The sequence below is a fragment of the Candidatus Palauibacter australiensis genome (genome assembly GCA_026705295.1).
Lineage (GTDB): Bacteria > Gemmatimonadota > Gemmatimonadetes > Palauibacterales > Palauibacteraceae > Palauibacter > Palauibacter australiensis.
The window spans coordinates 1-57,671 of sequence record JAPPBA010000078.1 but is presented as its reverse complement, the minus strand read 5'-3'; the positions used below and the strand labels follow the sequence as shown (position 1 = coordinate 57,671).

The 57,671-nt window shown below is 69.5% G+C and carries 51 protein-coding genes (1 of these 51 running past the window's edge); 27 read left to right on the top strand and 24 right to left on the bottom strand.

Going from position 1 to position 57,671, the window contains the following annotated elements; translation table 11 throughout:
- The 4 genes in view from OXN85_06160 to OXN85_06145 are tightly spaced (each overlapping or abutting the next) and all read right to left on the bottom strand, a layout consistent with a single transcriptional unit that may run on beyond the window.
- Positions 1-589: the 5' portion of an aminopeptidase gene (locus OXN85_06160; protein MCY3599534.1), read on the bottom strand. 419 nt of this gene lie to the left of the window's left edge; only the first 589 of its 1,008 coding nucleotides appear in the window; it begins with the start codon at positions 587-589; its stop codon lies off the left edge, out of view.
- Entirely contained in the window at positions 582-1,784 is a 1,203-nt protein-coding gene (locus OXN85_06155; protein MCY3599533.1) for a cation:dicarboxylase symporter family transporter, read from the bottom strand. Before OXN85_06155 ends, OXN85_06160 begins: the two co-directional genes overlap by 8 nt.
- Positions 1,766-2,086: a type II toxin-antitoxin system RelE/ParE family toxin gene (locus OXN85_06150; GenBank protein ID MCY3599532.1), complete on the bottom strand. Its 321-nt coding sequence runs from the start codon at positions 2,084-2,086 to the stop codon at positions 1,766-1,768. Before OXN85_06150 ends, OXN85_06155 begins: the two co-directional genes overlap by 19 nt.
- Entirely contained in the window at positions 2,083-2,322 is a 240-nt protein-coding gene (locus tag OXN85_06145; protein ID MCY3599531.1) for a type II toxin-antitoxin system ParD family antitoxin, read from the bottom strand. Before OXN85_06145 ends, OXN85_06150 begins: the two co-directional genes overlap by 4 nt.
- Positions 2,323-2,478: 156 nt before the next feature.
- On the opposite strand from OXN85_06145, the gene OXN85_06140 reads away from it, so the two are divergent.
- From OXN85_06140 to alr, 3 genes are read left to right on the top strand one after another with little or no spacing between them, the layout of a single operon-like run.
- The gene (locus OXN85_06140) at positions 2,479-2,730 is read left to right on the top strand and encodes a type II toxin-antitoxin system prevent-host-death family antitoxin (GenBank protein MCY3599530.1); all 252 of its coding nucleotides are present in this window, start codon (positions 2,479-2,481) and stop codon (positions 2,728-2,730) included.
- Between the two features lie 2 nt (positions 2,731-2,732).
- On the top strand, positions 2,733-3,110 hold the full coding sequence (locus tag OXN85_06135; GenBank protein MCY3599529.1) for a type II toxin-antitoxin system VapC family toxin: 378 nt from the start codon (positions 2,733-2,735) through the stop codon (positions 3,108-3,110).
- Positions 3,111-3,160: 50 nt separating this feature from the next.
- Positions 3,161-4,429, top strand: coding sequence for an alanine racemase (gene alr / locus OXN85_06130; GenBank protein ID MCY3599528.1), 1,269 nt, complete (start codon positions 3,161-3,163; stop codon positions 4,427-4,429).
- Between the two features lie 13 nt (positions 4,430-4,442).
- Here alr and OXN85_06125 read toward each other — a convergent pair whose 3' ends face one another.
- Genes OXN85_06125 through OXN85_06115 form a run of 3 tightly spaced genes read right to left on the bottom strand, consistent with a single transcriptional unit; the run spans position 4,443 to position 8,162 of the window.
- Positions 4,443-5,723 carry an aminotransferase class V-fold PLP-dependent enzyme gene (locus OXN85_06125; GenBank protein ID MCY3599527.1) on the bottom strand — a complete coding sequence of 427 codons (1,281 nt, stop codon included), beginning with the start codon at positions 5,721-5,723 and terminating at the stop codon, positions 4,443-4,445.
- Complete coding sequence (locus tag OXN85_06120; GenBank protein ID MCY3599526.1) at positions 5,720-7,198, bottom strand: APC family permease; 1,479 nt, start codon at positions 7,196-7,198, stop codon at positions 5,720-5,722. Before OXN85_06120 ends, OXN85_06125 begins: the two co-directional genes overlap by 4 nt.
- Positions 7,199-7,202: 4 nt before the next feature.
- Positions 7,203-8,162, bottom strand: a complete 960-nt coding sequence (locus OXN85_06115; GenBank protein ID MCY3599525.1) for a 3-keto-5-aminohexanoate cleavage protein — start codon at positions 8,160-8,162, stop codon at positions 7,203-7,205.
- Positions 8,163-8,262: 100 nt separating this feature from the next.
- Here OXN85_06115 and OXN85_06110 point away from each other — a divergent pair, with 100 nt between their 5' ends.
- Complete coding sequence (locus tag OXN85_06110; protein MCY3599524.1) at positions 8,263-9,159, top strand: 3-hydroxyacyl-CoA dehydrogenase family protein; 897 nt, start codon at positions 8,263-8,265, stop codon at positions 9,157-9,159.
- Between the two features lie 33 nt (positions 9,160-9,192).
- Here the strand turns inward: OXN85_06110 and OXN85_06105 are convergent, their stop codons facing one another.
- The gene (locus OXN85_06105; protein ID MCY3599523.1) at positions 9,193-9,630 is read right to left on the bottom strand and encodes a DUF126 domain-containing protein; all 438 of its coding nucleotides are present in this window, start codon (positions 9,628-9,630) and stop codon (positions 9,193-9,195) included.
- Positions 9,630-10,946: an aconitase X gene (locus tag OXN85_06100; protein ID MCY3599522.1), complete on the bottom strand. Its 1,317-nt coding sequence runs from the start codon at positions 10,944-10,946 to the stop codon at positions 9,630-9,632. The genes OXN85_06105 and OXN85_06100 overlap by 1 nt, the downstream gene beginning before the upstream one ends.
- Before the next feature lie 232 nt (positions 10,947-11,178).
- Here OXN85_06100 and OXN85_06095 point away from each other — a divergent pair, with 232 nt between their 5' ends.
- From OXN85_06095 to OXN85_06075, 5 genes are all read left to right on the top strand, one after another.
- A complete protein-coding gene (locus OXN85_06095; protein MCY3599521.1) occupies positions 11,179-11,553 on the top strand; it encodes a BlaI/MecI/CopY family transcriptional regulator in 375 nt (124 codons plus the stop codon).
- On the top strand, positions 11,550-13,052 hold the full coding sequence (locus tag OXN85_06090) for a M56 family metallopeptidase (protein MCY3599520.1): 1,503 nt from the start codon (positions 11,550-11,552) through the stop codon (positions 13,050-13,052). The genes OXN85_06095 and OXN85_06090 overlap by 4 nt, the downstream gene beginning before the upstream one ends.
- Positions 13,053-13,194: 142 nt before the next feature.
- Positions 13,195-14,730, top strand: a complete 1,536-nt coding sequence (locus OXN85_06085; GenBank protein MCY3599519.1) for a tannase/feruloyl esterase family alpha/beta hydrolase — start codon at positions 13,195-13,197, stop codon at positions 14,728-14,730.
- A gap of 69 nt (positions 14,731-14,799) precedes the next feature.
- Positions 14,800-15,324, top strand: coding sequence for a (2Fe-2S)-binding protein (locus OXN85_06080; GenBank protein ID MCY3599518.1), 525 nt, complete (start codon positions 14,800-14,802; stop codon positions 15,322-15,324).
- Positions 15,321-17,738, top strand: coding sequence for a molybdopterin-dependent oxidoreductase (locus tag OXN85_06075; GenBank protein ID MCY3599517.1), 2,418 nt, complete (start codon positions 15,321-15,323; stop codon positions 17,736-17,738). The genes OXN85_06080 and OXN85_06075 overlap by 4 nt, the downstream gene beginning before the upstream one ends.
- A gap of 15 nt (positions 17,739-17,753) precedes the next feature.
- Here the strand turns inward: OXN85_06075 and OXN85_06070 are convergent, their stop codons facing one another.
- The 4 genes from OXN85_06070 to OXN85_06055 all read right to left on the bottom strand — a co-directional run bounded on the left by OXN85_06070 (position 17,754) and on the right by OXN85_06055 (position 24,041).
- Complete coding sequence (locus OXN85_06070; protein ID MCY3599516.1) at positions 17,754-18,839, bottom strand: heparan-alpha-glucosaminide N-acetyltransferase domain-containing protein; 1,086 nt, start codon at positions 18,837-18,839, stop codon at positions 17,754-17,756.
- Between the two features lie 25 nt (positions 18,840-18,864).
- A complete protein-coding gene (locus OXN85_06065; protein ID MCY3599515.1) occupies positions 18,865-21,750 on the bottom strand; it encodes a TonB-dependent receptor in 2,886 nt (961 codons plus the stop codon).
- Entirely contained in the window at positions 21,747-22,595 is an 849-nt protein-coding gene (locus tag OXN85_06060; GenBank protein ID MCY3599514.1) for a GLPGLI family protein, read from the bottom strand. The genes OXN85_06065 and OXN85_06060 overlap by 4 nt, the downstream gene beginning before the upstream one ends.
- Positions 22,596-22,685: 90 nt before the next feature.
- Positions 22,686-24,041 (bottom strand): MATE family efflux transporter, encoded by a 1,356-nt coding sequence (locus OXN85_06055; GenBank protein MCY3599513.1) that lies wholly within the window; start codon positions 24,039-24,041, stop codon positions 22,686-22,688.
- Between the two features lie 152 nt (positions 24,042-24,193).
- On the opposite strand from OXN85_06055, the gene OXN85_06050 reads away from it, so the two are divergent.
- Positions 24,194-24,835 carry an MBL fold metallo-hydrolase gene (locus OXN85_06050; GenBank protein ID MCY3599512.1) on the top strand — a complete coding sequence of 214 codons (642 nt, stop codon included), beginning with the start codon at positions 24,194-24,196 and terminating at the stop codon, positions 24,833-24,835.
- A gap of 34 nt (positions 24,836-24,869) precedes the next feature.
- Here OXN85_06050 and OXN85_06045 read toward each other — a convergent pair whose 3' ends face one another.
- Entirely contained in the window at positions 24,870-26,321 is a 1,452-nt protein-coding gene (locus tag OXN85_06045) for a serine hydrolase (GenBank protein ID MCY3599511.1), read from the bottom strand.
- Between the two features lie 119 nt (positions 26,322-26,440).
- Between OXN85_06045 and OXN85_06040 the strand changes: the two genes are divergently transcribed.
- Positions 26,441-27,058, top strand: a complete 618-nt coding sequence (locus OXN85_06040; GenBank protein ID MCY3599510.1) for a MarC family protein — start codon at positions 26,441-26,443, stop codon at positions 27,056-27,058.
- A gap of 48 nt (positions 27,059-27,106) precedes the next feature.
- Here OXN85_06040 and OXN85_06035 read toward each other — a convergent pair whose 3' ends face one another.
- Entirely contained in the window at positions 27,107-27,646 is a 540-nt protein-coding gene (locus OXN85_06035) for an SRPBCC family protein (GenBank protein ID MCY3599509.1), read from the bottom strand.
- 24 nt (positions 27,647-27,670) lie between these two features.
- Positions 27,671-28,582, bottom strand: coding sequence for an arginine deiminase family protein (locus OXN85_06030; protein ID MCY3599508.1), 912 nt, complete (start codon positions 28,580-28,582; stop codon positions 27,671-27,673).
- 113 nt (positions 28,583-28,695) lie between these two features.
- Between OXN85_06030 and OXN85_06025 the strand changes: the two genes are divergently transcribed.
- On the top strand, positions 28,696-29,226 hold the full coding sequence (locus tag OXN85_06025; protein MCY3599507.1) for a thioredoxin family protein: 531 nt from the start codon (positions 28,696-28,698) through the stop codon (positions 29,224-29,226).
- Here OXN85_06025 and OXN85_06020 read toward each other — a convergent pair.
- The 4 genes from OXN85_06020 to OXN85_06005 are packed head-to-tail and all read right to left on the bottom strand — an operon-like array spanning position 29,192 to position 34,124.
- On the bottom strand, positions 29,192-30,547 hold the full coding sequence (locus OXN85_06020; GenBank protein MCY3599506.1) for an amino acid permease: 1,356 nt from the start codon (positions 30,545-30,547) through the stop codon (positions 29,192-29,194). The genes OXN85_06025 and OXN85_06020 overlap by 35 nt on opposite strands.
- Before the next feature lie 30 nt (positions 30,548-30,577).
- Positions 30,578-31,723 (bottom strand): fumarylacetoacetate hydrolase family protein, encoded by a 1,146-nt coding sequence (locus OXN85_06015; protein MCY3599505.1) that lies wholly within the window; start codon positions 31,721-31,723, stop codon positions 30,578-30,580.
- Positions 31,720-32,895: a fumarylacetoacetate hydrolase family protein gene (locus OXN85_06010; GenBank protein ID MCY3599504.1), complete on the bottom strand. Its 1,176-nt coding sequence runs from the start codon at positions 32,893-32,895 to the stop codon at positions 31,720-31,722. Before OXN85_06010 ends, OXN85_06015 begins: the two co-directional genes overlap by 4 nt.
- Positions 32,896-32,927: 32 nt before the next feature.
- The gene (locus tag OXN85_06005; protein ID MCY3599503.1) at positions 32,928-34,124 is read right to left on the bottom strand and encodes a dipeptidase; all 1,197 of its coding nucleotides are present in this window, start codon (positions 34,122-34,124) and stop codon (positions 32,928-32,930) included.
- Between the two features lie 153 nt (positions 34,125-34,277).
- Between OXN85_06005 and OXN85_06000 the strand changes: the two genes are divergently transcribed.
- The 15 genes from OXN85_06000 (at position 34,278) to OXN85_05930 (ending at position 53,247) form a co-directional block, all read left to right on the top strand.
- Positions 34,278-35,009: a LamB/YcsF family protein gene (locus OXN85_06000; GenBank protein ID MCY3599502.1), complete on the top strand. Its 732-nt coding sequence runs from the start codon at positions 34,278-34,280 to the stop codon at positions 35,007-35,009.
- 7 nt (positions 35,010-35,016) lie between these two features.
- Positions 35,017-35,688 (top strand): allophanate hydrolase subunit 1, encoded by a 672-nt coding sequence (locus OXN85_05995; GenBank protein ID MCY3599501.1) that lies wholly within the window; start codon positions 35,017-35,019, stop codon positions 35,686-35,688.
- Complete coding sequence (locus OXN85_05990; protein MCY3599500.1) at positions 35,685-36,620, top strand: biotin-dependent carboxyltransferase family protein; 936 nt, start codon at positions 35,685-35,687, stop codon at positions 36,618-36,620. Before OXN85_05995 ends, OXN85_05990 begins: the two co-directional genes overlap by 4 nt.
- Before the next feature lie 150 nt (positions 36,621-36,770).
- A complete protein-coding gene (locus tag OXN85_05985) occupies positions 36,771-37,496 on the top strand; it encodes a DUF5715 family protein (GenBank protein ID MCY3599499.1) in 726 nt (241 codons plus the stop codon).
- Between the two features lie 202 nt (positions 37,497-37,698).
- Positions 37,699-39,957: a TonB-dependent receptor gene (locus OXN85_05980; GenBank protein ID MCY3599498.1), complete on the top strand. Its 2,259-nt coding sequence runs from the start codon at positions 37,699-37,701 to the stop codon at positions 39,955-39,957.
- Positions 39,957-40,844 (top strand): DUF4249 domain-containing protein, encoded by an 888-nt coding sequence (locus OXN85_05975; GenBank protein ID MCY3599497.1) that lies wholly within the window; start codon positions 39,957-39,959, stop codon positions 40,842-40,844. Before OXN85_05980 ends, OXN85_05975 begins: the two co-directional genes overlap by 1 nt.
- A 51-nt stretch (positions 40,845-40,895) precedes the next feature.
- Positions 40,896-41,690: a sterol desaturase family protein gene (locus OXN85_05970; GenBank protein ID MCY3599496.1), complete on the top strand. Its 795-nt coding sequence runs from the start codon at positions 40,896-40,898 to the stop codon at positions 41,688-41,690.
- 31 nt (positions 41,691-41,721) lie between these two features.
- Positions 41,722-42,873: a serine hydrolase gene (locus OXN85_05965; protein MCY3599495.1), complete on the top strand. Its 1,152-nt coding sequence runs from the start codon at positions 41,722-41,724 to the stop codon at positions 42,871-42,873.
- 101 nt (positions 42,874-42,974) lie between these two features.
- Positions 42,975-44,879, top strand: coding sequence for a PQQ-binding-like beta-propeller repeat protein (locus tag OXN85_05960; protein MCY3599494.1), 1,905 nt, complete (start codon positions 42,975-42,977; stop codon positions 44,877-44,879).
- 25 nt (positions 44,880-44,904) lie between these two features.
- A complete protein-coding gene (locus tag OXN85_05955) occupies positions 44,905-47,034 on the top strand; it encodes a S9 family peptidase (protein MCY3599493.1) in 2,130 nt (709 codons plus the stop codon).
- The gene (locus OXN85_05950) at positions 47,031-48,866 is read left to right on the top strand and encodes a gamma-glutamyltransferase (GenBank protein ID MCY3599492.1); all 1,836 of its coding nucleotides are present in this window, start codon (positions 47,031-47,033) and stop codon (positions 48,864-48,866) included. Before OXN85_05955 ends, OXN85_05950 begins: the two co-directional genes overlap by 4 nt.
- 32 nt (positions 48,867-48,898) lie before the next feature.
- Complete coding sequence (locus OXN85_05945) at positions 48,899-50,059, top strand: amidohydrolase family protein (GenBank protein ID MCY3599491.1); 1,161 nt, start codon at positions 48,899-48,901, stop codon at positions 50,057-50,059.
- Positions 50,060-50,180: 121 nt separating this feature from the next.
- Positions 50,181-50,465 carry a DNA helicase gene (locus OXN85_05940; GenBank protein MCY3599490.1) on the top strand — a complete coding sequence of 95 codons (285 nt, stop codon included), beginning with the start codon at positions 50,181-50,183 and terminating at the stop codon, positions 50,463-50,465.
- On the top strand, positions 50,459-51,478 hold the full coding sequence (locus OXN85_05935) for a TRC40/GET3/ArsA family transport-energizing ATPase (protein MCY3599489.1): 1,020 nt from the start codon (positions 50,459-50,461) through the stop codon (positions 51,476-51,478). The genes OXN85_05940 and OXN85_05935 overlap by 7 nt, the downstream gene beginning before the upstream one ends.
- Positions 51,475-53,247, top strand: a complete 1,773-nt coding sequence (locus OXN85_05930) for a carbon starvation protein A (protein MCY3599488.1) — start codon at positions 51,475-51,477, stop codon at positions 53,245-53,247. The genes OXN85_05935 and OXN85_05930 overlap by 4 nt, the downstream gene beginning before the upstream one ends.
- Positions 53,248-53,263: 16 nt before the next feature.
- On the opposite strand, the gene OXN85_05925 is transcribed toward OXN85_05930, so the two are convergent.
- From OXN85_05925 to OXN85_05910, 4 genes are all read right to left on the bottom strand, one after another.
- Positions 53,264-53,794: a DinB family protein gene (locus tag OXN85_05925; GenBank protein ID MCY3599487.1), complete on the bottom strand. Its 531-nt coding sequence runs from the start codon at positions 53,792-53,794 to the stop codon at positions 53,264-53,266.
- A 61-nt stretch (positions 53,795-53,855) separates the two neighbouring features.
- A complete protein-coding gene (locus tag OXN85_05920; protein MCY3599486.1) occupies positions 53,856-56,417 on the bottom strand; it encodes a cache domain-containing protein in 2,562 nt (853 codons plus the stop codon).
- A 134-nt stretch (positions 56,418-56,551) separates the two neighbouring features.
- Positions 56,552-57,040 (bottom strand): cytochrome c, encoded by a 489-nt coding sequence (locus OXN85_05915; GenBank protein ID MCY3599485.1) that lies wholly within the window; start codon positions 57,038-57,040, stop codon positions 56,552-56,554.
- Between the two features lie 92 nt (positions 57,041-57,132).
- A partial coding sequence (locus tag OXN85_05910; protein MCY3599484.1) for a hypothetical protein occupies positions 57,133-57,671 on the bottom strand: 539 nt, incomplete at its 5' end.

The window sequence follows — 57,671 nt, the reverse complement described above, 5'->3', positions numbered from 1 at the left end:
CCTCGATGTCCGGGACGGGAGCGAGTTCCCCCGGATCGGGGACGTTGGTCAGCACGTTCGCGACGCGACCCGCGATCCCGAAGCGGAGATCCGTCCCCCGAGGGGAGGTGAGGCGCGCGGACTTGCCCTCGGTGAACGCCGCGCCGAGGCGGTGGCAGACGTCGGCCTGCGCCTCGAAGTCAGTCTCGAGCAGCGCGGGGCTGGTCATGATCGCGTCGGTGTACGCCGTCATCATGCAGACGCGCGCCCCGGCCTCGAGGGCGGCCCGCATCGCGCGGGTGTGGGTGATCGAGACGCGTACGGGAGAGAAGATCACCGCCGCTTCGGCCATGGCGCGCGCGACGGGCGGCGGTGGCTCCTGCCCGTCCTGGTCCCGCATCGGGATGATGCAAACGGTCACGGCGGCCCCGGCCTCGCGGGCGGCCGTGGCGACGGCCTCCGCGTACCGCCCCATCGTTGGATCGGTCACGATCACGACGACTTCACCCGGCAGCACCCGTCCGTTCACGTGCACGAGCCGCCGCGCTCCGGGCGAGAGGTTCACGTCCGCCTCGGCTACCGTACCGCCAGCCACCCTTCCGTCAGCCACGATCCCTCGCGAAGAACTCATCGAAGCGGCCGTCGAAGATGATCGCCGTGTAGCCGTCTCCGGTCGTGTTGGTCGCCGTGCGCAGCATGTCCGGGATGCCTCCGGAGAGCGCGATCCAGCCCGCGATGAACTCCCCCTGCGCCTGGCCCTCGAGCCCCAGCATGCTCGCGAACAGCGTCGCGCTCCACAGCGCCGTGCCCATCCCGGCCGGGAGCCCGGGAGCGGCGATCGTGAACAGGACGACGGCGGGCCACGCGGCGAGCATCATCATCCAGCTCAATTCCAGGCCGAACACGTAGCTGACGACGAAGGGTCCATACGCGACGTAGGCCAGCGCGCTCGCGTCCAGGTTCGCGACGGCGCCGAACGGGAGGACGAAGTCCGCCACCTCGTCGCGCACGCCGACCTTCTTCGCGTTCGCGAGGTTCACCGGGAGCGTCGCCAGCGACGAACACGTGCCTGCGGCGAAGACCGCCGTGGGCACATAGTACCCGCTCAACACGGGGCCCACGGGCCGCCGTCCCACCCTCCGCACGAGCACGAACGTGTAGAAGGCCCACCAGACCAGGACGAGCCCGCCGGTATAGGCGGCCATCGTCAGATAGTGGGAGAGCCCCAGGCTCGCGCCGAAGCGCACGCCCAGGGTGATGCCGAAGGCGAGAATGAGCGGAAGCATGACGTAGGCCAGCTTGCCGCCCGCCTTCTCGATCGAGTCGGCGATTCGTCGCAGCACGCGGTAGGTCGGATCGTGCCGTGCGCCGAAGGCTCCGAGCAGGACTCCGGCGAGAATCGCGAGCAGCGGCCACGAGGCCCCGCCCTCCCCGAGGCTTCGCAGCATCGCGGCGGCTTCGGTCCACACGCCCCGGTCCCCGGTGGCCAGCGGGATGCGAAAGATCGTGGCGGAGGTCACGACGGCGATGAGACCGGCGACGGTCGACGTGAAGACATACCAGAGAACGACCGCGCCCGCGAAGCGCCCGGCGAGCCCGCGCCGCACCAGCGTGGCGATCGCCGGGCTGAGGGCCGCCAGAATAAGCAGCGGCACGACGGCGACCACCCAGGCGATAAGCGTCGCCGTGGCGTCGGCCACCGGAGCGAGCGGCCCCGGGAAGAACCCGCCGGCGGCCAGACCCCCGGCCAGTGCCAGGAACGTCCAGACATACGCCGGGACCCTGCTCAGGAGTCCCGCAGCCATTCCGGGACGTCGCGTCGGTCGTGCAGGATGCGCCAGAAGTCGATCCGGTTGTGTCCTGTCATGTAGAAGGCGAGGTGGGGGTAACCCCTGAGCGGCCGCGAGCGCAGTCCGGGCAGGTTCACCTCGTGACCGTGCCGGTGCGAACCGGATCGCGGGTTGTCAGCGATGTGCCCGAAGGCCTCCTGGAGCGCCTCAATGAAACCGAGCACGACCTGCGAGCCGGCTTCCTTCAGGTAGTGAGTGATCGCCTCATCCACGTCCCGACGGGCCGCCGCCCTCAGGACCACGGATTCCGGCGTCACTCCGTCGCGTGCCTGCGAACCCGGGCGCGTAGCGCGTCGAAGTAGGCCGTATCGGCGGTGACGGCGGGATCGGACTCACCGCCCTCCAGCAGCAGCCCTCGAAGGTGCTGCCGATCCTGGTCTCGGCGGATCAGCTCACGGATGTACGCGCTGCAACTTCCGTAACCACGCTCGGCGACCTGCTGGTCGACAAACGACTTCATCGGGGCGGGAAGCGAGATGTTCATGGTGTTCATGTTCCTGAGCGTACCGAAGTTGGCAAGAATTGACAACCTGTTCCGCAGTGCAACGATTGTTGATTCGGCGTTGTTCAGTGGGTTGTCGATTCAACGGAGCTTAGCTAGACTTAGCTTAGCCATAGCTCGTCGACCGCCGAGAGGATACATGATCCCATGAAGGTCAACATGCATGAAGCAAAGTCACAGCTTTCCCGTCTCGCCAGGCTGGCCCGAGAGGGGGAAGAGGTCGTGATCTGCAACTCGGGACAACCGTGGGTGCGGTTGACGCCGTACGAGGAATCCGTCGAGCCTCGACAGCCGGGCGGTCTGGAGGGGCGGATCGTGATGGCTCCGGACTTCGACGACGAGGATGACGAGATCGTTGCGGCGTTCGAAAACTCCAGAATCTTCCCCGGCGCTGACTGACGATGCGGCTGCTGCTCGACACACACGCGTTTCTCTGGTGGGTGTCCGACTTTCGTCACATCGCCGAATCGGCGCGGCAGGCGATCGCGGACCCGGACAGCGAGGTGTTCGTGAGCGCCGTCTCCGGGTGGGAGATCGCGATCAAGAAGGCCAAGGGTCGACTTGCCGCACCGGACAACCTGGCGGCCGTGGTGGAGGAAAAGCGGTTCGCGCACCTGCCGCTGACGTTCGATCACGCCGAGCGAGCGGCGACCCTGCCGCTGCACCACCGCGATCCGTTCGACAGGATGCTCATCGCTCAGGCCCGGGCTGAAGGGCTCATCCTCGTCACCCGCGATTCGCGCATCCCGCTTTACGACGTGCCTACGCTGCGGGCTTAAGCGTACATTCGCCTCACTCAACACATCGCCTGCTGAGCCCGGAGGGCCCCATGGATCGCCCGTCATCGCCTCTCCCGCGCCGCCGGTTCCTCCACCTGACCGGGGCCGCCCTGGGGCTTGCCGCCACCTCCGGCTGCGCGACCGCCGCGAGAACGCGCGGTACGGGTGCCGGCCTGCTGTCCGCCGGTGCAGCGACCGACCGCGTCTACACTCCCGAGCGCTTCGACCCGTGGATCGAACTCGACCGCGCCGCCTGGACCCACAACGTCCGCGAGGCCGCGCGGCTGGCGGGCGGCCGCCCCATCCTCGCCGTCGTAAAGAACAACGCGTACGGCCTGGGCGACCGTGCGGTCGGGCCGCTCCTCGCCGGGATGCCCGAGGTGGGCGGCATCGCCGCCGTGCGCGTCGAGGAGGCGCTCGCCATGCGGGAGGAGGGGGTGACCAAGCCCATCGTGGTCATGGCCGAGGGATCCGAGGATGAGATCGAGGAGCTGGCGAGACACGACGTGCTCCCGTCCGTGTGGCTGGATGATGCGCCCGCGCGGCTGCGGAGCGTGTCCAGGCGACTCGGCCGTCCCGTGCCCGTTCAGCTCTTCATCGATACGGGGATGAACCGGGAGGGGATGCCGTACACCCGCGCGCGCGGGTGGATCGAGGAACTCGTGCAGAGCGAATACGTCGACGTGAACGGCACCTACACCATGTTCATTCACGATCTCGACTTCAACCGGGAGCAGCTTGCGCGCTTCGAGGAACTCCTCGCCTGGGCCCGCGGGAAGAACCTTCCCCTCGGCACCCTCCACGCTTCGCCCTCCTTCGAACTGTTCAACCTGCCCGAGGCGCACTACGACATGGTGCGGCCCGGGAACGCGCTGTTCGGAAACCACCTTTCCGGCGGGGAGGGCGCCCGGGAGATGGCCGACCTCAGGCCCGTGTTTCGCATGAACGCGCGCGTCGTGCGGGTCGAGCGCCTCAAGCCGGGCGACGGCGCGGGTTTCCGCCACACCTTCACCGCCGACCGGGCCACCTGGGTGGCGCTGCTGCCGATCGGCCGTACCGACGGCTATCCGTCCGAGGCGAACGGGACGTGCGACGTGCTGATCAACGGCCGCCTGTACCCCGTCGCCGGCGGGGTCAACTCCGCGCACACCATCCTCGACATCGGCCCGGAGAAGACGGTCGAGGTCGGCGACGTCGCCACCCTTATCGGCCCCGACCATCCGTCCGTGCTCCCCCACACCGTCGCCGAACGGACGGGCCGCGGCTTCCTCGGCATCATCCAGTCCATGAATCCACGGCTCCCGAGACGCGTGGTGTAGGGACGCCTCCCGGTCAGGTGCAGCGCTCCGCGATGGCCGCGATCGCGGTGTCGATCTCGTCGCGGGTGTTGAAGAAGTGGATGGATAGTCGGAAGTCGCGCTCCTCCCGGACGGGGGAGGCGAGGATCCCTTCGTCTTCGCGCAGATCGTTGTAGAGCTGCGTGGCGTCGCACCCCTCTTGGAGTTGAACGACGAACACGCCGGAGCGGTCCGGGCGCGCCCGCGGGGAGGACACGCCCAGTCCCTCGGTGGCGTCCACGACTTCGATCGCGTGGTCGACGAGCGATTGGATCCGCTCTTCGATCTTCCCCAGGCCGACACCCTCCATCCACTCCACCGCGCGGGCGAAGCCGGCGAAGTCCGCCAGCGCGCGGGTGCCGAACTCGTAGCGGGCGGCGCTGGGGAGGAGCGTGTAGCCACCCTCGTAGTCCATCGTCGCGTGGCTGTGCGAACCGGCCCAGCTCAGGTGCACGTCGTCGAGCATCTCCCGGCGCACGAAGAGCGCGCCCGTGCCCTTGGGGGCGAGCAGCCACTTGTGGCCGCAGGTCGAATAGCCATCGCAGCCGAGGGCGCGGAAGTCGGTCGGTACGCAGCCGGGGCCCTGCGCCCCGTCGAGGTGGTAGCGCACGCCGCGGGAGCGCAGCAAGTCCCCCAGTTCGGCGGACTCGTCCGTCCGCAGCGTTCGTCCGTTGTTCCGCGACACATGGCTGATGCTCACCATCCGCGTACGGTCCGAGAGTTGGCCGCGAACCTCGTCGATGAGCCCGGTTCCGGGACTCAGGTCGATCTCGCGGATCGCGATCCCGAACCGGTCGCGGAGGACGTACCACGGGACGACGTTGGCGGGGTGTTCCGTGTTGGAGATCACGACCTCGTCTCCCGGCTCCCAGTTCAGGCTCCAGGCGACGATGGAGATCCCCTCGGAGGTGCTGTGCGTGAGCGCGACCTCCTCGGTCCCGGCCCCGAACACGCGCGCCAGTTGCGCCCGCAGGTCGGGCTCGATCCCCGCCATCTCGTCGGAGATGCGGGGCTCGGCCGGGCTCCGGTTCTGGAAGGCGAGCCGTTCCTGGACGTGGTCGATGACCGCGTTCGGAGCCGGGCCGATCCCGCCCGTCTGGAAGTACAGGCTCTCCGTAGAGGCGGGGATCTCGGCGCGCGCCCGCGCCACCCACGCCTCTTGCGGCAGCGCGCTGTCTCGCCCGGCGCGCAGGGCGAGCCGCCCCACCGGCACGATCGGGGCCAGCGCCAGCGCGCCTGCGGACTGCCGGAGGAAGCTACGGCGACTCGTGTTCATTCCGGATCCTCGTCGCTGAGGATGAGCCAGCGGAGTTGCCGGTCGCTCACCTCGCGGCGGAGGGGCGCGGCGGCGCGGTAGAAGACGAGCCCCAGCGCCGCCCAGACGACGAGGACGATCCACTCGGCGGGAATCCGGCCGCCCGCCCCGTGGAAGGGTTCCCAGATCGAAGCCCCGAGCAGCCCCAACGCGACGACCGCACTGAGATAAAGGAAGCCCCGGCCGCCGGGCACGGTGTAGGGACGCGGGTGGTCGGGGCGCGTCTTGCGCAGCCGCAGGACCCCGAGCACGACGACCAGGAAGACGATCATGGCCGAGATCGCGGCGCCTCCGACGATGACGAGGATGGCGTTGCGGCCGAACAGCGCCCCCACGCTCCCCATGACGGCCACGAAGATGACCGCGGCGGACGGTGAGCCGTAGCGGTCATGCACCCTGGCGAGGCGGTGGGGGATCATGTGCGCGCGAGCCATGGCGAAGACGATCCGCGTGGAGGCGAAGAAGATCGCGTTCCACGTCGTGATGAGCCCGCAGAGTCCGGCGAACAGCACGACCCGGCCCAGGAACGGCGAGCCCAGGGCGGCCTCGATCGCCGCCGCGGCCGGAAGCTCCGAGGCGAGCAGTTCCGCGCGGGGCATGCTCATGGCCGTCGCCAGAATCACGAGACAGTAGAAGACGAGCGCGAACAGGATCGAGGCGCCCATGACGCGCGGCAGGAGCCGCAGCTTCGCGCCCTCCTCTACCTCCTCCATCGCCTGCGGAATCGTGTCGAAGCCGGCGAACCAGAAGGCGGCGGTCCCGAGCACGATGCCCACGCCGACCAGCGCCGTCCCCGGCGTCGTCCCGCTGAACATGGGCGCCAGGTTCGCGACGCTGCCGCCCACGACCCCCGCGACGACGAAAATGAGGGTGAGGATGATGAGTCCCGCCGTCATCAGGTCCTGGAACCAGGCGGCCGTCTTTCCGCCGCGGTAGTTGATGAACGTGATCGCGGCCATCACGGCGAGTCCGAGGGCGAGGCTCCACAGCCGCACCTCCTGCCCCAGCAGCGTGTAGATGACCGGACCGCCGAACCCGGGGACGAGCGCCGACACGACCCATTCCACGGAGATCGCCTCGAAGGAGGTCGTGAAGATGTAGGAGAAGGCGAGGAACCACGCGGCGGCGAAACTCCAGCGCGCTCCCCACGCCTCGAACACGTACGCGACCTCGCCGCCGGTGACCGGGTACGCGGCCGCCATCTCCGAGTAGCAGAGCCCGATCGCGAGAATGCCGAGGCCGCCCAGCACGAACGCGATGATGGCGCCGATCGCGCCGGCGCCGCTCAGCCACGCCCCCATGACCGTGATCCAGCCGACGCCGATGATCGTCCCGAAGGCGAGCGAGAAGAGCGACCGGAGCCGGATCCCTCGCCCGAGGACCTCGCGTTCGCCGCCTGCGTCCGGGGTCGCCGACCTGGTTGTGGGCTCGGTCATGGGCTCAGCCGTACTGCGACGGAGTCGGGGAAAGCCCGAGTATTTCGCGCGCCTGCGCGGGCGTGGCGACCTCGCGGTTCAGCTCGTGCGCGATCCGGACGGCGCGCTCCACGAGCTGGCGGTTGCTCGCCACCTTCTCGCCGCGGCGGTAGTAGATGTTGTCCTCCAGGCCGACGCGGACATGTCCTCCCATGAGGGTGGCGAGCGTGGTCATCGGAAGCTGGTGCGGCCCGATGCCCGAGCACAGCCAGACGGAGCCCTCCGGGAACTCGCGGACCATGTTCACGACGTTGTCGACGGTGGGCCAGCTCGACGTCTGGTAGCCCATCACGGTCTGGACCCAGTAGGGCGGTTCGATCAGGTCCTGCGCCATCAGGTCCCGGATCACCCACCCGCAGCCCGGGTGGTACGTCTCGAGTTCGGGCTTGATGCCGCGCGCCTTCATCTCCGCGGCGAAGTGCGCGATCTGCTTGTAGGAGAACGGTGTGCAGTCGTCGAAGTCGATCGCGGGACGGGGGTGCGTGTACTCCTCCCCGCGCGGCTTGAGTTTGAACTTGCCCATGTCCGGGGCGAGGTTCAGCGACGCGACCTCGGGGTTGGCGTCGAGGCAGGACAGGCGCTGTTCATCGTCCATCCACAGGTCGCCGCCGGTCGTGTTGTTGATGATGATCTCGGGACAGCGCTCGCGCAGGCGGCGGTTCGCTTCGAGCCACACCTCCGTCGTCGTCGCTCCCTTCCACAGCGTCTCGGGGTTGCGGGCGTGGATGTGCACCATCGAGGCGCCCGCGTCGTACGCTTCGCCGACGGATTCGGCCAGTTCCTCGGACGTCTCCGGGAGGGCGTCGTTATACTCCTTGCCCTGGATGCCGCCGTTCGCCGCCAGACAGATGATGACGGGGGGCATGCCGCCGGCGACCCTGTCCATGTAGGCGTAGGGGTCGCCGTAGTTCCAGGTTCTGGTCATCTGCTCCTCGGAAGGTTGTGAAGGCGGTTATGGTCTCGGGAGGTTGTTCCCGGTCCTCGGGGAGCCTTGATCATCTCACACCGATTCACAAGAGGATGCCATGTCCGGCACGGAAAGCGTCGCAAGGACCGTAGCCATCATCGGCGCGGGAACGATGGGACGGCGGATCGCCTACGGCTGCGCGGCGCGGGGGGTGCGCGCGCGGCTGTACGACATCTCGGAAGAGGCGCTCTCCGGGGCGCTGGTTGCCGTGCGCGCGCTGCTCGAGACCGCGGACGAAGGGGACGGGCCCGGGGCGACACATGGGCTCGTGGAGGCGTGCCGGGGTCTCGAGGACTGCGTGCGGGAGGCGGACTGGGTCATCGAGACGGTCCACGAAGACCTCGAACTGAAACGCGTCGTCCTCGGGCGGATCGGCGCGGCGGCGCCGGCGGACGCGTTCATCGCCTCGAACACCTCCTCGCTGCCGGGTTCGTGGCTGGCGGAGTCGACGGGCCGTCCCGGGCGGTTCACGAACATGAACTTCGGCCCGCCCGAGGATATCAAGGTCGAGGTCATGGGACACCCCGGCACCAACCCCGCGACGATCGATGCGGCGAAGCGGTTCCTGCGCCGGCTCGGCCTCGTGCCGATCGTCGCCCGCCGCGAGATCCAGGGCTATCCGACGAACCGGATCTGGCGGGCCATCAAGAAGGAGTCGCTGCACCTGATCGGCGGCGGATACCTGAGCGCGGAGGAGATCGACCGGGCGTGGATGCTCGACTGGGGCACGCCGATTGGGCCGTGCGGACTCATGGACGTGGTCGGACTCGATGTCGTGCGCGACATCGAGAACGTTTACTACAAGGTCTCCGGAGACCCGTCCGACAAGCCGCCCGACTTCCTCGACCGGATGGTCGAGCGCGGGGAACTCGGCGTGAAGTCGGGGGAGGGGTTCTACACGTACCCTTCGCCCACCTTCGAGCGGGAGGGCTGGCTCACGGCCTCCGACGACTGACGCGCCTGCCGTCCGACGCCTGAGGGCGGACCGCTACCAGGCCACCACGCCGTCGCGGCCGACGCGCAGTTCGTCGCCGGTCTCGACCCGGTCGAGCAGTTCGGGCCCCAGCCGGTCCACGCACACGATCGGCGCGTCGAGCCAGACATCGGCCAGGATGAGACCTCCGGCCGTGAGCGGATCCACGTCCCCGGGCAGGAGGAGTGCAGCGGGGGCGAGGCCGAGTTCCGCGATGCGCTCCCAGCAGGGTCCGGCGGAGGTGGAGCCCACGCAGAAGGGCGCGAGGACGACCCGCCCGGTGAGCGGTTCGCCGAAGAGTTCGGGGTTCTGCGGATCCCCGCACACGGCCGTGTCGATCCCGCCGTCGAACTGGTCGCAGAAGCTCGCGAAGGGGTTGAACCCGACGCGGGACACGGCGGCGAGCGCCGCGATCTCTCCGCCTATGACCGCCCGGCCCCGGAGCCGGGGCATCAGGCGTTCCCCCCGTCGGAGCCCCCGGCAGCGGCTCCCGTGCCCCCCGTCACCATCACCCGGAGGAGCGCCTCGTCGTCGAGCATGTACACGTTGCGGCTGTAGTAGCGGAGCTTGTTCGAGTTCGTGACGACGCAGGCGGGCGCGAGGATCGGGTCCTGCATGAACGCCTCGAGGCAGAAGGAACCCACGTGCCCTCCCGCGAGGGCGAGGGTCGCGAAGCCCGGATGTTCGGCGCGGAAGCGGGACACCACGTCGGGGGCCGCGACGAAGACCGTCTCCACCGCGAGGCGATCGCGTCCGGCGCGCGCGAGTCCGCTCGCCACCGCATCGGTCCACGCGCAGAGCTGGTCGTAGGTGAGGTGCGGACAGCCGAGCAGGACCTTGTTCGGCCGCAGCTCCTCGACCGGGCGGTCCGCCCGCAGCGACGCCCCGACCGACTCGATCCGCTCCGCGTCGATCGTCAGCCGGCGGGCGTCGTCGCGGATGAGCCGCCGGCCGTACCGCTTCGCCTCCACGGTGACGCCTTCCAGGTGGAAGAGGCCGACCCCGCCCCCCACGGAGGCGTTGGTCCCGAAGTCGCGCAGGAACTTCCCGCTCGCCGGGTGTTCGCCGCCCTTTAGCATGTCCGCGAGCCCCGTCACCCACGGGGTTCCGTCTCCGACCTCGCGCCCGATGAGGTAGCCGAGCACCTGGCCGTTGATCGGCCCCGCCGCCTCGACCTCGACGAGCCAGCTCGCGCGCCGTCCCTCGTCGGTCAGCAGGCCGGCGCGCGGCGTCTTGCCGACGACGTTGGAGATGAGATCGATGATCCCGGGATTCCGGTGCGTGCGCGCGCCGATGACGGAGTTCGCGTACACCACCGCGGAGGACTCCGCCCACGCGACGATCTGGCCGTACGAGGGCCGGTTCGCCACCTCCTCGAACCACGGCGTGCAGGTGAGACCGCCCGCATCGCGCAGGCCCAGCTTCGTGAGTGCCTCCCGGTAGCGCACCTCCATCGGGTACGCGCGAGCGAGCCGCTCCCGCTGCTCGCCCGTCAGATCCGACAGCGTCTCGTTGAGGATCGTTGCCGGGTCGGCCGTGAAGGGGAGCGCGGCCCGGACCCCGGCGTCGACGAGCGACTCGAGAAACTCCGTCCGCGCCCCCACCCCGGGCTTGGACTCCGGGATCACGAGGTGCCCGGGTCCCTCCACCGGCACGAGCCGCTCCGCATCCATCGCCTCGCCGAAGCGGACCATGGTGAGGAGGAGCTTGCGGGGGATCTCCCCCCGGCTCCCGTCGAGGACCGCTCGCTCGTCCCGTGTCAGATCCATCGTCGCCGCTGGTTGTCATCCCGTCGGTTGTGGCCTCGTCGGAGGCGTCCTCGTCGGAGGCCCTGATCGTTCCGGGAGCCTCGTTCGCCGGGTGCGAATTCACAAGGGCCGACGCATGGTACGAAGACCTTCGTTGACAGGGGGTGCCGAACCACGTATCGTTTCGTACGAAGATGTTCGTACATGCTTGAGCGGGGACGCTGCCACGGCGCTGGCAGGAGGAGGTGAAGCCTTGAGGGATCCGACATTCAGCGACCGGGAGCTGGACATCATGAGCGTCCTGTGGCGCCACGGGTCCGGCTCCGTGAGCGAGGTCATGGAGGCACTCGAGGACGAGGTCGGCTACACGACCGTTCTCAAGATCCTCCAGATCCTGGAGAAGAAGGGCGCCGTCCGGCACGAGGCGGAGGGTCGCGCGTACCGCTACTTCCCGCTCGTCGCCTCCGAGACCGCTGGGGAGACGGCCCTGGCCCGCATCCGGGACAAGATCTTCGGCGGATCGGCGGAACTCGTCCTCGCCCAGCTCATCTCGGGACGGGAGGTCTCGCCGGAGGAACTGGAGCGCATGCGGCGGATCCTCGACGAGTTGGAGGAGGGTGAGCTGTGACTCTGGCCACGATGATGTACGGGCTGATCGTCGCGGGCCTCGTGGGTGGGGCCGCGTGGTTCCTCGATCGCGGTCTGCGGGCCCTCGGGCGGCCGACCCGGTGGGTCTGGATCGGCGCCCTCGGCGTCGGCGCGCTCGCGCCCTTTCTTCCCCGACTCCTTCCCGCCGCGGCAACCGCGGGCGGTCCCGGACCCTTCGCCCTTCCCGTCGGCGCCCTGTACGAACTCGGAACGGCGGCTCCCTCGCTTCCCGTGCAGGGCGGGCGCTTCCTCGGGGGAATCGGCATCGAGGACTCCCTCGGAGCTCTCTGGGTCGCCGGTTCAGCCGTCGTCCTCATCCTCTTCGCCCTGATCTGCCTCCGGCTGCGGCGTCTGCGCGCGACATGGGAGCCTCGGGACGTCTGCGGCGAGGAAGTTCTGCGGTCGGAGAAGTTCGGGCCGGCCGTCGTGGGGCTGATCCGGTCCCGGATCGTCCTGCCGTCGTGGTCCTTCGGTCTCGGAGAGAAGGAACTCGAGATGGTCGTGCTGCACGAACGGGAACACGTGCGGGCGCGCGATCCGGTCCTCCTGGCGGCGGGGCTCCTGCTCGCGGCGTTCTCGCCCTGGAATCCGGCCGTCTGGTGGTCGCTCGCCAGGCTCCGGCTCGCCGTGGAAGGGGACTGCGACCGCCGCGTGCTGGCCCGCGGCGCCTCCGTGCGAAGCTATGCGCGCCTTCTCTTAACGGTCGCCGCCGGGTGCCGGCGGACGCCGGATCCGGCACCGGCCCTGATCCGCGGCGGCCACCCGGTAATCGAAAGGAGACTCATGATGATCAAGACCGCGACGAGGAAGCCCCGAATCCGGGCTTCCATCCTCACCGCCGCAGCCGGGTTGGGCCTGTTCGCCCTGGCCTGCGACACCCCGATCCCGCAAAGCCCGGTCGACCCCGAGCGCGCCTCGCGCGTCGAGGGAGTCGTGAGCGCGGAAGGCGTCATTAGCTCGGAAACTGCCGGCCCCGAGGCGGGCGCCAATCTGGAAGGGGAGATCGGGTACGTGGACGAAGGTGGAACCTACCTGGTCCACTCGGGCAAGTGGGCGGTCGATCCGGAAGCAGGCGTCGGGTTCGTGAACGAAGACGGAGTCTTCCGGGCGATCGACCTCGATCCGGAAGTCGAAGCGCGCATCCGCAGGACGCTCGAGCGCGCCGAGCACGAAATGGAAATCACACGCGCGATACTGGATGAGCATCTGCAGTCGGGCCAAATCACGAAGAAGGCCATCCCCAGGGATCTTTGGCTGAACCTCGAGAGCGGGATGATGGATCTTGAGCGTGCGGCGGAGCGCATCGGGGAGTCACTCCCGAGGTTGGAGGAGATGACCACCGAGTTGGCCATGGAGGTCCACCGGCTCCACGCGGCCGTCGAGGCAGGCGATATCACGCACGAGGAGGCGGAGCGAATGCTACGGACCCACATGGAGGCCCGTAGCGTCCGTCTGCGCTGGTCCGACAAGCCGCGCTGATCCCCGACCCCGGGCCCGGAGACCGTTGCGGCCCGGCGTCCTCGACGGCACCGTAACTCCGTTCGATCGCGCCTCCGAGCCCTGACCCGAGGGTCGGGCCCGGAGGCGCCAGTCGCGGGACACTCCGACCCGGGGAAGACACATGACTCCGACGCGCCGCCTCGCGGTTTCGTCCGCCGCCGTCCTGACCCTGACCGCCTTCGTCCCCGCCCCCGCCGTCGACCTCGTCCCCGCCCTTACGTGCGACGAACTGACCGCCACCTCGTGGAGCGGCTTCGTCCTCGATGAGGTGACGGAGGTCGAGGCCGGCGCGAGCGACCCGGCGCACTGCCGCGTGCGCGGGACGATCGACGAGGAGATCCACTTCGAACTCCTCCTCCCCCTGGCCGAGGACTGGAACGGCCGATTCCTCATGGGCGGCGGCGGCGGGTTCGTGGGGAGCGTCCAGAACCAGGCGCTCCAGTTCGCGGGGCCGGTCTCGGTCCTGACCCGCGGGTTCGCCACGGTGGGGACGGACACGGGACACCAGGGCCCGGGCATCGACGCGAGTTGGGCGCTGAACCGGCCCGACCGCGAGGTGAACTTCGGCCATCGGGCGGTGCACGTGACGGCGCAGACGGCGAAGACGATCGTCCGTCTCTTCTACGGCCGTGACATCGAGTACTCCTATTTCATCGGATGCTCGCGCGGCGGCGGCCAGGCGATGATGTCGTCGCAGCGCTATCCGGACGACTTCGACGGCATCGTGTCCGGGGCTCCGGCCTACGACTGGCCCGGACTCGGCGCCTTCTTCCTCCAGACCCAGCAGGCGCTATATCCCGATCCGAACGACCTCGCGACCCCGGTGATCACGGACGAGGCCGCGGCCATCCTCGAAGCCGCGATCCTCGAGGCGTGCGACGGGAACGACGGCGTGGAGGACGGGTTCATGACGAACCCCATGGCCTGCGAGATCGACCTCGCTTCGATCGAGGGACTGACCGACGAACAGCGGGCGGCCGCGGAGGTGATCTACGGCGGCGCCCGCGCAGGGGACCGGCACATCTACCCCGGCTTCCCGTTCGGGGGCGAGACCGACCCGGGCGGATGGAGGGGTTGGGTCACGGGGCGCGAGATGCAGCTGGGTCCGGCCGGGCCCAACCTCCAATACGCCTTCGGCACGCAGATGTACAAGTACATCATCTTCGACGATCCGGAGTTCGACTACAGCACCTACGACTTCAGCGACTACTTCTCGTGGGAGGAGGACACGCGCCGCGCCCGCTCGATCCTCAACGCGACGGACACGGATCTGGGCGCGTTCAAGACGGCGGGCGGGAAGCTGATCCTGTGGACCGGCTGGTCGGACTCGGCGATCCCCGCCAGCGGAACGATCGCCTACTACGAGGGCGTGGCCGCCGGAGACGACGACGCGGACGACTACACGCGGCTGTTCATGCTGCCCGGCGTGCTGCACTGCGCCGGCGGCCCGGGGCCCGACTTCGTCGACTGGATCGCCGCCATCCAGTCGTGGGTGGAGGAGGACGAGACCCCCGAGCGGCTCGTCGCGACCAAGTTCGGCGAGGGCGAGAACGGTGTCGAGATGCAGCGGCCCGTGTGCCCGTGGCCGGCCCACGCCGCCTACAACGGCACCGGGGATCCGAGGCGCGAAGACAGCTTCGAGTGCGTCGCACCGTAGGCCGTGATCGCGGAGGTCGCGGCCGAGGTCGTGGCCGAGGTCGGAGAAGTTGAAGAAGGGAGTGATTCGATGAGCGAAGTCACGCTCAGAGTGAATGGCGAGACGCATGCGCTCGACGTGGAACCCTCGACCCCGCTGCTCTACGTCCTCCGGAACGACCTCGGCCTCCGCGGGCCCCGCTTCGGCTGCGGCCTCGGCCAGTGCGGCACGTGCACGGTCCTCATGGACGGCCGCGCGATCCGCTCGTGCATGCGACCGGTGTCCCGCGCCGAGGGCGAGATCGTCACGCTCGAGGGGCTGTCGGCCGGCGGCGAACTGGATCCCGTGCAGCAGGCGTGGATCGACGAGCAGGTGCCGCAGTGCGGGTACTGCCAGAACGGCCAGATCCTCACGGCCAAGGCGCTCCTCGACCGCAACCCGGACCCGAGCGACGAGGAGATCCGGCAGGGGATGAACGGCGCCCTCTGCCGCTGCATGACGTACTACCGCATCCAGTCCGCCGTGAGGCGCGCCGCGGAGGCGATGGCGAACGGGGACGGCGGGGCCGACGGCGTGGATGAGCCGGCGGGGGCCGCCGGGGAGGTGGGACGGTGAGGCGCGCCCCGGAGTTCCCTGCGGGGGTCGACGAGGCCCTCGCCCCTTGGGAGGGAAGCACGTCCCGCCGGGACTTCCTGAAGACCTCGGGGCTGTTCGTCCTCGGCTTCAGCAGCGTCGGCTTCAGCGGCGCCGGCGGCATCGGTGTGGCCGGCCTCGGCCGGAACGGCTCCCGTGACCCCGATGAGGCGAACCCGTATCCGGATCCGGACTTCCTCCAGCTCGACTCCTGGCTCGTCGTGCACGAGGACGGCACGGCGACCTTCTACGTCGGCAAGACGGACGGCGGGCAGGGGACCGGGACCGCCATGCGGCAGATGATGTGCGACGAACTCGACCTCGCCTACGACCGGGCGTCGCTCGTCATGGGCCGCACCGACATGACGGTCGACCAGGGCGGATCGGGCGGTTCCGATGCCATCGAACGTGACGCGCTGCCGGCGCGGCGGGTCGCGGCGGAAGCGCGCCGCGTCCTGCTGGAGCTGGCCTCGGAGCGCTTTGAGGTCCCCGCCGACGAACTCACCGTCAGCGAGGGGGTCATCTCCGTCGCCGCCGATCCCGCCCGCACGGCGACCTACGGCGACCTGATCGGCGGCCGGCGCTTCGATGTCGCCCTCACGGGACGGAACGTCAACGAAACCACCGGTCTCGCCGACGTGAAGCCGGTCCAGGAGCTGAGGATCGTCGGGCAGTCCCTCCCCCGGTACGACATCCCGGCCAAGGTCGACGGGTCGCTCGAGTGGGCGGTCGACGTCAAACTCCCCGGCATGGTCCACGCGCGGAACGTGCGGCCGCCCTTCGCGGGCGCGCGGCTCGTCTCCGTCGACGAATCCTCCGTCCGCGACGTCCCCGGCTTCATCCGCCTCGTCCGGGAGGGCAACTACGTCGCGGTCGTCTGCGAGCGGGAGGAACAGGCGATCCAAGCGGCGGAGAGCCTCGCCCTCGAATGGGAGAAGCCGGAAACGGCGCCCTTCCCGTCCTCCGAGGACCTGTTCGACTACATGCGGGGCGCGACCCCGGTCGGCGCGGGGACCGGAACATCTCCCCGTCCCCGCGTGGAGGGGGATCCCGACGCGGCGCTGGCGGGTGCGGCGACGGTCGTCGAAGCCGGCTATGACATCCCCTTCCAGGGACACACCGCGATCGGGCCCGCCCACGCCGTGGCCGACCCCTCGGACGGGCAGATGACGGTCTACACGAACGACATGAAGCCCTACAGCCACCGCACGGGGATCGCCGAGTTCCTCGGCATGCCGCCGGAGCGGGTGCGGGTGATCTGGATGGAGGGTCCGCAACTCTACGGGCGCACGGCGGCGGACGACGCGGGCTTCGAGGCGGCGTACCTGGCCCGGGAGCTTGGCCGCCCCGTCCGGGTGCAGTGGATGCGGCACGAGGAGACGGCGTGGGATACGAAGGGCCCGGCATTCGCCATCGATCTGCGCGGGGGGCTGGATGATGCCGGCGACGTGGTCGCGCTCGACTATCGAGCCCGGATCGCGAACTACGCGCACGTCGGCTACAACCAGGCGGACACCGTCCTCATCGCCCAGCTCATGGGGATCCGGCCCGAGCGGCCGTCCCCCGGCGGCGGCCGGGGCCCGGACGAGATGTACCACATCCCGAACCGTCGGGAGGAGACGCGGGCCGTCCGTTTCTCGCTCGCCTTCGAGACGCCGCTCCGCACCGGCAACCTGCGCGATCCGAACGGCCCGCAGACGACCTTTGCCGGGGAGTCGTTCATCGACGAGATGGCGGCGGCCGCGACCGCCGACCCGGTCGAGTTCCGCCTCCGCCTCCTGCGCGGGACGACGGAGGACGACGCGACCTTCCGCCGGGCCCGCTCCATCGCCGTCGTGGAGGCGGCGGCAGAGGCGTACGGCTGGGATCCGCGACCCTCGCCCCGCGCGCCGGGAGGCGGGCGCATCCTCACCGGGCGCGGGATCTCGTACGCGTACCGCGTCCAGACGGCCGTCGCCACGGTCGCGGAGGTCGAGGTCGACCGGGAGAGCGGGCGCGTGTGGGTGAAGCGCATGGTCTGCGCGCACGACTGCGGCCTCGTGATCAATCCCGACGGCTTGGAGAACACGATCCAGGGGAATCTCCTGCACGGGATCAGCCGGACGCTGTTCGAGGAAGTGCAGTTCGACGGCGAGAGGGTGACGAGCGTCGACTGGCGCACGCACCCGACCATCACGCACCGGGACGCGCCCGAGCGGATCGATGTCGCGATCGTGAACGGCGACCCGAACCCGAACCGGCCGGACCTGCCGCACTACGGAGCGGGCGAGCCCTCGCACCGCACCGTTCCGGCGGCCATCGCGAACGCGATCCACGACGCGACCGGCGTGCGCATGCGCCGCATCCCCCTGCGCCCCGAACGCGTCGTCGCGGAACTCACGGCGGCGGGAGTGTAGGCTCTCCCGCTCAGGTCAGATCTTGATGTAGGTGCCGCGGCGGTGGAGCAGCCACATGATGCCCAGCCAGAAGGTGACTTGGGCCAGCGCCATGGCGAGCGACCCGCCGTAGTCGCCCGCCCACGACCGGAACGCGTTCTCGTACAGCCATGCGCTCAGCGGTACGCCCCCGTCGCCCCCGACCCGAATCCGGGCGAGAGTCTTGGCGAGCATGCCGGAGGCGACGAACACGGCGATCGAGTTCATCCCGTACACGACCAATGGCGTCACCCACGACCCGCGCAGCCGCTTCACGTCGATGAGCCAGTACATGGCGCCGAACAGGAGGAGCGCCGTCCCGGCAGTGAAGAGCACGTAGGAACTCGACCACAGGTTCTTGTTGATCGGGAACACCGTGTCCCACAGGAATCCCAGCACGACGAACCAGGCGCCGACGATCCACATTCCGCGCGAGATCTCGCGGCCGGAGCGGTCCGACCGCAGCCACTCGCCGCAGAAGATCCCCAGGAGGCACGTCCCGATGGCTGGCAGCGTCGAGAGGAGTCCCTCCGGATCCCACGTCCCCTGCCATAGCCGGTCTCCGATGACGAACCGGTCGATGCGGGCCCCGAGATTCCCGTCCGGCGTCAGGTCCCCCGCGACGAGCGCCCAGTATCCGAAGAGGAGCACCCCCACCGCGATCCACCGCACGCGCGCGGACCCCCACAGGTAGAGCGCCGCCGCCGCGCAGTAGACGAGTCCGATCCGCTGCAGCACGCCGTAGAGGCGCATGTCGAACAGGTCGAAGTCCGGAATCGCCCGCATCGCAAGCCCGAGTCCGATGAGGATGAGCGAGCGCCGCACCACGTGCCGGAACAGCCGACCCCGGTTCGCGTCTTCGGCAAGGCGGCGCGAGAAGGAGAAGGGGAGCGCGACCCCGACGATGAAGAGGAAGTAGGGGAAGATGAGGTCGGTCGGGGTCCACCCGTGCCACTCCGCGTGGGCGAGGGGCGCGTAGACGTAGGCCCAACTCCCGGGGTTGTTGACGAGGATCATCGCCGCGATCGTCAGGCCCCGGAACGCGTCCAGCGAGACGACGCGCCCGCCTGTCGGTTCGGTCATGACGACCTCGTGCTGTGCTGGCGGCCTACTTGCGGAACCGGTCCCCTCCGCGACCCCTGCCACCCCCGCTCGCCATGGAGCGGTTCCCGAGATACCAGGTGAAGTTCAGCATCACGTACTGCGTGAGCGACTCGACCCGGCGCTCCTGGATGAAGCCGGGCGAGTTCGTGTACGTCACCCCCTGATTCTGGCCCAGAAGGTCGAACGCCACCAGCCGGATCTCGGCCTGGTCGTTGAGGATGCGGCGCTGCAGGGAAGCCTCCCACAGCGCGACGTTCCGCCCCGGGCCGAACAGGTCCTGGTCGTAGAGCCGCCACTGGAACTCCGTACCCAGCGTCCACGCCCCGAGGTAGAAGTCGGCGCTCCCGTACAGCGTCGAGTTGACGTAGTCCTCGTTCAACTCCTCGTTCAGGGAATAGCTGACGTCGCTCAGCGTCAGCTTGGCGCCGCCGCGCACGTCGTAGTCCTCCTTGGCGCGGTTCTCGAGTTCGACCCCGAACGTGTGCTCCAGCGACTGGCTCCGGTTCTCGACCTGGTTCACGAACTCGTTCGAACTGAAGTAGCCCAGGCTATAGTTCAGGTCCACCTGCCCGCCCATCCAGCGCAGCGGCGTCCCGAAGCTCGCGCCGCCGTTCGCCGACCATGCGCTGCCGAGGTTGACGGGCGAGATCGTCTGAAGCCCCCGCTGCGTCACCGTTCGGGACTGGGCGATGTCGTTCGTCGTGACGCTGACGTTCGCCCACGTGAACAGGTTCACGAAGCTGAACATGTCGAAGAAACGGTACTCCGTCCGCAGGCGGTGCGTGTATTCGGGCTGCAGGTCCGGGTTCCCCACCCGGATCCGCAGCGGATCGCGGTTGTCGACGAAGGGCTGGAGATCCGTCATGCGCGGTTCGCGCGTCGATGTCGAGTACCGGAACTGGAGCGTGCGCATATCGTCGAGTTGCATCCGGTACTCGGCGTTGGGCAGCACGTGCGTGTACCCGTTGGCGATCTCCTCGCTGCGGTCGAGGATCGTCCCCTCCAGGTTCGAGCCCTGCAGGCGCAGTCCGAGCACGAGCCGCCCGGCCTCGCTCGTGCGGTTGAAGCGAAAACCCCCACGCAGATAGCTGTACGTCCGCTCGAACCCGGAGGTGAGCAGAGGGTTCAGCGTGCGGCCGTCAGGCCCGATGTCGAACACCGACTGGTTCTCGTCCTCGGCGGTCGCGCTCCGCTCCCCGTAGACCTCGAGCATGGACTCCCAGGGCATGGGCTGGGTCATCGAGAGGCGGACGGAGTGCGTCAGCGTCTGGCCGAGATTCGTCTGTTCCTGGAGTACGTCGCCGACCCGTGCCCGCGGGTTCTCGACGTTGCCCTCGATCGACGACGCGAGGTTCGTCAGGCGGTCCGAGTCGCTGAGGTTCACCCGGGCCTCCGCGAAGAGGCTCCGCCCGCTGTCGTCGAGCCGCTTGCGCCACGTGAGCCGGGCATCGCCGCCCACGTCATCGCTGTCCACGTCGTAGTTCGTTGCCGCGGCCGTGAGAAACTGTCCCGTGCCCGAGCGCGTGTCCTGGAAGTCGATGCGGTCGAGGAGGGAGGCGCGGGTGTTCAGATTCCCGCGCAGCCGCAGTTCGTGGCCCTCGGCGAGCGTGAACTGAGAGTTCAGGTTGACGCGGTGCGACGAGTTCTCGGTGTCCGTGCGCGTGGCCCGGTCGACGAGGGATGAGGCGCTCGTGCCGAGGAGTTGCTCCTGCTGGCGCGTCTCGTTCTGGAAGTTGTCGAGCGTGCTGATGCGGTAGCTCGTCCGGATCCAGTGGTCGTCGTTCCCGCCGAAGTCGTGGTTGACGTTGAACGCCAGCATGCGCGTCTCGGTGAGCCCGTCGTCGCCCCCGCCGCCGCGGCCGAAGTCCCGTCCGCCGAAAGACATGGCGTCGCCCCACCCGAACCCGGCCTGGTTCACGTTGTTCGCGCTCCCGAGCAGGGCGAGCTGCGTCGTGGGCGAAAAGCGGTTGATCGACAGGGCGCCCGCGTACGGAATCCCGCCGGCCACCGTCCCGGCTTCGCCGCCGGCCAGCCGCCGCGCGGCCACCGACTCGCCGAATCCGGGCGCCGCGGACGCGTTGTCCACGTCCGCCCCGAGTCCGCCCGACGTGCGGCCGAAGTAGCCCGACCGCGCCTCGTCCTTGAGTTCAAGGTTGATCGTCCGCTCTTCCTCGCCATCGGCGATGCCCGTGAACTCGGCCATGTCCGATTCCTTGTCGTAGACCTCCACGCGGTCCACGGCCTCGGCGGGCAGGTTCTGGGTCGCCATCGTGGGGTCTCCCCCGAAGAACTCCTTCCCATCGACGAGGACGTTCTCGACTTCTTCGCCCTGCGCCGTGATCGATCCGTCGTTCTCGACCTCGATGCCCGGAAGCTGGCGGAGGAGGTCCTCCACCGTGGCGTTGGGCCGCGTCCGGAAGGCGAGCGCGTTGTAGCCGAGGGTATCCCGCCGGTTGAGGAAGGGGACGTGGTCGAGGGTGACGACGAGCGGATCCACCTCCACCGCCATCACGTCGAGGTTGATGGTGCCGACGTTCACGTCCTCGCCGGCGAGGGAGAGGTCCTGCCGCACCGTGCCGTATCCGAGCAGGGTGACCTGCAGGATGTATTCGCCGGGTCCGAGATCTCCGAGGGCGAAAACGCCGTCGCCGTTGGAGGTCGTGAATCGCGTGAGGACCGAGTCGGGCTTCGCCAGCGCCACGACCATGGCGCCGCTGAGGCCCGCGCCGTCCGTGTCGGCGATCACGCCGCTCACCGTGTACTCCGCTTGGGCCTCGATGGGAGAGGGAGAAAGGCCCACGAACGCGAGCACCGCCGCCAGCAGCGTCAGAATCCGCGCCGGCCGCGACCGAAACGCCGGGGTCGAACCCATCCGTGCGAGCCGCCTCATCGGAGCCCCCCGTCAAAGGGACGGCGCCGGTTGCCGGCCCCGCGCGTGGCCCGGATTTCCTCGAGCTTCTCCGCCACGAGGGCCTCGTACTCCTCGCGCGTGACCATCTCCCCGTCCGTCGGCGGGGCGATCGCGACGTTGCCAGGGCCGTCGAGGTTCACCTCGGTCGCCGAGTAGAGGAGGTCTCCGCCGTCGACCGAAAGCACGAGGATGAGGCCGGGAAGCCCGCCGTACTGGCCGGGGCCCGCCTGCACCGGGATCTGGGGCGTGAACCAGGCTTCGATCTCCGATCCGTCGTGGACGGCCGTCGCCTGCTGCACCATGTAACCGAGGAACTCGCGCTGTTCGGTCCCGAGCTTCCACGCATACGCAGGCCGGTCTCCGGAGATCAGAAACGTGCGCCCCATGAACTCGCGGGTCTCCGTCATGGCGCCGCTCCCGAAGTCCATATAGGCCTGCACCACATCCTCCTGATCGCTGCGGGAGGCCGATCCCATTCTGAACCGCAGCGCCATCCCGAGGGCGCGGCGATCCATCCGGTCCGAGTCGCGGGCGCCACCGCGGGGGGGCGCCGCTTCCTCATCGGGGTCCGGCATCATGATGGATCGGGCGCCGTCGAAGCGGAGCACCATTGAGGCGGTGTTCAGCGCCGCGAGGCGGTCGCGGAACGCCGCCATGCGCTCGGGCACCTCGAAGTCGAACTGCACGGAGCGCAGGTAGTGAACGCTCCCGGCCGGTGCCGCCTGCGCGCCCTGCGCCGCCGGCGCGAAGCCCCAAAGGGCGCCGGGAAGGGCCGCGAGAAGGAAAAGCTGGAACCGTCGCAGGAATCTTTGTCGTGTACTCATGGAACCCGTCGCTTGCCGTCCGTCATCCATTAGATCGGACACACGGCGCCATGGTCACGTTGTAGAGAGTCGTCCGTGACCGATTGAAAGTCAGGGCGCGTCGATGGCGACGCGGCGCACCTCGCGGCCCAGGGCTTGCCGCAGGCGGGCGAAGAGGAGGACGGCCACGGCGGCAAGTCCGGCGGCCAGGCCCCACCACAGGCCGCGCGGGCCCCAGTCGGCACGGAAGGCGAGGAAGTAGCTCACCGGCACGCCGAGCAGCCAGAAGCCGAGGGCGTTGACGAGGAATGGCGTGAAGGTGTCTCCGGCGCCGCGCAGCACGCCGGCCGCGACGGTCTGGAGGCCATCGGCGACCTGGAAGACGCCGGCGATCGGGATCAGGGACGCGGCGATCGCGACGACCGTGACGTCATGCGAGTAGAGGCCGGCCCAGAAGCGCGGGAAGGCGAGAAAGGCGCCCGCGGTCGCGAGCATGAAGACGCCGCTGAGCTGGATCCCCGCGGCGGCGGCCCGGCGCGCCCCGTCCATGTTTTCCTGTCCAACGGCGTGGCCGACGCGCACGGCGGAGGCGGCCGCGATCCCGAACGGCACCATGAAGGTGAGCGCGGCGAGAGTGAGCGCGATCTGGTGCCCCGCCATCGCCTCGGTGCCCAGCCAGCCCATCATGACGCCGATCACGGCGAACGCTCCGAACTCGAGCTGCTGCTGAAAGCCGATCGGGGTGCCGAGCCGCACCATGCGCGCGAGCGCAAGCCGGTCGAGCGCCTCGCGCCGGAAGCGGCCCAGATAGGGACGCATGGAGGGCCAGGACAGCCAGAGAAGCGCGACCGCCATGCACCAGCGCGCCAGGCTAGACCCCCACGCCGAGCCCACGGCCCCCAACTGCGGAACCCCGAGATTCCCGTAGATCAGCACCCAGTTGAGAAAGGCGTTCAGGAGGTTCGCGCCCGCGATCGTCCACACGATCGGCGCCACCCGATGCATCGCCTGCAGGCTCTGCCGGAGTACGACGAACGCGTAGAAAGGGAGCATCCCGAGGATCGACCCCAGCGCGTAGCCCCCGGCCACCGGCACGACATCGGCGGGCTGCCGCAGGAGGGCGAAGATGCGTGCGGCGGGCAGGAAGAGCAGGGACGTGATCGCCGTCAGAAAAAGAGTGAGGACGAGCGCCCGCTGTATCCCCCGCGCGGCGGCTTCATGGTCGCCCGCACCGACGCCCTGCGCGACGATGGGATCGAGGGACATGAGCACGCCCATCCCGAACACGGCGATCTGGAAGAAGTAGATGTTTCCCAGGCCGACGGCGGCCAGATCGGTCGCCGACAGCCGGCCGACCATGAGCGTGTCCACCACGCCCATCATCATGATGCCGACCTGAACGGTCACGATCGGGAGGGCCAGACGCATCATGCGCGCGAGGTCCGCGCGGCGGGGTGCGAGGTTCATCGCGGCATCATCGCCGGGCGCCTCGCGACGCGCAAATCGGGCAGGTCCACCGGAATTCCGTTGCCGCCCCGCAGCGCCGCGGATAGACTCCGCCTCACCCGCAGCGGGGCTTTGCCACGGGCTGCCAGATCGAGGGGGAGAACATCGAGATTCTGACGTTCACGGGTGGACCGTTCGCGCAGAACACGCTGCTCGTGGTCTGCGAGGACGGCCGCACCGGGCTTCTGGTCGACCCCGGCGCCGCGACGCCGGAGGCGCTGGCCGAGGCGCGCGCCCGCGACCTGGACATCGCGGCGCTCCTTGTCACGCACGCCCACGTGGATCACATCGACGGCCTCAAGGAGGCGAAGGCCGAGACCGGGGCGCCCATCTACCTCCACCCCCTGGATCGATCGCTCTACGACAACGTCGCGAACCAGGCCCTCGTCTTCGGCGTGTCCTGCGCGGAGCCGCCGCCGCCCGACATCGACCTCGTCCCCGGCACGAACATCGCCTTCGGCGGCTCGGAATTCGAGGTCGTGTTCGCGCCCGGCCACGCGCCGGGGCACGTGATGTTCGTCTCCACGTCACACCCGGTAGCGATCGTGGGGGACGTGATCTTCCGCGGGTCGATCGGACGGACGGATCTCCCGAACGGGAACTACGGCGTGCTCATGGAGTCCATCCGGACGCAGGTGCTGACGCTACCGCCCGAGACCCGCCTCTACCCCGGTCACGGCCCTGAGACCACCGTGGAACTCGAGCGCGACACCAACCCCTTCGTCCTCCAACTCCACGGCGGCCGCTGGGTCTGACCCCCGCCGGACCCGACCCCCGCGCCGTGTGGCGTCAGGGGTTCGTGGCGACGGGTTCGAAGGCCTTCAGGACCTCGCGCGTCATGTCCCAGCGGTCGAAGCCCTGCCGGCCATAGTCGAGCCCGCGCCGGACGATGACGACGTCGTGCGACGGCACGATGACGACGAACTGGCCGCGGTTGCCGGCGGTGGAGTAGGCGTCCTTCGGCACGTCCGTGCGGTTGTCGGGCACGAGCCAGAACTGCCCGCCGTAGAAGTTTCCGGTCTCGGACGTTGCCGGGGCCGGCGTCCGCACGAAGTCGATCCACTCCTCGGAGATCAGGCGCTCGTCCTTCCACATCCCGTCCTGCGCGTAGAGGAGCCCGAAGCGGGCCAGGTCCCGGGCCGTCGTGTAGATCTGGCTGCTCATGATGAAGTCGCCGAACCGGTCCGTGCTGAGGAGTGTGTTCCGCATCCCGATCTTGTCGAGGAGGCGTTCCCGCGGGAACTCGAGGTAGGCCTGCGGGTCGCCGATCACCTGCTTCATCGCGTACACGCCGAGCAGCGTGTCGTAGTTCTCGTAGTCCCAGAACGTTCCGGGTTCCTGCATCAGCGAGCGGTTGCGGGCGCCGTGCACCGAGCTCTCGCCGGCCCAGTAGGAGAAGCCCGACCCCGTCGCGTACTCCATGCCCCAACTGTCCACGGGATAGAGTCCGCTGGACATGTTGAGTACCTGGCGGAGGGTGATCTCCCGCCGGGGATCGTTCTCCGGCGAGCCCGCCTTCTCGGGCAGCCAGTCGAAGGGCAGGGGCTCGTCGAGCGCCAGCTTCCCCTCGTCGACGAGCATGCCGATCAGGGTCGAGGCGATGCTCTTCGCGGTCGACCAGGTGCGGGTCTTCGTGAACATGTCGACGCCGGGAGCGTAACGCTCGTGAATGATCTCCCCGTCGTGGACGACGATGAGGCTGAGCGTCACCTGCTCCGGGGATTCGCGGTCGAACGTCCAGTCGGACGCGGCCTCGAGGGCCACCGGGTCGACGCCGCGCGGGAGCGGGCGGCTCATCACGAGGTCCCCGTCCGGCCATGCCGCCCCCGCCGCGTCGCCGCCCGCCCGGGCCGTCGTCAGGATCGGCAGGTCGTCGATGTCATCGAAGGTCTGCTCCGGCGACAGGATCACGCACCCGATCCCTTCGCGGAACGCGGCCCTCATGGTCGGGGTCGTGCCGGGCTCGCCGATGGCGACCGCCTTCCTCTCCCAGTCGACGACGTAGTCGCCACCCTCGGCCGTCCCGACCGGGTCGCGCAGGTAGGCGAGTTCCTGCTCGAACACCTGCTCCAGCGTCCGGTCTCCCGTGAACAGGCCGTTGCACTGCAGGATGGCCTGGACGCCGCGCTGGATCATCTCCCGCTGCGGAGCGAAGTAATCGTAGGACCGCTCCTGCTGGGCAGCGGCGGCTGCCGGTGCGAGCAGGGCGAGCGCGATGGCGGCGAAGGTGAGGCGTTTCATGGCTTCCCCCGGAGTCCGGACGACAGGTTCCTGGAACCCTGCCAACATGCGGGACGCACGCGTTTCCGGCCACGGGTGCGCAGGTCGCGCCGGCGGGCGGGCGGGAATATCGTGTCCCCGTGATCGACCAGATTCTCTACGGCTCCATCGCGCTCATCGCGCTCACGAACCCGCTCGCCGAGCTGCCCTTCTTCTTCGCGGCGACGGACGGGTTCTCGCGTGCGGAACTGCGGCGCGCGGCGGTGAAGGTCGCGGTCGGCGTGCTCATCGTCCTCACCGTCGCCACCGTTGCCGGCGCGCGCATCCTGAGCCTCTTCGACGTGAGCTTCGCCGCGTTCCGGACGGCGGGCGGCCTCGTCGTCATCCTTGCCGCGCTCGAGATGCTGCGCGGCGCCGGGTTCGGGATCACGGGCGTACGCCGGGATCCGGGCGAGACGGAGGACCATCTCTGGGTCCCGCTCGTCATGCCGCTGATCGCGGGGCCGGCGTCGATCACCGCCGCGATCACGCTGGCGCTCGATGAAGCCGGCGCGCTGATCGGGATCCCCGTCGCTACCCTCATCGCCGTGTTTGTCGCGTCGGTGGGCGTGCTCGCGGTGCTCCTCGCGGCCAGCTTCCTCTCGCACGCGCTGAGCCGCCGGTCGGTCAGGATCTTCGAGCGCTTCTCGGGCCTGATCCTGCTCGCCATCGGCTGCCAGATGTGCCTCTCCGGCATCCGGGAGTTCTTCGTCGGCTGACGGAATCGGCTGACGGAATCGGCTGACGGAATCGGCTAACGGAATCGGCTAACGGACGATGTCCACCGTGACGTTCTCGCCGAAGTGCGTGCCCAAGTCCGAGAGGAAGAGCGACGCCGAGGCGTGGTGGCCCATGATGTAGCGGCTCACGAAGCGGAAGACGGCACTGTACACCTCCCCCTCCTCCGTGATCGTCACGGTCGCTCCGCCCGCCGCGGGTTCGATCTCGTAGATCCAGCGGCCGCCGAAGGGCATGCCCTCCGAGAGGATCGTCGTCACGAGCCGCCTCGGGGATTCGCTCTCCGTCAACTCCATGGGAAGCGGGCCGGTGGCCTCGACCATCACCCAGGCGGGGCGTCCGTCGCGGGCCGGGAGTTCCTCGACGCGTTCGATGGACGGACGCCACTCCGGGTAGGCCCGGTAGTCCGCGATGGTCGCGAAGATCGCCTCCGGCGAAGCGGAGAACTCGGCCCTCACGGTCGCGACATGGTCCTGGGGCAGGGAAAGCCCGACGCCGTAGACGACCGCGAACAGTCCCGCGATGACGACAATCATGCCAATGATGATGCGCTTCAGGGTGCGGTTCATGGGACGGTTTCCGTTGCGGAAGGGTTACGGGGGGGGCGGAGGGTCGCGGAGGATGGGGAGCGTGAGGCACGTCGGGCCGCCCTCGCACGGGATGCAGAGCGCGTCTCCGTCGACGCACGTGACGTCGCAGCCCGCGTCCCTCATCAGCCGGACCGTCTCCGGGAATCCGTCGAGCGCGATGCCGCGCCGCGGGGCCGTGGCGAGAACGTTCAGATTCATCCCCCCGGAGGCCGCGAATTCCTCATCCCCCGCCTCGAGGCATCGGATGCAGCGTTCGCGCATCAACTCGTGGAGCGCGACCGGGAAGAGCCGGGGATAAACCAGCGCAAGATCCCGGTCCAGCGGACTCACGAGCGAGAGCAGGTGCAGGCAGGCGGCGCTTCCGTTCCACATCGGGAGATCGAACGCCCGGACTTCGATCCCGAGCGGCGCGAGCGTGGCCTGAAGCTGATCGATGCCCGCCTGGTTGGTGCGAAAGCCGCGCCCCGCCGCGAGCGTGCGTTCGTCCACCCACATCAGATCCCCGCCTTCCGCGACTCCCGGGGCCTCGATGGCGCCGATCACGGGCACGCCCAGACGCCGGTAGAGCGCCTCGTGGCTCGCCACTTCGGGCTGCCGCAACGCCTTCCCGGGCCGCAGCAGGATGGCGCCCCCGGGCGTCATGAAGGAGGGATCGAAGGGGAACATCGCGTCGGCGAGCCCGTCGTCCTCCGTAACCTCGATCCACTCGATCTCCGCCCCGGAGGCGGCGACGCACTCGGCGATCGCGTCGTACTGCCGAAGCAGCCGGTCGGGCTCGATCGGCCCCGAGTAGTGCCAGCGCGCCGGATCCGCCTCCAGCGTCGCCCGGCCCGGCCGGCGCATCGCCACGCGCCGAAGCGGCGCCACCATGCTGGAGACCCCGAACCTCGCTTCGGTCTGCACCCGCCCGTTCATCTGGCTGAAGCTACGTGGGCGCCTGTACCTTCGCTGGCCGCAGCGGGGCCGACAGCGCCGGTGCCGTCCGCTCCGCCGCCCGCGCACGGACCGCAGCACGAGGGTTCCCGAGCTTGAACCGAAACCGATTCCATAGCGCCTCGACGTTCTCCGAGTACCTGGAGACGGTCGAAAAGAACCGCGAACTCTGGCACGCGCTGGCCCGCCGCGCGGCGGTGGGCGAGGAGACCCGGCAGCGGGCGCGCGCCATCCCCGGCCGGTGGAACGTCATCGCGCTCACCGAGGACTGGTGCGGCGACGCGATCAACACCCTCCCCGTCTTCGATCGTCTGGCGGAGGTCGCCGGGAACATCGAATTGCGCGTCCTCCTGCGGGACGAGAACCCGGACCTGATGGACGCCCATCTGACGAACGGGACGAGCCGGTCCATTCCGATCCTCATCGTCTACGACGAAACCTTCCGCGAGCGTGGGTGGTGGGGCCCCCGGCCGACCCCGATCCAGGAGTGGGTGATGACGGAGGGGATGAAGCTCGACCCGGCGGATCGCTATCGCGAGGTGCGCCGCTACTACGCACGGGACAGGGGCCGCACCGCGCTGGACGAGTTCCTCAGGGTCCTCGAGCGCGCGGCCGCCGACGACTGAACGCCCGCATCACGACAAACACGGGGACGCCCGCCACGAGCAGGAGGAAGCCCCAGAACACGATTTCCGGGCCCGCCCCGGCGATGGCCCAGAAGGAAAACCCGAAGGCGAGGAGGGCCACGATCAGCCGACCCACGGGGGGCGCCGTGCCGTGAGACCGCGCCGCCCGCGCGTCGACCGTCACGGCGAAGCGCTCACGCACGGAGAAGAGCAGGGCGGTCGCGCTCGCGAACACATAGGCGAGCAGCGTCGCGAGTGTGGAGAGCAGGATGAGAAAGGTGAAGGCCTGGACGAGGCCGCGCGTGTAGTTCATCGCGATTAGGATCGTCGCGACGCTCGCCGCGAAGATGAGCCCGAAGGACGGCGTGCCGCGCGGGCTGAGCCGCGCGAAGGCGGCGGGAAGGAGGCCATCCTGCGCGGCAGCCCGCGGAAGCTGGCCGGAGAGCAGGATCCAGCCGTTGAGCGCGCCGAAACAGGCGATCGTGGCGCCCGCTCCGATCACGAGCCGGCCGGCGTTCCCCCAGATCGATCCGGCCGCGTCCGCGAAGGGCGCGGTGGAGACGGCGAGGTCCGCCGGCGCGATGATCCCCATCACGGCGGACGTGCTGATGATGAAGATCAATGCCGCGATCACGGTGCCGAGAATCGTGGCCCGCGGGATCGTGCGCGCGGGATCCCGAACGTCGGCGGCGGGGACGGTCGCGGCCTCCAGTCCCATGAAGGCCCACAGCGTAAGCGTCACCGTCGCCGTAACGGCGGCGATGGGGTTGCCCCCGGCGGGGTTGAACGGGCGGAAGTGCTCGGGCTGGAAGTAGAGGAAGCCGATCGTGCCGATCGCGGCCAGCGGCAGGAGTTTGAGCACGGTTGTGACGAGTTGCACGTGCCCCGCCGCGCGCACGCCCCAGGCGTTCACGAACGTCAGGCTCCAGAGCGCGACGAGGGAGGCCACGCCTCCGGCGAGGGGAGAAGCGCCCAGCACGGGCCAGAAGACGGTGGCATAGCTCACAGTCGCCACGGCGAGGGCGGCATTGGCCGTGAGCAGCGAGATCCAGTAGGACCACGCGACCCAGAATCCGATGAAGTCGCCGAAGCCCTCGCGGGCGAAGGCGTAAGGGCCGCCGACCTTCGGAATCAACGCGCCCAGCCTGGCCATCACGAGCGCCAGGCACATGGCCCCGCCGGCGCTCACCAGCCAGCCGAGGATGCTGATCCCCCCGTACGGAGAGAGCGACGCGGGCAGCAGAAAGACGCCCGAGCCCACCATGCTCCCGACGACGAGGGCCGTGCACATCCACAGCCCCAACGCGGGCCTGGGCGTCATCCGCTCCTCCGAGCCGGAGTGGCTGCGACGCTAGCGGTTCCCTCGATAGCTCCTCACGGCCGGTAGCCGGGCGCCGGTTCCGCCGGGAGGCTCCGTCTCGGCCACCACCTCGAGCGTCAGCGTGCCGATGCCGTCGATCGAGGCGCTGACAACCTCTCCGGGCTGCAGGAATCGAGTCTCGCCGCGCACCGCCGTGCCCATGCCGACCCCGCCCGAGGTGCCGTTGTTGACTACGTCCCCGGGGAACAGCGTCGCGATCGAGGATCCGTACTCGATCAGCTCCCACAGGGTGTGGATCATGTCTCCCGCGGTCGCCTCCTGCATGCGCTCCTCACCGACATCCAGCGTCTGGCGCAGAATCTCCATCGGATCGCCGTAGAACTCCTTGGGCACGATCCACGGACCCATGGGCGCGAAGGTGTCGTGACCCTTTCCGACGAACCAGTCGGACGTCATGGGGTTGCCGCCGGGCGGCCGCCCGCCGCGGTCGGAGACGTCGATCGTCACCGTGTACCCGAACACGTGATCCTGGGCATCGCGGGCATCCACGTACTTGGCGCTGCGCCCGATCACCGCGCCGAGTTCCACCTCCCAGTCCGTACGGTCCCGGCCGAAGGGGATCACGATCCGGTCGTCGGCTCCGATCACCGCGCCGCGCGTCGGCTTGAGGAAGAGGTAGGGCACGCCGCGGTTCTCGCGCCGCTGGCGGCGGGCTTCGCGTCGCTCCTCGTCGGTGCCCGCCTCGTTGACGTGGCTGTAGAAATTGACTGCCGCGTTCAGGATCTTCCCGGGGTACATGATGGGCGGGAGGACCCGCACGTCTCCGAGGTCGTGGACGAAGTCTGCCCTGCCGCTCCCGGACAGCCCGCCCCGGGCCACGAGGTCGTTGACGATCTCGTACAGCCGGAGCCGGATCCCGTACTCGTAGCGGCCGATGAGGTCGATCATGTCGGCCGGCGGCGGGACGGGCGGATAGGCGGGGTTACGCTCGAGGTCCCGGTTCGCCTCCTCGATGTCGACGATGAGCGCGTCCCGCAGCACGAGGGCGACGCGCGGAGCGCCGCCGATCTCGAACGTCCCCACCTTGAAGGGCTCCGCGATCTCGATCTCCGGCCCTCCCTGGGCCGACAGCGGAGCGGAGAACGCCAGGGCCGCGGCGGCCAGGAGCGTCCTCATGAGCCGGGATCCCGCCGGTAGGCGCCAACGGGCGGCAGCCGGACGCCCATGTCGCCGAGAGGCTCCGGCCCCTCCACCACGGGGAGCTCGATGGTGCCGATCCCGTCGATCGTCGCCGTGACCACATCCCCCGGCTGCAGGAATCGCGCCTCGCCCATGCCGACCCCGCCGGAAGTGCCGAGGTTGATCACGTCGCCCGGGAAGAGCGTCACGATCGAGGAGGCGTATTCGATCAACTCCCACAGCGAGTGGATCATGTCGCCCGCTGTCGCCTCCTGCATGCGCTCGCCGCCGACGTCCAGCGTCTGCCGCAGCATCTCCATCGGGTCGCCGTAAAACTCCTTCGGGACGATCCATGGGCCCATTGGCGCGAACGTGTCGTGCCCCTTCTCGACCAGCCAGTCCGAAGTCGTGGGATTGCCGCCCGGGGGACGTCCGCCGCGGTCGGACACGTCGATCGTCACCGTGTACCCGAATACGGTCGCCTGGGCATCCTCGGACGCGACGTACTTCGCCGCCCGCCCCATGACGACGCCCAGTTCCACCTCCCAGTCGGTCTGGCTCCGGCCGTGCGGAATCACGATCCGCTCGCTGGTCCCGACCACGGCGCCGCGCGACGGCTTGAGGTAGAGGTAGGGCACGCCCCGGTCTTCACGGCGCTGGCGAACCGCTTCCTCTCTCTCCCCCTCGGGGGCGTCCGCCGCGACGCGGCTGTAGAAGTTGCTCGCCGCGTTCAGGATCTTGCCCGGATACATGATGGGCGGGAGGATCCGGACCTCATCGACGTCGTAGACGTATTCCGCTCGCGTAGGGCCGGAGAGCCGCTGATAGGCCACCGTCTCGTTGACGATCTCGTACAGGCGCCGCTGGAGTCCGTACTCGTAGCGGCCGATGAGGTCGAGCATGTCCGTCGGCGCCGGCACCCTCGGATACGCGCGGTTCCGCTCGAGGACTTCATTCGCCAGTTCGATGTCGACGATGAAAGCGTCACGCAGCACGAGACCGACGCGCGGGATGTCCCTGATCGCGAACGTCCCCACCTTGAACGGTTCCACGAGGACGATGCCCGCGACATCCTGGGCGGCGACGGAGGCCGCGGAGAAGAGGACCGCGATCACTCCAAGCGGAAGAGCCCGTCCGGTCGAAGTTCGTCTGCGCAGTGCGGTTCTCATGGGTCTTTCCTCTCGGTTGGGGACGGCAGGTCTCAAGGCACCAGCCCATCCAGTTCTTCGATCGTGGCCATGGAGGGATCGCGTTCGGCCTGGAGCCGGCGCGCCGTCGCTTCGGCGGCCCGCATGACGCGAAGCAGGTTGTCGGCCGCGAGGGCCCGAAGTTCGGATTCGGTCCACCCGCGGCGGGAGAGTTCGGCGAACAGCGCGGGGTACGTCGATACGTCCTCCAGTCCGACCGGCCCCCGGTCGATGCCGTCGTAGTCGCCCCCGATCGCGACGTGTTCGATGCCCGCCACCTCGCGGATGTGCTCGATGTGCGCCACGACATCGGCCATCGTGGCGCGCGGGCGGCCTTCCGATGGGCCGACGTAGGTGGCGACCTCCTGGTTCACGAAGGACTCGACGAAGGTGACCATGACCACGCCGCCGTTCTCCGGCAGCCGGCGCAACACGTCGTCCGGCACGTTGCGAGGGTGGTCCGTTACCGCCCGGGCGGAGGAATGCGAGAAGATGACCGGCGCCTCGGTCACGTCGAGCGCGTCGTGCATGCTTCCCGGCGACACGTGCGAGATGTCGACCAGCATGCCCAGCCAGTTCATTTCGCGGACGACCTCCTTGCCGAAGGCGGAGAGTCCTCCGAGTTCGGGCAGCGCGCAGCAGGAGTCGGCCCAGGGGAGGTTGGCGCTGTGCGTGAGCGTCATGTAGCGGACGCCGAGCGCGTAGAAGGCTCGCAGGGCGCCGAGCGAGTTCTCGATCGCGTGGCCCCCCTCCATGCCGAGCATCGAGGCGACCTTGCCGCGGTGGAACTGGTCCATCACATCCGCCGCGGTGAGCGCGAGCCCCAGGTCCTCGCGGTGATCGGAGATGATCTGGAGTGCGATGTCGATCTGCTCCAGTTGCATGCGGGCGCCGCCGCCGTCCCACATGACCGAGGAGGGGACGTAGACGGACCAGAACTGGGCCCCGACGCCGCCGGCCCGAAGGCGGGCGAGATCGGTGTGGCCCGGCGTGGGGCGCGAGATGTCGTAGGCGCGGACGTTGCGCGGCGCGTCCGCGTTCCGGATCGCCCAGGGAAGGTCGTTGTGTCCATCGAACAGGGGCACGCTCGAAAGCACGCGCTTCGCGATCTCGAAATGTTCGTCCTGCGCGCGCGCATCCGGGGCCGCGAGCCCGAGACCGAGAGCGCTCAGGACCGCCATCGCCGGCGTCCGGGTGAGAATTCCCATCATCTTGCACCGACTCCCGTTGACAAACGCAGCGGCAAAACAGCCTACAATGGATTCTCGCTTGGCGGACGGCGCGCCGCCAGCCATGCCGCGTCCCGCGCGGCGTCATGGCGGGACGCAGGTGCGGGCGCCCGTCCCGCACGGGTATCTTCCCGCATGCTGATCAACTGCGACATGGGCGAGAGCTACGGACCCTGGGAGAAGGGGGCCGACGAAGCGGTGATGCCGCTGATTGACCAGGCCAACATCGCCTGCGGCGGCCATGCCGGGGATCCCGACACGATGGCCCGGACGCTCGAACTGGCGGCCGGGCACGGCGTGCAGGCGGGGGCGCACCCGGGCTATCCCGACCGGCGGAACTTCGGGCGTTTGCGGCTGGACTGGCCGGTCGACTCGCTGGTGCTCGAGATGCAGGCGCAGATCGGGGCGCTGCGGGGCGTCGCGTCGGCGCTGGGCGTCCGGCTGCGGCACGTGAAGCCCCACGGAGCGCTGTACCTCGCCATGATGAAGGACGACCGGCTTCTCACGCGGCTGGCGGAGGGCGTGGCGGCGCTGGATCCGTCGCTCGCTTTCGTCCTGCAGGCGACGCCGGAGCGCGAGCGGCACGCGGCGATGCTGGAGCACACGGAGTTGACGCTGGCGTTCGAGGCCTTCGCGGATCGCGCCTACGCGCCGGACGGGCGGCTTCAGGCGCGTGGGATCGACGGGGCCGTCCTCTCCGACGCGGAAGCCGTGGCCGGCCAGGTGGCGAACCTCCTCGACGGATTCGTCGAGACGCCGGAGGGTCCGCTGCCCGTGGCGGCCGAGACGCTCTGCGTGCACGGCGACAATCCCTCCGCCACGGCGGTGATCCGCCGCATCCGCGAACTCCTGCCGCGGAAGATGTAGATCGCCGGTGATCACTTTCCCGGGGCCGGTGAGCGCCCTGGTCACGCTTCCGGTCGCGCCCGACCGCGACGGCATTGCCCGCGTCCTCCGTCTCGAACGCCTCGCGCGCGACGCCTTGCCGGATCTCCGCGCGACGATTCCGGCCTTCAACCGGCTCCTCGTCGAGGGCTCGCCGCACACTTGGAACGCGCCGGATGTCGAGTCCAGGCTGGCAGCGGCCGCTGACGAATGCCTCGCGCAGGCGCCCCGGATCGACGCGGGAGACCCTGTGTCGCTGCCGGTGTGCTACGATCCCGAACTCTCCCCCGACCTCGAGGCTGTGGCGGCGAACGCGGGCGTGGGCGTGGCGGAGGTGGCGCGGCTCCACAGCGGAACGACGTATGCGGTACTCGCGACCGGGTTCGCGCCGGGGTTCGCATATATGGGTGACGTGGACGCGCGGATCGCTATGCCGCGCCTCGCGACGCCCCGCCCGCGGGTCGAGGCGGGAGCCGTCGGGATCGCGGACCGGCGCACCGGCATCTATCCGGCGGCGGGGCCGGGCGGCTGGCGCCTGATCGGCCGCGTGCCCTCGGCGCTGTTCGCCGATGCCGCCGAGCGGATCGCGCGCTTCCGACCGGGCGGCTCGGTCCAGTTCCGCCCGATCGACCGTGACGAGTACGAGGCCGCCGGCGGATGAGCCCGCACGGCGTCGTGGACCGCCCCGGCCCGTTCTGCACGATCCAGGATCTGGGCCGGCGGACCGGCCGCCGCGCCGGGCTGGCTCCCGGGGGCGCGATGGACCAGCGCGCGTACCTGTGGGCCAACCGGCTGCTCGGCAACGATCCGACGGCGGCCGCGCTCGAGATCACCCTGGGCGGCTTTGCCCTGCGCTTCGCCGTCGAGACGGCCGTTGCGCTGACGGGCGCCGACTGCGCCGCCACGCTCGACGGCGTCGAAACGGGCGCTTGGCGCACCCTCCGGGCACGGCCGGGCCAAGTGCTCCGGCTCGGCTACAGCGCGACCGGCATGCGCGCCTTCGTCGCGTTCCCCGGCGGACTCGATGTTCCCACTGCGTTCGGCTCCGCGTCCGCCGTCGTGCGCGACGGATGGCCCGGGATGCTCGGCCGGCCTCTGCGCCCGGGTGAACCCCTCCGCTGGGCCGAACCCGAACGCGCGTGTCCGGTGCGACGTGTGCCCCACGAACTCGTCCCGCCGGAGACGGCGTCGCTGACGTTGCCGCTGATCGCCGGCTACGAGTGGGCCGAGTTCTCGAACGCGGACCGGGAGCGGGTGTTCGACGCGGAATGGACCGTCGACCCGGCGAGCGACCGAACCGCGGGCCGACTGGCCGGCCCCACCCTGAGTTCGGGTCCGCGCGTCCTCGACTCCACGCCGCTCGTGGACGGGACCGTTCAGGTCACGGGCGACGGCCTGCCGCTCGTCTTCATGCGGGACCGGCCCACGATCGGTGGCTACGCGAAGCTCGGCTCCGTCGACCCGATCGCGCTCGACGCGTTCGCGCAGGCCCGGCCCGGCACGCCCATCCGCTTCGCCCGCGCCGACGCCAATGCGACCCGCCGCGCCCTCGCCCGTCGGGAGCGGTTCTTCGGCATCCGCAACGTGCCGTAGCGCACGCCGGCGAAAGGGAGGCGTCCCGGCCGTCGATCGGGCGTCCCGGCTCGCCTCCGGACGGCAAAAGTTGAACGTCGAAGCCCTGCCGGCTTATGTTTCGGGTTCGCGTGCAGTTCGGGTGGGGCGGATCGGCGGGGTGGAGGCATCGTGAAAACCTGGACGGTATTGCCGTTTCTTCTGGCCGTGGCCGTGCCCGGCGAACTCTCGGGGCAGAGTCTCCGCGGGTCCACGAGTTCCCTGGATCGCCAGAACCGTGTCGCTCGTGAGCACGACTTCACCTACCTCGCGACGCCCGCGCAGATCGAGCGCTTCGTCAACGCCGGCTATCTCGTGCAAGTGCCCGCCTCGCGGGACTACGTACTCCACGATCTCTCGTTCCCCTACGCCCGGCCCGAAGTCAAGCTGTTCATCTCGCGGCTCGCCCGGCAGTACCGGAGCGCCTGCGGCGAGCGGCTCGTCGTCACCAGCCTGACGCGCCCGAAGAACAAGCAGCCCCCAAACGCCTCTCCCCGCTCCGTACATCCCACCGGCATGGCGCTCGACCTGCGCCGCCCCGACCCGAAGTGCCGCGGGTGGCTCGAGCGCGTACTGCTCCAGCTCGAGGGGTCGGGCGTGCTCGAGGTGACCCTGGAGCGCCACCCGCCGCACTACCACTTGGCGATCTTCCCGCAGCAATACGCCGCCTACGTCGAGCGAATCACGCGTGCGCAGGCGCAGTACGTCGCCGGCGGGGGGCGGTACCGGGTGAGGCTGGGCGATTCGCTCTGGGAGATCGCCCGTCGCCACGACACGACCGTGCCCCGCCTCCGATCCGCGAACAACCTGAACGGGAGCCGGATCTATCCGGGCCAGGTCCTCACGCTTCCCGGCTGAACCCCGCGGACGACCCGGCTGGCCGCCGCTCGGGAAGCCACTTCAGACGGAGGCCGTCATTCGCTTCCAGCGCAAAGCCGCGCTGACGATCCTGGCCCTGGCGCCGTGGGCCGTCGCGGCGGCGGGAGCCGGGGGGGCATACGCCCAGGAACCGGAGCCGGTCCGCCTCTCGGGCTACGTGCGGGTGGCGGAGAACGACGAGGTGATTCGGGCCGCGCGGCTCGACATCGAGGAGCGTGGCCTCGTCATCGGGACCAACCGGTTCGGGTTCTACTCGGTCGAACTGCCTCCCGGCCGGTACTCGATCCGCGTCTCCAGCCTCGGCTACGAGACCATGACCGAGGTCGTGGACCTCCGGGAGACGACCTCGCTGGACTTCGGGCTCCCCCTCAGGCCGGTCATCGTGTCGGAACTCACGGTGACCGCCGACCGGGAACCGCCGGACCTCGACCCGGCGAGCGTGGACATGAGCGTCGTGCGGCTCGATGTCCCATCCCTCTCCGAACTTCCGCTTGTCCTCGGCGAGGCGGATCCGGTCCGCACGCTGACCCTCTATCCCGGCATCAGCACGGCCAACGACGCGACGACCGCGATCAACGTGCGCGGCGGCGCGGGAGACGAGAACCAGATTCGCCTCGACGACTCCGAGGTGTTCAATCCGGCCCACGCGATCGGCCTCTTCTCGACCTTCAACTCGGACGCGGTGGGGGATGTCACCCTCTACAAGGGCGGGATCCCGGCCCGCTACGGCGGGCGGCTCTCCTCCGTGCTGGAGATCCACCAGCGCGAAGGGAACTCGCGCGAGTTCGAGGGGGCGGCGACGATCGGCCTCCTCTCCAGCCGTCTGAGCCTCCAGGGCCCCCTCTTCGACGGAAGGGGATCCTGGCTCGTCGCGGGCCGCCGCACCTACGCGGACCTCTTCCTCGGCCTGTCGAGCGACCCCTCGATCCAGGAGAGCACCGCCTACTTCTACGACCTCAACGCAAAGGCGAACGCGCGCTACGGCGCCACCGGCCAGGTCATGCTCTCCGGCTACTTCGGCCGCGACCGGCTGCGGATCGGAACCCAGGCCTCCGCCGCGTGGGGGAACGCGACGGGCACGCTGCGCTGGAACCACGTGTTCGGCCCGGTCTTCTCCCATCTGACCGTGACCTACAGCGACTACGAGTATCACATACAGAACAGCTTCAACGCGCGATCCGCCTCGCTCGACGCGGGGATCCGCAACTTCAGCGTGACGGTCGACGAGTCGTGGGACGTGGGTCCTTCGGACCGGCTGGAGTTCGGGCTGGGGCTCCGCAGCTACGAGATCCAGCCCGCGAACATCGCCCCCGGCGAGGGCTCGTCGGTCATCGCCACGGAGTTCGAGTCCCGGAAGGGCCTTGCTCCCGAGGCGTACATCGAGCACGAAACGGAGATCGGACGCCTGGGGCTCCGCTACGGGCTTCGGGCGGGCGGCTTCATCCGCCGGGGCGCGGCGACGGTCTACGACTACGAGAACGACGCGCCCGTGGTGTATCGTCCGGCGCTGGGCCGGTACGAGCCCGGCGCCATCGTGGACAGCACGCGGTACGGAAACGGGGAGAAGATCGTCTCCTACGGGGGCCTCGAACCGCGGCTCGGGTTGCGCTTCAGCCTCAGCGACGCCTCGTCGCTCAAGGCGAGCTACTCCCGCACGCGGCAGTACCTGCGGTTGGTGACGAACACGAACTCCCCGACTCCGCTCGACCTGTGGGATCCCGTCGGGCCGTACGTGAAGCCGCACGTCGCGGACCAGTTTGCGCTCGGCTACGTGACCGCGCTCGCCGGGGGGCGCTACGCGCTCTCGGGAGAGGTCTACCACAAGCGGGCGCGCCACCTGATCGACTACGTGGACGGGGCGGACATCTACTTCAGCCGCCGGCTCGAAACGCTTCTCCTGCCGGGCGAGGGACGCGGATACGGCGTGGAGTTCCTCCTGAGGAAGACCCGCGGGCGCCTCACGGGTTGGGCGAGCTATACGCTCGCTCGGTCGGATCAGCGGACGCCCGGGCTCACGGCGGCGGATCCCGGGGTCAACGGCGGGGATTGGTACCCCTCTCCCTACGACCGGACGCACGACTTCGCCCTGACGGGACTGTACAGACTCGGCGAGGACTGGAGCCTGGGGGCGAACTTCATCTTCGCCACGGGGCTGCCGACGACCTACCCCGTCGCGCGGTATCAGTTCGCGGGGCTGATCCTGGGAGAGTACGGGCCGCGGAACGCCAGACGCCTTCCGGCCTATCATCGTCTGGACGTGTCGGCCACCAGGAAGTGGGGCCGGGGAGAACTCCAGTTCGGGCTCTTCAACGTGTACAACCGCTTCAACGCGCAGGCGATCGCCTTCCGCCAGAATCGGGACTCGCGGACCGTCACCGAGGCGGTGGAGACGGCCGTGTTCGGCCTGGTGCCCAGCATCAGCTACCGGTGGAACTTCTGATGGGTGGCGGCGGCGGGAATCGCGCGGTGACGGCGGGCCGCCTGCTCGCGTTGGCCGGGTGCCTTGCGGCGGCGGGCTGCGAACGGGTCGTGGACGTCGACATTCCGGACCCCGTGCCAAGGCTCGTCGTGGAAGGGCGGATCGAACGTATCAAGGGTGCGCCGAGCGGCCGGCAGCGCATCCGGCTGTCGACGACGGCGGGCTTCTTCGACAGCCGGCCCACCCCGCCCGCGACCGGCGCCATCGTCACGGTCGTCGATGGGGCCGGCCGCGCCTACTCGTTCGCGGAGATCGAGCCGGGCCTGTACGGGACGGAACATCTCTTCGCGCGCGTCGGCGAGGCGTACACGCTCTTCCTCGAGTACGCGGGTGACGTGTACGAGGCGTCGGCTCTGCTGCGGGAGGTGCCCCCGATCGATTCGCTGTATTTCGTGTACGAAGAGGAGACGCTCTTCATCGACGAGGAGGGCTATCGGGCCACGATCGACTTCGCGGATCCGGCCGGGGTCACGAACTACTACCTGTGGGAACAACTCGTGGAGGGAGTGAACGAGATCCCGCCGGACCCCGGAAACGCGATCAACCTCGTGAGCCGGGACGAACTGTACGACGGGCAGGATGTGATCGGCTTCCAGCCGAACGATGAGATCGCCATCGCGCCCGGCGCACACGCGGAGATCCGCCAGATCTCGCTCTCGCGGCTGGGCTACGACTACTACTACGCGCTCTTCGAGCAGAATGCGCTCGGGTCGGCGAACCCCTTTTCCATTCCCCCCGCCAACGTACGGGGGAACGTCACGAACCTGGACCGCCCGGCCCGCTTCGCGTTCGGCTTCTTCGGGGCGGCGGAAGTGAGCGTCGCGAAGGGGCTCGCGCCCGACCGGTAGCAGGTCGCCGGCCCGTGCCCGAATCCGGCCCGCCGGGCTATGTTCGCTTCCGTGTTCGACGATCCCGGTACTCTGAAGGCGGCGGGGGCCGCTCTCGCGCTCGCCATCCTGTGGCTGGTCGAGGGCATCCTCCCGATGTTCGAGGGCCGGAGCGCGAGGGCGGGGCATGGAGCGCGGAACGTCGCCCTCGGCGTGGGAAACGCGGCGGTGGCGGCCGTCATCTTCGCCGCGGCCACACTCTTCGTGACGGAAGGGGCGAGGGAACGCGGTTTCGGACTGCTTCACCTGCTCGAACTCCCGGCGTGGGCCAGGATCGGGCTCGCGGTGGTGATCTTCGATGCGTGGCAGTACCTGTGGCACCGGCTGAATCACCAGGTCCGGTTCCTGTGGCGCTTCCACCAGGTCCACCATTCGGATGCGGAACTGGACGCCACGTCGGGTCTCCGCTTTCACACCGGGGAGATCGTGCTCTCCTCGATCGCGCGGCTCGCCGTGCTTCCCATCCTCGGCGTGACCGTGGCCGAACTCCTCGTCTATGAGGCGATTCTCCTCCCCATCATCCTCTTCCACCACAGCAACGTGCGGCTGCCCGGCCGGGTGGACCGGCGTCTGCGCTGGCTCATCGTCACGCCGTGGATGCACTGGGTGCATCACTCGGACCACCAGCCGGAGACCGACTCGAACTATTCGAGCATCTTCTCCTTCTGGGACCGGGCCTTCGGGAGCTTCCGGCTCCGGTCGGAGCCGCGCGATATCCGTCTCGGGCTCGAGAACGTGGATCGCTCGGAGTGGGGGACGCTGCGCGGGATGCTGTCGATGCCCTTCCGGCGCGAGCGTCACGAGTAGGCGGGCGGGCGTCGCGAGCAGGCGGAGGGCCTTGCGAGGGCGAGACCGGGAGGTGCGGGCCCCCGGCCTGACCGCCGTCTTCTGCGTGGCGGCGCTGGTGGCGTGCGGCGACTCGGTTGCCCCGTCGGATCCAGGGGATCTCGGGATCGGACCCGACCCGGTGTCCGCGCCAGTCGACCTGTCGCGGGCGTGGGCGATGTCGACGCCGGAAGCGCAGGGGTTCGATAGAGATCTGCTCGCCGCCGCTTTCGCCGATGCGGACGAGGCCGTGCCGAACATCCGCGCGCTCGTCGCGGTCCGGAACGGGCGGCTCGTGGAGGAGGCGTACTTCGGCGGCATGCACCGGGATTCGGCCTTCGACATGCGGTCCGTCACGAAGACGGTCACCGCGCTGCTCGTCGGCCTCGCCTCGGATCGCGGGCTCGTCGATCCGGACGATCTCATGACGGACCGGCTGCCGCATCCGTTGCTGCGGTCCGAGCACGGAGGCATCCGGGTGCGCGACCTGCTCACGATGACGAGCGGCATGCAGTGGTCCGACGAAGAAGACTTCGGTCCGTGGGTCCGTTCCGGCCGGCCCGTCGGGTACGTCCTCGACTTGCCCATCGTCGCCGCTCCGGGCCGCCGGTTCATCTACAACACCGGTGGGTCGCACCTGCTCACGGTGATCGTGCAGAACGTCGTCGAGGGCAGCGCGCTGGAGTTCGCCGAGCGGGAGCTGCTGGGCCCCCTCGGGATCGGGATCAGGCGCTGGCCGGTCATGCAGGACAGCGTGATCGTGGGCGGCGCTGCGCTGGCGCTCCGTGCGCGCGACGCCGCGAAGCTCGGCCAGCTCCTCCTGCAGGGCGGCCGGTCCGGTTCCCGGCAGATCGTCTCCCGGGCCTGGGTGGAGACACAGATCGGTCAACTCGTCGCGCTGGGCGACCTCGGCTACGTCCTGCGGGACGCGGGGTACGGCTATCAGACGTGGAGCGACCGCCGGGGTGGCGGCGACGGCGTGTCCGCGTTCGTGATGTGGGGCTACGGGGGCCAGTTCGTGTGGGTCGTGCCGGATCGTCAACTCGTCGTCGTGGCCCAGACCCACTGGCGCGGCACCGGCGATCACGACAGGAGACAGGCCGACGCCGTCGCCGATCTCATCGTGCACCGCGTGATCGAGGCCGCGCTCCCCATCCGCCGCTAGCGCCGCACTCCCCCAAGCTGCCGGTGCCGCACCGTCCCGCAACGGAACGTGAGGGCCTATGTTCCACGGGTTCTCTCGATCTCGTTCCGGAGAAACGCTCGATGCGCATCGTCGCCACCGCTTTCGCCGCCGTACTCGCCGGCAGTGCTCTCACCGGCGCGGCCGAACCGGCCGCCGCCCAGGAGCGGGCACGGGGGCTCCTCGATCCGCCCCCGATGGATGACAGTCCCGGCATGCGCGTGTACGTCGCCTCGTGCGCGGAGTGTCATTCCGGGGAGCGCACGGTGCGCGCCCCCGGCCTCACCACGCTCGGCGCGATGACGCCCCGGGCGGTCCTCAGCTCGCTGGAGGGCGGCCGCATGCGCCGGCACGGCGAGGATCTCACGCCGGACGAGCGCCGCGCCGTGGCGGAGTGGCTCACCGGCGGGACCCTCGTCGAGACGCGCCTCCCGTCCACTTCATTCTGCTCGAGCCCGCCGCGGGAGGGGGGCGTCGTGCACTGGTCCGGCTGGGGCGGCGGTGGGGGCGAGACGGGCTTCGCGGATGCGGCCCGAGCGGGACTCACCGCCGCCGACCTGCCGAATCTGGAACTCGCCTGGGCCTTCGGCTTCCCCGATGTGAGCCAGGTGCGCTCGAAGCCGGCGGTGATCGACGACCGGATCATCGTGGGCTCGGCGTACGGCGAGGTGTATTCCATCGACCTGGAGAGCGGCTGCGTACACTGGGTGTTCGCGGGCGACGCCGCCGTGCGCGGCGCGATCGTGGTTGGCGACGGGCCCGATGGCGGGCAGTCCGCCGTCTTCGCGGACTTCCGGACGAATGTGTACGCGATCGACGCGACGACCGGGGCCCTCCACTGGCGCGCCATCGCCGGGACCCACGCCGATCACGTCGTCACGGGAAGCGTGGCCGTTCACGAAGGCCGTGTCTTCGTACCGCTCTCGTCGATGGAGATCATCAGCGCCGGCGATCCGGTATACGAGTGCTGCACGTCCAGCGGAGGCGTCGCCGCCTTCTCGGTGGAGACGGGCGAACCGCTGTGGGAGTTCCGGACCGTAGCCGAGGAACCGCGGCACGTGGGTGAGAACGAGGTCGGAACCCGGCTCTTTGCGCCCTCCGGCGCGCCGGTGTGGTCCAGCCCGACGGTCGACGCCGCGCGCGGCCTCCTCTACATCGGGACCGGTGAGAACTACACGCGCCCGACGACGGGCGGGAGCGACGCGATCACCGCGCTCGACCTGGAGACGGGCGAGGCCCGCTGGACCTTCCAGGGGCGGGAAGACGACGCCTGGAACATGTCCTGCATCTCACCCCGCTTCCAGAACTGCCCCGCGCCGACCGGACCGGATCACGACTTCGGCATGGCTCCGATCGTCGTCACCGCCGAGGACGGATCCCAGCTCCTGATCGCCGGGCAGAAATCCGGCATGGTGTGGGCGCTGGACCCCGACGCCGAAGGCGAACTCGTGTGGGCGCGCCGGGTCGGGATGGGAAGCTCTCTCGGCGGCATCCACTGGGGTCTCACGTCCGACGGCCGCCGGGCCTACGTGCCGAACGTCGACAACCCGTTCGCCATCATCTCGGACCCGCGGTCGGGGGCCTCCACGCAGATGAACGCCGAGGATCCGCCCACTCCCGGCGTCTACGCTCTGGAGCTCGCGGGCGGCGAAGTCCTCTGGCACACGCCCCCCGATCCGTCCGTGTGTGCGGGCCGGGCCGGCTGCATGCCCTTTTTCTCGGCCGCCCCCACCGCGATCGAAGGGGCGGTGCTGGCCGGGAGCCTGGACGGCCACATGCGCGCCTTTTCGACGGAGGACGGCTCGCTGCTCTGGGATGTCGACACCGCGCGCGAGTTCGAGACCGTCAACGGCGTGCCGGGCCGTGGCGGTGCGATCGACGGGCCCGGACCCGTCGTGGCCCGCGGCTACGTCCTCGTCAACTCGGGATACGACCTGTTCAGCCAGATGCCCGGCAATCTTCTTCTCGCCTATCGGCTACCTCGTTAGCCGGGTTCACGCCAGGAGGCCCGCGATGCGCGTTCGCTTCTCGTCACTGTTCTCGTCGGTCGCGGCGGTCGCGGCCTTTAGCGCCCACGGCGCCGTCGCGCCGACCCCGCTCGTCGCGCAGGAGGGGCGGCCGCTCGAACTCGCGGACTACTACCGGCTGAAGGACGCGGGGAGCCCGGCCCTCTCGCCCGATGGGTCGCGCGTCGCCTACGTCGTCACGTCGGTCCTCGAGGAGGAGAACCGCCGCCACAGCGAGATCCGGCTCGTGGACGCCGACGGTTCCGGGGAGGCGACGCGGGTGACGAGCCCGAGCTTCAGCGCCTCCTCGCCCCGCTGGAGCCCGGACGGCCGCTACCTCGTCTTCACGTCGAACCGGCCGGATCCGGGCGGGTCGGGCGCCGGGAGCACGTGGTTCCTCCGCATGGACCGGCCGGCCGGCGAAGCGTTCCGGCTCGAGGGGCTGCGAGGCTCGCCGGTCTTCAGCCCGGACGGCCGCTGGATCGCGTTCACCCGGCCGACGCCGCCCCCGCCCCCGCCCGAGCCCGTCTGGGAGTCCGACTTCGAGCGCCGCACCGTGGAGCGCTTCGACGGACGCGAGTACGACTGGATGAACTACCGCTTCGACCGGCGGGGTTATCTCCCCGACCCGCGCGATCCGAACGCGACGCCTCCCCGCGAGGTGTACCTGCTGCCGGCCGAGGGGGGAGAAGCGCGGCAGCTCACGGAACTCGGCTTCGACGCCTCGGGGCTTGCCTGGAGCCCCGATGGCCGGCGGCTCGCGTTCACGGCGGACGCGCACCAGCGCGATGAGCACTCGTACGAGCGGTCGGATCTCTGGGTCGTCGACCTCGAAGGCGATGTGACACGGCTCACGGACGACGGGTACAACTACTCCTCCCCAGCCTGGTCCGCCGACGGTGCGCGCCTCGTCGTCCGGGGCAACGAGGGCCTGGACATCATCATCCGCGAAGCCCGCGACCGCGGGGCGCCCAACGACCTCTTCGTGTTCGACGCGGCGGACGGGACGCGGCTCCGCAACCTCACGGCGGATTGGGACCTGATCCCCGGCGGTCCCACCGTGAGCGCCGCTGGCGGGCACGTCTACTTCTCCGCGGGCATTCGCGGCAACACGCATCTCTTCCGGGTCGCCGAGGGAGGGGGGGCGGTCGAGCAGGTGACGACCGGGGACCGCCGGCTCGGGAGCTTCTCCTTCTCGGAGGATTTCTCGCGCATCGCGTTCCGGGCCACGGCGCCGACGGAACCGGGCGACGTCTGGGTCGCGGACGTGGGTGCCGCGACGGCCGAGGAGGTGCGGTTGAGCGAGGTGAATCGCGACCTGCTCGCCGAGATCGAACTGTCCAGCCCGGAGCGTCTCTCGTTCCGAAGTCCCGACGGGACGGAGGTCGAAGGTTGGATGCTGCCGGCGCGCGGCTACGCGGCGGGGCAGGGCGGGTTCCCCATGGTCCTGCAGATGCACGGCGGACCGCACGGCGCCTACGGAAACACCTTCTCGTTCGACCAGCAGCTCCTCGCGGGGCAGGGCTACATGGTGCTGTTCACGAATCCGCGGGCCTCGACGGGATACGGCGAAGACTTCCGCTGGGGGACGTGGGGCGGCTGGGGCTTCAACGACTACGACGACGTGATGGCGGGCGTCGACCATGCGATCGAACGCTATGAGATCGACACCGCGCGCATGGGCGCGACCGGCTATTCCTACGGGGGATACCTCACGAACTGGGTCATCACGCAGACGGACCGCTTCGCCGCCGCCATCGCCGGAGCCTCGATCTCCAACTGGGTCAGCGACTACGCCGTGGCGGACATCCCGCGCACCAAGGAGAGCGAGTTCTACGGCCCGCCGTGGGAGGAACGCGGGCTTGAGCACCTACTGCGTTCTTCTCCCATCATCCACGCGAAGGGCGTGACGACACCGACCCTCTTCGTCCACGGAGAATCGGACCACCGGGTTCCGATCGAAGAGGCGGAGCAGATGTACGTGGCGCTCCGAAAGCAGCAGGTGCCCGCGAAGTTCGTGCGCTATCCCGACTCCTACCACGGGGGATGGACCCCGTGGCGCATGGTGCACCGGATGTGGGTCCAACTCGAATGGTGGGAACAGTGGCTCCGTCCGTCCGCGACCTCCGACCAATGAGCGCGGTCGCGAGCCGTTCCGCGAGCCGTTTCGCGGGCCGTGCTGCGAGCCGTCCTGCGGGCCGATCCGTACGTGGTCGCCCGCTCGCGTGTCTCCCCTTCCTCCTGGCGCTGGCGGCGTGCCAGGCGGAGACGGATCTCTCGCCGGAGCGCTGGGCCGCCGACTACGAGCGGTTCATGGAGGCGCAACTCGTGGACCGGACGGAAGCCGGCGTCGCCACGGGCGAGAACGGGGCGGTCACCGTCGCCTACAACGGGCTCGCGGCGCGCGCCGGACTGGAGGCGCTGAGGCAGGGAGGGAACGCCATCGACGCCGCGATGACGACCGCGCTCATGCAGGTCGCGCTCACCGCCGGGGCGCCGATCAGCTACTTCGGCATCATGTCGCTCGTCTACTACGACGCGGGCACGGACCGCGTCTACACGATGAACGCCGAGTGGAACACGGTGCTCGGGGAGGACGATCCGGCGAACATCCCTGGCGGGGTCGATCTCTCTTCTCCCGACGGGATTTACGGTACCGACGTGAGCGGGCGCACGGCGCTCGTGGGCGGGTTCATGAAGGGGGTCGGGGCCGCGCACGAGCGGTTCGGGCGACTCCCGTGGGCGGAGATCTTCAAGCCTTCGATCCACGTCGCCGAGCGGGGCTTCCCCATCTCGAAGAAGGTGGAGGGCTACTGGGAGGGACGGGCCGCGGACCTCGCCCGGCTGCCGGAGACGAAGGCGACGTTCCTGAAGAAGGACGGCTCTCCGTACGTCGAGGGGGACGTGCTGCGCCAGCCCGCGCTGGCCGCGACGCTGCGCGCGGTGGCGGAGCAGGGGACCGGCTACATGTACGGCGGCCCGTGGGCCGAGAAGGCCGCGGCCGCGATCCAGGCGGACGGGGGCCGGATGACCGTCGAGGACCTCGCCGCCTACGAGGTCATCTGGGACGAGCCGCTCGTGGCGGAACTGGGGGACGGCTGGGAGTTGCACACGAACCCTCCGCCGAACGCGGGCGGAGTGGCGATGATCGAGGCGCAGCGGCTCGCGGCGGCTTCCGGGCTGCTGGAGGAGGGCCACTGGACGGAATCGCCGGAGGCCCTGCGGACCGCGCTCGACGTGACCCGCGCCTCGCTGCTCGACTTTCTGCCGCCCGAATTGGCCGCGTCGCTCATCGGCGGCGAGTTCACCCCGGCGGCGCGCGTCACGCCGGACCACGCCGACCGGCTATGGAACGTCATCCAGACCGGGCTGCCCCTCGGCAACTGGGCGCCGCGCGGCCCCGGCCACTCCGACGACGTCGTGGCCATCGACGGCGAGGGCAACATCGCCGCGATCACGCACAGCATCAACGCGGTCCTGTGGGGCAAGACCGCGATCGTCGTGGACGGGATCACGATCGGCGATCCGGCGTCCTTCCAGCAGACGCAGATCGCCCGCCTCGAGCCGGGATCGCGGCTCCCGGCGCCCACGCAGACCGGGATCCTGTTCCGCGACGGGCGGCCCGTGCTCGGCTTCGCGTCGATGGGGTCCGGCCTCCACCACCGGACCTTCCAGGGGCTGCTGAACGTGATGCGGTTCGGCATGACGGTGGACGAGGCGATCGATACGCCCGACTTCTTCATGCCGAACCCGGATCCGGCGACCGGCGCGCTCACGTTCCGCGTGCCGGGCGGGAAGTTCCCCCCGGAGGTCCTCGACGGGACGGGGTACGCGTACGAGGAGATCTTCCCCATGGAGGCCCGCTTCGGCGGCGAGGGGCTGTGGGTCGCGATCCAGCGCGATCCCGACACGGGCGCACTGCGCGCGGCGTCCCACAACCGCAACAACAGCGCCGCGGTCGCTTGGTGAGACCGCGCTGGCGGACCCGTGCGGCGGGTGTAGTGGCGACGGCGCTCTTCGCCGCCTGCGCGACGGGGCGCGGCCCGCCCGCAATCGGGTCGATTCCGGCCGCACCGCCCGCCGCAGATCCAACCCCGTTTGTCTCGGCGGCGCCTTCCGCCGAAACCGGTACCCCGGTCCCGGCGACGGCCGCGGGACCGGCGTCCGGAACGGCGCTCTTCAACGACTCCCACTTCCATCTTCTGAACTACATCCAGCGCGGCCCGACGGCGCGCGCGTTCCTCGACATGACGGCCGGGCGGGTGGGGCGCGTGGCCATGTTCGGGATCCCGCTGCAGCAGAAGTGGGACTACTTCCTGTCGGGCGAGCGCGCGCCCGACTACTACCTGCGGACGAACGCGGACCTGTACTACTACTCGTTCGTGGACGCCGTGATCGCGCGGGAGTATCTGTCGCTGCCCGAGGAGGACCGCAGCCGCGTCGACCCCATGATCACGGGCTTCAACCCGTCGGACATGTACGCCTCCGACCACATCGAGCGCGTCCTGCTCACCTTCCCCGGCGTGTTCGCCGGCATCGGCGAGTTCACCATCCACAAGGAGTTCGTGTCCTCCAAGGTCGCCGGGCACGCGGCGAGCCTGCGAAATCCCGCCCTCGACCGGATCCTGGCCACGGCGGCGGAGATCGGTCTCGTCGTCATCCTCCACAACGACGTCGACCAGGTCCGTCCGGGCGATCCGCCGGATCACGCGGCGGACGTGCTGGACGTGTTCGCCCGCCACCCCGGGACGACGATCATCTGGGCCCACACCGGCCTGGGCCGCTTCGTCGGACCTTCGGACGGGCACGTCGCGTGGCTCGACGGTTGGCTGTCCGACCCGCGCTACGACCATGTGGCGCTCGACATCTCCTGGGACGAGGTAGCCAGGTACATCGTGGGCGATGACGCGAGCGCCGATGCGTGGGCGACCCTGATCGGCCGGCACCCGACGCGGTTCCTGTTCGGCACCGACGCCGTGGCCCCCGCCGACTGGGAGGGCTACGTCGCCAACTACACGGTCTACGACCCGCTGTGGGAACGGCTCGACCCCGCGGTCCGCGCCCAGGTCGAGCGGCTCAACTACGAGCGCATCTTCGACGCCGCCATCCCCCGCATCCGCGCCTGGGAAGCGCGCCAACCGGCCGGCGGCGCGGGCCGCTGAGCCCTGGATTCGCTCCCCCGGTGCGCGGCCGTACCTTGACGCGCAGGAGCGTGCGTGCGATTTCGGCATCGCTTCTTCCGCTTTGCGACGCAAAACGGCAATTGGATCAGGGGACGCCGACATGGCTGTGACGACGACCGTGCCGCGCTGGCGGCGCCGGCTCCGGGCGGCGCGCGAGATTTACGAGGGGCTGTACATCGCCCCCTACCGCGCGACGATCCACCGCGAGTACCTGCGGCAGCACGATGCGTTCATGCTGATGGGCTTCTCCGACCTCCTCGGCGTGCCGAACCCGGTCCAGTTCTACATGCTCGAGCTGTATCCGTCGCTCATCGAGGAGTTTCACGAGTGGCACGTCCGGGTCGGGATGGAGCGCGGGCCAGAAGGCGGCTTCCGCTGTTGCTGAGCGACGCGGATTCGCGGCGGGCCCCGCTGCCGTTCCCGGACCGGCCGGTCCTCTTCTTCGGCGGCAAGGGCGGGGTGGGGAAGACGACCATGGCCGCCGTGGCCGCGCTGGACATGGCCTCGCGGGGGCGGCGAACCCTCCTCGTGTCCACCGATCCGGCGCACTCCACCGGGGACGTACTCCAGGCGAAGCTGGGGGACCGGCCGCGGCAGGTCGCCGAGGGTTGCTGGGCCATGGAGGTCGATCCGGAGCGGGAGGCGGACCGCTACATCGAGGCGGTCAAGTCGCGCGTCGAGTCGGCCGCGCCCCCGCGGCTCCTGGGTGAGGTCTACCGGCAGATCGACATCGCGCGGGTCTCTCCCGGGGCCGTGGAGTCGGCCGTCTTCGACCGCTTCACGCACATCCTCGAGGCCGAAGGGGACGCCTACGACCGGATCGTCTTCGACACGGCGCCCACCGGCCAGACGCTGCGGCTGCTCTCCCTGCCGGAGCTGATGACGACCTGGATCGGCGGGCTCATCAAGCGCCGGCGGAAGGTGGGCGCCCTCTCGCGGATGTGGAAGAACGTGGCGGGGCCCGAGGCGGACGATCTCGATAACGACCCTCTCCTGCGGGCGCTCGAGGAACGCCGGGACCGCTTTGAGGCGGCGCGCCGGGTCCTCACCAACCCCCGCCGGACGGCCTTCGTGTTCGTCGTGATCCCCGAACGCCTGCCGATCTGGGAGACGGAGAAGGCGGTCAAGGCCCTCGCGAAGCACGATGTCCCGGTGGGAGCCGTCGTCGTGAACCTCGTGCTCCCGGAGCGCGAAGGCGGCGCGGCGGAGGACCCATTCCTCGCCGCCAGGCGCGAACGCCAGGCCGCCTATCTTGCGAGGATCTCGCAGTCTCTTGGAGATTGGCCCGTCCTCCGCGTCGACCTCCAGGACTCCGATCCCGTGGGCGTGGACGCACTTGGACGGATTCCCGTACTCGATACCACCGTACTCGATACTACGGAGGGGGTTGTCCGATGAGCGCGATCGTCCTGCTGGTGATTGGTCTGTCGGCCTTCCTCACGGGAGTCCTCATCTACTCGCGCTTCATCGCGGGCAAGGTCTTCAAGCTCGACCCGGACTTCGTCACGCCGGCGCACGAGTTCCGGGACGGCGTCGACTACGTGCCGACGAACAAGCACGTCCTCTTCGGGCACCACTTCACGTCGGTGGCGGGGGCGGCGCCGATCGTGGGCCCGGCGATCGCCGTCATCTGGGGCTGGCTGCCGGCCTTCCTGTGGGTTGTGCTCGGGACGGTTTTCGCGGGGGCGGTGCACGACTTCAGCGCCCTGTGGATCTCGAGCCGCCACAAGGGCCGCTCGATCGGGACGCTGACCGAGTCGATCCTCGGCCAGCGCGCCCGCGTCCTCTTCCTCCTCATCATCTTCTTCCTGCTCCTGATGGTGAATGCGGTGTTCGCCGTCATCATCGCGAACCTGTTCATGGCCAACCCCGGCGCCGTGGTCCCGGTGTGGGGGTCGCTCGTCGTGGCGCTCATCGTCGGCTTCCTCATCTACCGGACGGGGACGGGGATCCTCGTCCCGTCGCTGGGGGCGCTGGCGACGCTGTACGTGCTGATCTGGTTCGGGCAGGACATGCCGTTCACGCTGCCCGACTTCATCGGGTTCAGCCCGACCGAGGCGCAAATGGCCGCGGCGGGAGGGGATGCGGCCGCGGCGGGGGAGGCGGCGGCGGCGGATGGGCGGCGCGTGGGATGGATCGCGATCCTCTTCGCGTACACGTTCGTCGCCTCGGTGCTGCCGGTGTGGCTGCTCCTGCAGCCGCGCGACTACGTGAACGGGCATCAGCTCTTCGTCGCGCTCGGCATCATCAGCCTCGGCGTGATCGTGGTGAACCCGGAGGTCGTGGCGCCCACGGTGAACACGGATCTGCCCGCCGACACGCCGGGCTGGCTGCCGCTCCTCTTCATCACCATCGCGTGCGGCGCGATCAGCGGCTTCCACGGCCTCGTGGCGTCCGGTACTTCATCGAAACAGCTCGCGAATGAGGCGGAGGCGCGCTACGTGGGCTACGGCGGCGCCATCGGCGAAGGCTCGCTTGCCGTCACGTCGATCATCGCGTGTACGGCGGGCTTCGCCATCTACCTCAGCCGCGACGTGGGCGCGACGCAGGGCCTCGCGCTCTGGCAGCAGCACTATGGGAGCTTCGAGGCGGCCACCGCGGGCGCCACGACGGCTTTCGTGAACGGCGTGGGCGTGCTCGCGGGCGGCCTGGGGATTCCCGAGAGCGTGGCCGTGATCTTCGCGTCGGTCGTCGTGATCAGCTTCGCCGCCACGACGCTGGATACCGCGATCCGGCTGCAGCGCTACATCATCAGCGAACTCGGCGTCGAGTACAAGGTGAAGGCGATCCAGAACCGCTGGGTGGCGACGGGGATCGCGGTCGCCAGTTGCGCGCTCCTCGCCCTCTCGGTCGACCGGGGCGCCGGCGGCATGATGATCTGGCCGCTGTTCGGCACCACGAACCAGCTCCTGGCCGGCCTCACGCTCCTCATCGTGTCGCTCTTCCTGATGGGGAAGGGACGCCCCTTCTGGGTGACGATGATCCCGATGTCGTTCCTCCTCCTGATGACGACGTGGGCCATGATCATCAACCTCGACCGCTACTTCGGGTCGAACGACTGGTTGCTGCTCGTGATCGGGGCCGCGATCTTCATCCTCGAGATCTGGCTCCTCCTCGAGGGTGCCGCCGCCATCCGCCGCGTCCGCGCGGGAAGAGCCCAGGCGTAGCCGCCGGACCCTTCGTTCAGGCGGCCAGGATGTCGTGGATGATGGCTTCGTGATGCTGGTGGTGGAGGTGGAGGAAGCGTAGCCACTCGGCGGGCGTGAAGTGGCCCAGCACGTGATGCGGGAGCGTGAGCCGGCAGGCGTCCAGTTCCGCCCCTCGCGGCTCGAGGCCCGCCGTCAGCGCACGCAACGCCTCGAAACCCGCCCGGACGTCAGCAGATGCCAGACCAGTAGGTAGCGTGAAGTCGGGCGCGGGGCCCCGACCGCGCGGGATCGATCCGCGCGCCAGGAGCGCCACGCCGATCTCCTGCGGGAACTGTTCCCTCGTCGCCGGGTTCGGTCGGGCCAGCGCCGCTACGACCCAGTCCAGCACGTTTCGGTCGGAGAAGAGCAGGTGCTCCAGGTGATCCTGGACGCTCCACGCCGAGACTTCGGGCGCGGAGAGGGCCAGCCGGTCAACGTCGTCGGCTCGTTCGAGGCAGCGGCCGATGCCGGCGCGGATCCCGGCGAGGGAGTCCGGCGCCGTGTAGGAATCCGTAGGTGGTTTCACGACTCGGGCGACCGGCGGGGTCGGCCGCCCGGGGATGGGCGGTCGGCCCTGGCCACGTCTCCTACCAGTTCATGGCGAGGTTGAGCGTCACGCTATTCGCCGGGCCCGACGCGGCGCCGTAGGCGTTCCGGCCCCCCTCGACGTTCAGCCAGAGGCCCGAACCGACGTTGAGACGCCCGCCCAGATGGTAGCCGTACAGGCTCTGCCCCGATCCCTGGAGCGGAACCAGCGCCAGCGGACCCTGGAACGGGCCCGCGCCCAATTGGCCCGCGCCGGACGGACCCGCGCCCGGCTGCTCCGACAGGACCAGTCTCGCGTACGGCGTGAAGGTGCCCCGGCCCGCCAGCGCGTCGACGCCGTATCCGATCTCCGCATCAAGCCGGCGGCTGCCGTGGCCGTAGCCGTAGGCGTTCGGCGTCAATCCGGTCGCGCCCTGCGCCCAGAGCCGCGCCAGACCGCTCGCCGTCGACCCCCAGGAGGGACTCGCGCGGAGCGACAGCCCGCGTCCCGCCCCCTGCGGGTTGAGCGTGATCGACCCGCCGAGCCCCCACTCCTCGTAGTGGCTCTGTTCGTGCGCCACGAGCTTGCGCCCGTGCACGGAGACCGTGAGGCCCCGCTCCAGGTCGAGGAACGCGAGACCGACTCCCAGTTCCATCCCGAAGCCGGTGTCCACGTCGCCCCCGTCGCGTCTCATGCCGACCCGCAGGTTCGGCTGGACCATCTCGCCGGACGAGAGCGTGTATCCCCTCGAGGCATCGAACATCACGCGCACGCGACTCACGTCGGTCGTGAGTTCGTGCCGACCATCGACCTCCTCCGAGTTCATCTGCGCGACGAAGCCATCCGACCGCAGCGCGAGCTTGAAGTCTCCCGGATCGTCGGCCCGCACAAGCTCACCCTGCGCCCCCAGTCCGACCATGCGCATGGAGATGTCGCTCGAAGGCTCCTGCTCTCCGCTCCCGGAGATGTCCAGCCGGCCGAACCCGTACCCGAGTGCGCCCCACAGGGAGAGGCGATCGCTGAGTGCGAGCCGGGCGTAGGGGAAGGCGCTGGTCAGTCTCGTCGACACGTCGCCGGCGTCATCTTCTCCGGCACGTCCCAGGTCGAATCCACCCGACCCGAGACTGCGGGACACGGCGAGCCCGGCGAGTACCGATCCGAACCTGTAGTCGGCGCCAAGCGCGGCGGTGACGATTTCGCCGTGACCCGACCCACCGCCCTCGCCGGCCGAGAAGCGCGTCAATTCTCCCGCGCCCCAGAGCGAGTAGTCGCCGCCGCCCCCCGCATCCTGCCCGGTGGAGACCTGGAAGGAGGTCTCACCGAGGAGTCCGCCCACGGACGAGGGGAGGAATGCCGTCGGCGCCATCCGGCTCGCGGGGGAAGCCGCGGACGCCAGGGCGTTGAGGCCGCCGAACGGTCCGCCTCGCGCGCCCGGCGCCGCGAGGTCGATCGTGCGCCCGCCGACCGTCACCTGGTCCGGTCCACCGGCCGCGTGCGAGACGCGGTCGCCGATCATCTCCATGGCCTGGCTCGCCACCGAGCGGCCGAACCGCTCGAGCCAGTCGGCCGCCGCCATCTCCGCCTCGGCGGTGGAGAAATTCCGATAGAATCCGGCGCCGACGATGAACTCGACGCCTTGGTAGATGGGCAGGTCGCTCTTGTACGAGACGGCGTAACTCACCTTGGGCGTTCCGGTGTCCTCATCCCCCTGTACCGTCGGGTCATCCCAGAAGTACTCGACAAATCCTCCACCCCCCTGGGCTACGGCGATGACTTCCCTTACGAACGGCCTCCCCCGGAAGTCCGTGTTGTCGATCGCCGTACGGCCTTCACGCCAGGGGTCCGCGCCGTGGAAGATCACATAACCTTCGGGAGTGAAGACGAAGAGATAGATCGGGCCGGACTTGAACGGGCCGCCCTCCTCCCGCATCAAGGCCTTCCACTCGGTCGCGCGCTGGAAACCGACCTGCCCGACGAGTTCGAGCAGCCAGTCGAGAGAGCCATGCACGAACTGCCTCAGCGTCTCGCGGTCTACCACATCGGCGGCGGTGACCTCCGGATGCGGGACGGGAGGGAGCGGCTGCCCGGCGTTCGAAAGGTTCTGGTAGTACCCCCCGACTATGACCAGATCCGCTCCGAGCACCTGGGAATGGTACTGAAGGGCGTAGCTGTCCTTGCAGCGGGAGTCACCCGGATCCTGCGGGTCGTCCCAGCACCACTCCACGAAGCCGCCCCCGGCCGCCGCGGCGTCAAGCATCTGCCGGACGACTTTGGTCCCGTTTTCGTCCACCACCTCAGAGACGTTCGTGCCATCGATGTGAGGGTCTTCGCCGTGGATGAACACCTGTCCATCGGGGGTCATGAGGATCAGGTACATGTTCCCCACGTTGTAGTCGCTGCCCTCCGTCCTCACGGCCTGGATGAGCCGGGACCCCTCGTTGATGTCGGTAATGGCGGCGGAGACGGCCGTCGCCCAGGTCACGAACCCCTTCAGGGTCTCGCGGTCCACCACCTCACTGGCGGTGACCTTCGGCACCTGTGCGTTGGCGGGACGCGCCCGGAGCCCGACCACGGCCAGGCCCAGCAGCGCCAGGATCATCACGGAAGACGTTCGGTTTCGCATGACGGTCATACTCTAACGCCGGAATGCGCGCGTCGCACCCAATATTGGGGGGCTCGCTGGCGAAGAGCGCGCTCGCGTGGGCTCGCTACCGGGTCCGCGGACGCGGGTTCGGCCAGGGAGAATCCGTCACGGAATCAGGGGTCGAGGTCGACCTCGATCTCCACGGCGTCCACGTTTTCGGCGGTCAGTTCGTCTTCGCCGGTCGGCATGCCGTTGATCTTGAACATGTAGGCGACGACATCGACGTACTGCTCGGCGGGCAGCCCGCCCGGATTGTCCTCCGGCATCGTGGCCACGATCTCATCCACGAGGTCCTTCACGGAGGCCCCGACCCACGACTGGATGAACGGCCCCCCGAAGTCCTCCTCGAAGTGACATTCCGCGCAGATGTTCCAGAAGACGTCTTCGCCGCGCGTGGCCTGCTCCTCGCTGAACACACCCTGGGTCGTGTTGGCCGCGGCGGCGGCCTCCTCGGTCTCCGCCTCCTCGCCGCCCTCCTCCTGGCCTGCGAGACTGGAGGCGCCGAGGATGACCGCGACGGCCGCCATCCAGACCGATCCGCGGATCGCGCGCCACGGGGCGGAGGTCGGAGGATGGTTCGACGTGTGGTTCGATATGTGCATCGGGATTCCCCTGCGTTGAACGGGTGCGAGAACGCCCCAACCTGAATTCCGAAGCCGGGCCGGAGCAAGTATCCTCCCTCACGAGTACTCCCCTACGAGCCTCCGCTGTCTGTCGTGGTGGCCTCCTCGTCATCCGATTGCTCGTCATCTTCGGGCGGCCGCGGGCGGTTCATGCGCAGCGACACGCCGCCGAAGAAGAAGGAGCCGGAGCGCTTCACCTCGTGCTCTCCCTCGTACAGGTAGTCGAGCAGCGCCTCGTTCCACGATAGTCCCGCCTTGGCGACCAGCTCCATCCACGGGCCGTACGCCGTCTCGTCCGGGGCTTCCGTCGTGCCGGACCAGATCGTGATGCGGGGGTCGTATCCGAACCGCGACTCGCCGCTCGATCCCCGCAACGGCATCTCGATGAGCACGCTGTCGGACATCGGGAGCCGGAACACATCCGGATCGTAGGCGGCTCCGTAGCGGCGGTAGCGCGCATAGTTGCGCTGGTTCATCTCGAACACGTCGCGGTTCGAGTTGATCCCGCGCGTGATGTAGTCGCGGATCTCGAACGCCGCGTCGCGGTGCCGGGGGAGGAGAATGCCGCAACAACAAGCACGATGCCGCTGATGCATGCTGCGCCCGCACC

Bases quoted from the DNA above. Each gene is read 5' to 3' on its own strand.
- OXN85_06155 (MCY3599533.1), bottom strand. From the start codon at position 1,784: ATGGCTGCGGGACTCCTGAGCAGGGTCCCGGCGTATGTCTGGACGTTC.
- OXN85_06145 (MCY3599531.1), bottom strand. From the start codon at position 2,322: ATGAACACCATGAACATCTCGCTTCCCGCCCCGATGAAGTCGTTTGTC.
- OXN85_06140 (MCY3599530.1), top strand. From the start codon at position 2,479: ATGAAGGTCAACATGCATGAAGCAAAGTCACAGCTTTCCCGTCTCGCC.
- OXN85_06135 (MCY3599529.1), top strand. From the start codon at position 2,733: ATGCGGCTGCTGCTCGACACACACGCGTTTCTCTGGTGGGTGTCCGAC.
- alr (MCY3599528.1), top strand. From the start codon at position 3,161: ATGGATCGCCCGTCATCGCCTCTCCCGCGCCGCCGGTTCCTCCACCTG.
- OXN85_06125 (MCY3599527.1), bottom strand. From the start codon at position 5,723: ATGAACACGAGTCGCCGTAGCTTCCTCCGGCAGTCCGCAGGCGCGCTG.
- OXN85_06120 (MCY3599526.1), bottom strand. From the start codon at position 7,198: ATGACCGAGCCCACAACCAGGTCGGCGACCCCGGACGCAGGCGGCGAA.
- OXN85_06115 (MCY3599525.1), bottom strand. From the start codon at position 8,162: ATGACCAGAACCTGGAACTACGGCGACCCCTACGCCTACATGGACAGG.
- OXN85_06110 (MCY3599524.1), top strand. From the start codon at position 8,263: ATGTCCGGCACGGAAAGCGTCGCAAGGACCGTAGCCATCATCGGCGCG.
- OXN85_06105 (MCY3599523.1), bottom strand. From the start codon at position 9,630: ATGCCCCGGCTCCGGGGCCGGGCGGTCATAGGCGGAGAGATCGCGGCG.
- OXN85_06100 (MCY3599522.1), bottom strand. From the start codon at position 10,946: ATGGATCTGACACGGGACGAGCGAGCGGTCCTCGACGGGAGCCGGGGG.
- OXN85_06085 (MCY3599519.1), top strand. From the start codon at position 13,195: ATGACTCCGACGCGCCGCCTCGCGGTTTCGTCCGCCGCCGTCCTGACC.
- OXN85_06080 (MCY3599518.1), top strand. From the start codon at position 14,800: ATGAGCGAAGTCACGCTCAGAGTGAATGGCGAGACGCATGCGCTCGAC.
- OXN85_06070 (MCY3599516.1), bottom strand. From the start codon at position 18,839: ATGACCGAACCGACAGGCGGGCGCGTCGTCTCGCTGGACGCGTTCCGG.
- OXN85_06065 (MCY3599515.1), bottom strand. From the start codon at position 21,750: ATGAGGCGGCTCGCACGGATGGGTTCGACCCCGGCGTTTCGGTCGCGG.
- OXN85_06060 (MCY3599514.1), bottom strand. From the start codon at position 22,595: ATGAGTACACGACAAAGATTCCTGCGACGGTTCCAGCTTTTCCTTCTC.
- OXN85_06055 (MCY3599513.1), bottom strand. From the start codon at position 24,041: ATGAACCTCGCACCCCGCCGCGCGGACCTCGCGCGCATGATGCGTCTG.
- OXN85_06045 (MCY3599511.1), bottom strand. From the start codon at position 26,321: ATGAAACGCCTCACCTTCGCCGCCATCGCGCTCGCCCTGCTCGCACCG.
- OXN85_06035 (MCY3599509.1), bottom strand. From the start codon at position 27,646: ATGAACCGCACCCTGAAGCGCATCATCATTGGCATGATTGTCGTCATC.
- OXN85_06030 (MCY3599508.1), bottom strand. From the start codon at position 28,582: ATGAACGGGCGGGTGCAGACCGAAGCGAGGTTCGGGGTCTCCAGCATG.
- OXN85_06020 (MCY3599506.1), bottom strand. From the start codon at position 30,547: ATGACGCCCAGGCCCGCGTTGGGGCTGTGGATGTGCACGGCCCTCGTC.
- OXN85_06015 (MCY3599505.1), bottom strand. From the start codon at position 31,723: ATGAGGACGCTCCTGGCCGCCGCGGCCCTGGCGTTCTCCGCTCCGCTG.
- OXN85_06010 (MCY3599504.1), bottom strand. From the start codon at position 32,895: ATGAGAACCGCACTGCGCAGACGAACTTCGACCGGACGGGCTCTTCCG.
- OXN85_06005 (MCY3599503.1), bottom strand. From the start codon at position 34,124: ATGATGGGAATTCTCACCCGGACGCCGGCGATGGCGGTCCTGAGCGCT.
- OXN85_06000 (MCY3599502.1), top strand. From the start codon at position 34,278: ATGCTGATCAACTGCGACATGGGCGAGAGCTACGGACCCTGGGAGAAG.
- OXN85_05990 (MCY3599500.1), top strand. From the start codon at position 35,685: ATGAGCCCGCACGGCGTCGTGGACCGCCCCGGCCCGTTCTGCACGATC.
- OXN85_05975 (MCY3599497.1), top strand. From the start codon at position 39,957: ATGGGTGGCGGCGGCGGGAATCGCGCGGTGACGGCGGGCCGCCTGCTC.
- OXN85_05960 (MCY3599494.1), top strand. From the start codon at position 42,975: ATGCGCATCGTCGCCACCGCTTTCGCCGCCGTACTCGCCGGCAGTGCT.
- OXN85_05955 (MCY3599493.1), top strand. From the start codon at position 44,905: ATGCGCGTTCGCTTCTCGTCACTGTTCTCGTCGGTCGCGGCGGTCGCG.
- OXN85_05950 (MCY3599492.1), top strand. From the start codon at position 47,031: ATGAGCGCGGTCGCGAGCCGTTCCGCGAGCCGTTTCGCGGGCCGTGCT.
- OXN85_05940 (MCY3599490.1), top strand. From the start codon at position 50,181: ATGGCTGTGACGACGACCGTGCCGCGCTGGCGGCGCCGGCTCCGGGCG.
- OXN85_05930 (MCY3599488.1), top strand. From the start codon at position 51,475: ATGAGCGCGATCGTCCTGCTGGTGATTGGTCTGTCGGCCTTCCTCACG.
- OXN85_05920 (MCY3599486.1), bottom strand. From the start codon at position 56,417: ATGCGAAACCGAACGTCTTCCGTGATGATCCTGGCGCTGCTGGGCCTG.
- OXN85_05915 (MCY3599485.1), bottom strand. From the start codon at position 57,040: ATGCACATATCGAACCACACGTCGAACCATCCTCCGACCTCCGCCCCG.